Raw genomic sequence first — 57,671 nt, 5'->3', positions numbered from 1 at the left:
CGCCGCCGCCGAAGCCCAGGCCACGCGACAGGTCGACGGTTTCCGGTTTGATATAGGTCTGGCTCTTGGTGCTGAAGAACACGTTGACCTTCGGCGTGAGCAGGCTCGTTTCGTGCGGCTCGACCACCACACCCAGGCGGCCCGATTCCAGCAGCACCAGGGTGCCGGCCGGATAGATGCCGACGCAGCGCATGAACTCCTGGGTCAGCGTAGGATTGAAGTGGAATTTGCTCCACTCGTACATCTTGCGCAGGGCTTCTGCCGCCGGCATGCCCTTGTGGTAACAGCGGTCGGCCGTGATCGCGTCGTAGACGTCGACGATGGCGGCCATCTGCGCCAGCTCGCTGATCTGGTCGGCGGCCTGGCGGTCCGGATAACCGGTGCCGTCGCGCCGTTCGTGATGGTGCAGCGTGATGTCGAGCGGGATCGGGCCGATCTCCGGCGAACGGCGCAGGATCGCGTAGCCGTCGCGCGGATGGCGGCGCACCACCTCGAATTCCTCGTCGGTCAGCCGCCCCGGCTTGTTCAGGATATGGTCCGGGACCAGGGCTTTACCCGTATCGTGCAGCAGTCCGCCGATGCCGGCCTGGTAAATGGTGTCGTCGTCCATCTTGCGCGAGCGGCAGAAGGCGACCAGCAGGGTGCACACGCTGACCGAATGCAGGAAGGTGTAATCGTCCTTGCTCTTGATGTACGAAAGACCCAGTAAGGCGCTGGCATTGCGCAGGATCGACGCGGTGATGTTCTCGACCACCGGCGACACCTTGTCCATCTCGACCGCCTTGCCCAGGCGCGCATCCTGCATCACGGTCCGGACCAGGCCGGCGGCCTGGCGGCGGATCGCGACGGCACGGTCGAATTCCTCGGCCAGCGCGACGCGCAGCGGCGCCACCGGCTTGGCCGCGATTGCCGCCACTTCCGCCTCGACCACCGCTTCCGCCTCCTCCACGGTGGGCGCATCGCTCACGTCCAGCCCCTTGCCGCAATCGATGATCACGCCGCGGATGCCGGCGCCCAGGATCTTGCGGATTTCAGCGTCGCTGCTCAGAACGAAACGGTTGCGCACGAAGGGATGTTCCATCCAGCCGCAATCGAGGTCGTGGATGGCCATCCCCACGCGGAGCTGTGAGGAATCGATTTTCTTCAGCATGGGGAAAGGACGGGGTGTGTTAATCTCGCCGCGTTTCGGCGCGTCTTCAGTATAGCAACTGTTCAGCCAGCATGTTGCCTTGCGTTAATTTATTTACAAATTATGTATCCTTAAAGATACGCCTATTTCTCAATGGAACTTCGCCAACTCCGTTACTTCGTCGCCATCGTCGATCACGGTTCGCTGTCGCGCGCTGCGTTGGTGCTGCACGTCGCCCAACCGGCGCTGACCCAGCAGCTGCGACAGCTGGAGGACGAACTCGGTGTCCAGTTGCTGCACCGCTCGGCGCAAGGCGTGCTCAGCACGGATGCCGGCAAGGTATTCTACGAGCACGCGCTGGCGATCCTGAAACAGGTTGCGGATGCCCAGGCGGCCGTGGTCCAATCGGCCGAACGGCCGTCCGGCAGCGTCACCCTCGGCCTGCCGCACAGTATCTCGGGGGCGCTGGCCCTGCCCCTGCTGACCGCGATCCGCCGGCGCTATCCGGAAATCACCTTGCAACTGACGGAAGAGCTGACCGGCAACCTGGCCGAGCAGCTGCGCTCGGGCCGCGTCAACCTTGCCGTGCTACTCGACGACGGCCAGCTGGCCAGCTTCGCCACCACGCCCCTGGTCGAGGAAGAATTGCGCTTCATCTGCCGCCTCGACGCGCCCTGGGCCGAAGGACGCGACAGCCTGAGCCTGGCGGAAGCGCTCGACACGACCCTGATCCTGCCCGGCCTGCAGCATGGCGTTCGTCCGCGCATCGAAAGCACCGCGCGCGCCGCCGGCCTGCACACGCATGAGGTCATCGAAATCAACTCGATCGCAATCCTGAAGTCGGCGATCCTGGCCGGCATGGGCGGCACCATTCTGCCGGTCGCACCGGTACTGGCGGAAGTCGAGCGCGGCGCCATGCGTGCGCTCTCGATCCACAGCCCGGCGATCTCGCGCACGGTGGTGCTGTGCGCGTCGAAAAATATCCCGCTGACGAACGCCGCCGCCGCCGTCGGGCGCCTGGTCGCGCAGGTCGCCACGGAGCTGTGCGCCAGCGGCGCCTGGATCGGCGCGCGCACGCTGGGCGTGGCCTGAGCCCTGCCAAGGGGCCATCGTTTTTTCTTATACCCCCATCCCCATTCCGTATTTCCGTATACGTCAGCTTGTCTCTACACTTCAGGCCAAAGCTAAAAAAGCGTTAACCGGCCCGCCCCAGCCAGTGCCTACCCGGCGCGAAGCCTGAAGCCAGCCCATCTGAACACCATTTGGAGACACCATGCCTGACACCACCATGGGCCAGGGCGCGCCTGCGCCCGCCTCGCCTGCCTCGCCTTCCCTTCCCGTCTCCGGAGCGCCGGACCGGCTCAAAGACGTCAGCCTCGACGACAAGTACACCGCCACCTCCGGCAAGATCTTCCTGTCCGGGATCCAGGCGCTGGTGCGCCTGCCGATGATCCAGAAGATCCGCGACGAACAGGCGGGCCTGAACACGGCCGGCTTCGTGTCGGGCTACCGCGGTTCGCCGCTGGGCGGGCTGGACGAGAACCTGTGGAAGGCCAAGGGCCACCTGGAAGCGAAGCAGATCCAATTCGTGCCGGGCGTGAACGAGGATCTCGCCGCGACCGCCGTGTGGGGCACCCAGACGGTCGACCTGATCGGCCCCGCCAAATACGACGGCGTGTTCGCCATGTGGTACGCGAAAGGCCCGGGTGTGGACCGCTGCGGCGACGTTTTTAAACACATGAACCACGCCGGCACCGCGAAAAGCGGCGGCGTGCTGCTGGTGGCCGGCGACGACCACGGCGCCTATTCCTCGACCCTGCCGCACCAGTCCGACCACATTTTTGCTGCCTGCATGGTTCCGGTGCTGTATCCGTCGAACGTGCAGGAATACCTGGACCTGGGCGTGCACGGCTGGGCGATGTCGCGCTTCTCCGGCCTGGCGGTGGCCTTCAAGGCGCTGGCCGACACGGTCGAATCGAGCGCCTCGGTCGATGCCGACCCGTTCCGCGTCGAGGTCAAGCTGCCGCAGGACTTCGCGATGCCGGAAGGTGGCCTGAATGCGCGCCTGTCCTCGGTGCCGCTGGGCCAGCAGGCACGCACCCAGGAAGCGCTGATGCAGGACTACAAGATCTACGCGGCCTTGGCCTACGCGCGTGAGAACAAGCTGAATCACGTCACCATCGACAGCCCGGACGCCAAGCTCGGCATCATCGCCTCCGGCAAATCGTATGTGGACGTGCTGGAAGCGCTGGAAGAACTGGGCATCGACGAAGCGATGGCGGCCCAGGTCGGCCTGCGCCTGTTCAAGGTCGCGATGATCTGGCCGCTGGAGCCGGAAGGCGTGCGCGAATTCGCGCAGGGCCTGGACGAGATCCTGGTGGTCGAAGAAAAGCGCCAGGTCGTCGAATACCAGCTCAAGGAACAACTGTATAACTGGCGCGACGACGTCCGGCCGCACGTGGTCGGCAAGTTCGACGACAAGGGCGAGTGGGTCGCGCCGCGCGGCGAATGGCTGCTGCCCCCCAAGGCCGACTTCTCGGTGGCGCAGGTCGCGCGCGTGATCGCCGGCCGCATCGCCCGCCTGAACCTCGACCAGCGCACCCGCGAGCTCATTAAAGCGCGCCTGGCCTTCCTGGAAGCGAAGGACGCGGTGCTGATGAAGGCCGTCACGACCCCGTTCCGCCCGGCCTTCTACTGCTCCGGCTGCCCGCACAACACCTCGACCAAGGTGCCGGACGGTTCGTTCGCGCTGGCCGGCATCGGCTGCCACGTGATGGCGACCTCGATCTACCCGGAGATGAACAAGCTGACCACCCACATGGGCGGCGAAGGCGCGCCCTGGATCGGCCAGGCCGCGTTCTCGAAGGTGCCGCACGTGTTCCAGAACCTGGGCGACGGCACCTACTTCCACTCCGGTTACCTGGCGATCCGCGCCGCGGTCGCGGCCAGGGTCAACATCACCTATAAAATCCTGTACAACGACGCGGTCGCGATGACCGGCGGCCAGCCGGTCGACGGCATCACCTCGGTGCCGCTGATCGCCCAGCAGATGGCGGCCGAAGGCGTGAAGCGCATCGCCCTCGTCACCGAAGATTTATCCCGCTATGAAGACCGGTCAAGCCTGCCGGAACTGGTGACGATCCACGACCGCAAGCACATGGACGATGTCCAGCGCGAGCTGCGCGAACTGCCGGGCGTGACGGTGCTGATCTACGACCAGACCTGCGCCGCCGAGAAGCGCCGCCGCCGCAAGAAGGGAGAATTTCCGGACCTGAACAAGCGCATGGTGATCAACGAGGCCGTCTGCGAAGGCTGCGGCGATTGCGGCGTGCAGTCCAACTGCGTCGCTATCCTGCCGAAGGAGACGGAATTCGGCCGCAAGCGCGCCATCGACCAGTCGTCCTGCAACAAGGATTATTCGTGCACGAAGGGCTTCTGCCCGAGCTTCGTCACCGTCGAAGGCGGGACACTCCGCAAGAACAAGGCCGGCGTCGCCAAAGAAGGCACGGACGATGGCTGGGGCCTGCTGCCCGAGCCGACGCTGCCCTCGATCGCAGCGCCGTACAACATCCTGATCAACGGTATCGGCGGCACCGGCGTGATCACCGTCGGCGCGCTGATGGGCATGGCCGCCCACCTCGAAGGCAAGGGCGCGTCGGTGCTGGACATGACCGGCATGAGCCAGAAGAACGGCTCGGTGACTTCGCACGTCAAGATCGCGGAAACGCCGGAGCGCCTGCGCGCCCAGCGCATCGCCACCGGCGAAGCAGACCTGGTGCTGGGCTGCGACATGCTGACCGCCGGCGCATCGGACGCGATCTCGAAGATGCGCCCGGGCCGCACCACCGTCGTGGTCAACCTGCACGAGCAGCCGACCGGCACCTTCGCCCAGCAGCGGGATTGGGAGTTCCCGGCCGAGCAGGTGCGTTCGCTGATTCTTGAGGCGGTGGGTGGCGAATCGGGCGTGGACTTCATCGATGCGACCAAACTGGCGACCTCGCTGATGGGCGACTCGATCGCCGCCAACCTGTTCATGATGGGCTACGCCTGGCAGAAGGGCTTGATTCCGCTGTCGGAAGCCTCGCTGCTGCGCGCCATCGAACTGAACGGCGTGGCCGTCGGTTCCAACAAGCGCAGCTTCCTGTGGGGCCGCCGCGCCGCCGTGGACCTCAAGCGCGTGGAAAACACCGCGACCCCGGCCCAGGCTATCATCATGCAGATGCCGCAGAGCCTGGACAGCGTCATCAAGAAGCGCGTCGAGTTCCTGACCGGCTACCAGGATGCCGCCTATGCCGCCCAGTACACCGAGCTGGTCGCCAAGGTGCGCGCCGCCGAGGGTGCCCACAAGCTGGGCAACAAGCTGTCGATGGCCGTAGCGAAATCCCTGTTCAAGCTGATGGCCTACAAGGACGAGTACGAAGTCGCGCGCCTGTACACCGACGGCCGCTTCGTCGAGCAGCTGCAGGCCCAGTTCGAAGGCAATTTCTCGCTGAAGTTCAACCTGGCGCCGCCGCTGTTCGCGAAGAAGGATGCCAAGGGCCACCTGGTGAAAGCCGAGTTCGGCTCGTGGATGTGGAGCGCCTTTAAACTGCTGGCCAAGCTGAAAGGCCTGCGCGGCGGCGCCTTCGACCTCTTCGGCTACACGGCCGAACGCAAGATGGAGCGCGCCCTCATCACTGAGTATCGTGGGATGATCGAAGGCGTGCTGCGCTCGCTGGATGCGTCGAATCATGCGAACGCGGTCGAGCTGGCTTCTCTGCCGGAACAGATCCGCGGCTTTGGGCATGTGAAGGAAAAGGCGGTGGCCGAGTACCGTGCGCGCAAAGAAGAGCTGCTGAACGGCAACGTCAAGAAGCGCGCCGCCTGATCCGTCGTCCCCGCGCAGGCGGGGATCCATGCTGAAGCAGCATACCTGCATACTCAGCATGGATCCCCGACACGCGGGCGACCTTGCCCCGCATTCTTGACGTTTACGTTAACGTCATATAACGTACCAAGAACTCCTGTTCGCTTCCGCAATCTCAAGGAACACCATGAACGACATCACCCCCGCCGCCAAGCTCGATCTGCCTGAACAAGCGAAGCTAGCCAACAAAGTGCGTTTCGTGACCGCAGCCTCGCTGTTCGACGGCCATGACGCCTCGATCAACATCATGCGCCGCATCCTGCAATCGAACGGCGCCGAGGTCGTGCACCTGGGACACAACCGCTCGGTCGACGAAGTCGTCACCGCAGCCCTGGCCGAGGACGTGCAAGGCATCGCCATCTCCAGCTACCAGGGCGGCCACGTCGAATATTTCAAGTACATGATCGACCTGCTGCGCCAGCGCGGCGGTGCGCACATCAAGGTGTTCGGCGGCGGCGGCGGCGTGATCGTCCCCAGTGAGATCGAGGAACTGCATGCCTACGGCGTGACGCGCATCTTCAGCCCGGAAGACGGCCAGCGCATGGGTCTGGTCGGCATGATCCGCTCGATGCTGGAAGCCTGCGACATCGACCTTTCCACTTATGCCCCGACCAGCCTGGAACCGCTGCAGAACGGCGCGATCGAACAGCGCCACCGCCCGCTGGCCCAGCTGATCACCGCGCTGGAAAACGGTAAAGCCACCAATGAACTGCGCAAGCAGATCATGGACAGCGCCGAAGGCCTGAAGGTGCCAGTCCTCGGCATCACCGGTACCGGCGGCGCCGGTAAATCCTCGCTGACCGACGAGCTGATCCGCCGCATCCGCCTCGACCAGGGCGACCGCCTGAACATCGCGGTGGTCTCGATCGACCCCTCGCGCCGCAAGTCGGGCGGCGCCCTGCTCGGCGACCGCATCCGCATGAACGCGATCAATCCGTGGAACGGTCAATCCCGCGTCTTCATGCGCTCGCTTGCCACGCGCGAAGCCGGCTCGGAGATCTCGCAGGCGCTGCCGGAAGTGATCGCCGCCTGCAAGGTGGCCGGCTTCGATCTGGTGATCGTCGAAACCTCGGGCATCGGACAGGGCGATGCGGCGATCGTGCCGCACGTCGACCTGTCGATGTACGTGATGACCCCGGAATTCGGCGCCGCTTCCCAGCTCGAGAAGATCGACATGCTGGACTTTGCCGATTTTATTGCCATCAATAAATTCGACCGCAAGGGCGCCCAGGATGCGCTGCGCGACGTGGCGAAACAGTACCAGCGCAACCGCGAACTGTGGAGCAAGTCGCCCGACGAGATGCCGGTGTTCGGCACCCAGGCCTCGCGCTTCAACGACGACGGCGTCACCGCGCTGTACCACGGCCTACTGCCGGCGCTCAGCGAACTCGGCCTGAAAACGGAAGCGCCGAAGCTGCCCAAGCCGTCGCAGACATACTCGAGCGGCAAGAATGTGATCGTGCCGCCCGCGCGCACCCGCTACCTGGCCGAGATCGCCGATACCGTACGCGGCTACCACCGCAACACGGGTAAGCAGGTGAAACTGGCGCGCGAGCGCCAGCAGCTCAGCGAGACCAAGCGCATGCTGGCGGCCGCCAACCGTGAAGTGGTGCTCGACGACCTGATCACCGAACGCGACAACGCCATGGACGGTGAGGCCAAGACTCTGCTCGCATCCTGGCCGCAGTTGCAAGCCACCTATGCCGGCGACGAGCATGTGGTGAAAATCCGCGACAAGGAAATTCGCACCAAGCTGGTGCAAATTACGCTATCCGGTAACAAGGTCCGCAAGGTTGCCCTGCCGAAGTACGAAGACCATGGCGAAATCCTGCGCTTCCTGATGCTGGAAAACGTCCCCGGCGCTTTCCCCTACACGGCCGGCGTATTCCCGTTCAAGCGCGAAGGCGAAGACCCGACCCGCATGTTCGCCGGCGAAGGCGATGCTTTCCGTACGAATCGCCGCTTCAAACTGGTGTCGACCGGCATGGAGGCGAAACGCCTGTCGACCGCCTTCGATTCCGTCACCCTGTACGGCGCCGATCCGGCCCTGCGTCCCGACATTTACGGCAAGGTCGGCAATTCGGGCGTGTCGATCGCCACGCTCGACGACATGAAGGTGCTGTACGACGGTTTCGACCTGTGCAGCCCGTCCACCTCGGTCTCGATGACGATCAACGGCCCTGCCCCGACTATCCTCGCGATGTTCATGAACACCGCCATCGACCAGCAGGTCGACAAGTTCACGCAGCAGAACGGCCGCGCACCAAGTGCCGACGAAGCCGCCAAGATCAAGGAATGGGTGCTGGCGAACGTGCGCGGCACGGTCCAGGCCGACATCCTGAAGGAAGACCAGGGCCAGAACACCTGCATCTTCTCGACCGAGTTCTCGCTGAAGGTGATGGGCGACATCCAGGAATATTTTGTGCAGCACCAGGTGCGCAATTTCTATTCGGTGTCGATCTCGGGCTACCACATCGCCGAAGCGGGCGCGAACCCGATCTCGCAGCTGGCATTCACGCTGTCGAACGGTTTTACGTTTGTCGAAGCGTATCTGGCGCGCGGCATGCACATCGACGACTTCGCGCCGAACCTGTCGTTCTTCTTCTCGAACGGCATGGATCCGGAATACACGGTGCTGGGCCGCGTGGCGCGCCGCATCTGGGCGGTGGCGATGCGCGACAAGTACGGCGCCAACGACCGCAGCCAGAAGCTGAAGTACCACATCCAGACTTCGGGCCGTTCACTCCATGCACAAGAAATCGACTTCAACGACATCCGCACCACGCTGCAGGCGCTGATCGCGATCTACGACAACTGCAACTCGCTGCACACCAACGCCTACGACGAGGCGATCACCACGCCGACCGACGAATCCGTGCGGCGCGCGCTGGCGATCCAGCTGATCATCAACCGCGAATGGGGCCTGGCGAAAAACGAGAACCCGAACCAGGGTTCGTTCATCATCGACGAGCTGACCGACCTGGTCGAGGAAGCGGTGCTGCAGGAATTCGAGCGCATCGCCGAGCGCGGCGGCGTGCTGGGCGCGATGGAAACCGGCTACCAGCGCGGCAAGATCCAGGAAGAGTCGATGCTGTACGAGCACAAGAAGCACGATGGGAGCCTCCCGATCATCGGCGTGAACACCTTCCGCAATCCGAAAGGTGCGGACGCTCCGGCCACCATCGAGCTGGCCCGTTCGACCGACGACGAAAAGCAGTCGCAGCTGACACGCCTGGAAGCCTTCCACCAGCGCCACGCCGCCGAGGCACCGGCCGCCCTGGCAGCGCTGCAGCAAGCCGCGATCGACAACGACAACGTGTTCGCGCGCCTGATGGACGCCGTACGCGTGTGCTCGCTGGGCCAGATCACGACCGCGCTGTTCGAAGTCGGCGGGCAGTATCGCCGGAATATGTAAGCGTCAAGGCGGCCCCCAGTCCGCCTTGTTTTTGTTCAAACCGGGGTCAGACTCCGATTTTTGGAAATATCGCTGCAGATATTGCCAAATTTCGGAGTCTGACCCCGGTTTGTGTTTGCTCAATTCCGTGGGCGATACGCGCTGCCCTGTCCTAGAATGATTCCAGGACAACCACGGAGCCACGCATGCCAATCAAGCCGGAACACCTCGCCGCCCTGATGCGCGAAGTCGAGCAGGAAGACCCGATCGACTTCGCCGATCTCCCCTTTCCCGAAGACGAGCTGCGCGAACTGGTTGCCAACCATTTGTGCGAGATGGCGGCGTCGCTGGAGAAGTTCAGCACCGAAGACCGTTTGATGACCCTGCTCGCCGTATCCGCCAAGCTCGTGCTCGAAAACCTGGTACTGCACGTGCAACTGCTGCGCCGCCACGGCATCCCCGCTGGCGACAACGTCGAGGCCCTGTTGAGCCGTCTGCGCAATAACAAAAAGTAAGTGCGGTCGACAAACCACAGATTTCTTTGATTTAGCACAATTGCCTATTGTGTTAATGACTCCTTGATATCTTCGGGTATGATTGATTTTTGTAAATTTCTATGCAGACAGGCCTGTTTGCACCAGCCTATATTTCGAGGAAATCATGCCGCGTAAAGTCAACAAGAGGGCGCTCAGCACCGCTCTGGTCACCGGGGCCATCATCGCCGCGGCCGCTCTGAGCGGCTGCAATCGCACCAAGCCGACCGAACAGCTCCTGGCGGAAGCAAAACAGTACCAGCAAAAAGGCGAAGTCAAGGCTGCGATGATCGAGCTGAAGAATGCCGTCGCCAACAGCCCGGAAAACGGCGAAGCGCGGCTGGCACTGGGCGTCCTGCATGTCGAGACCGGCGATGCCGTGTCGGCCGAGAAGGAACTGCGCAAGGCGCTGACCTTGGGCATCGACAAGAATCGCGTGCTGCCGCCCCTCGCGCGCGCGCTCGAACAGCAAGGCAAGTTGCAGGAAATGCTGGATGTGATTCCGGCCGACAGCGCCGCCAGCTCGGCCGAGCTGTTGACCCTGCGCGGCAACGCTTATCTCGGCCTGAACGACGCCGACAAGGCCAAAGAAGCCTACGGCCAGGCTGCCAAGCTGCAGCCGGACAACGGCAACGTCCTGATCGGTATGGCGCGCCTGGCCCTGTACCAGAAGGATCTCGTAGCGGCCACGGTACTGGTCGACCAGGCTGTCGCCAAGGATCCGAAAAACACCGAAGCCTGGATGTTCAAGGGCTCGCGCGCGCGTAGCGAAGGCAAGATGCCGGAAGCGCTGGCCGCTTTCACCCAGGCCGCGACGCTCAAGCCGGACCACCGCACCGCGCATATCGAAAAAGCCCTCATTGAAATCAATCTGCACAAGTTCGATGAGGCCAAGGCCGATCTGGACGCGGCGCGCAAGATCACGCCGGGCAGCCTGCAGCTGGCCTATTCCCAGGGCTTGCTCGACTTCACCAAAGGCGAGAACAAGGCGGCCCTGGAGTCCATACAAAAAGTGCTCAAGAGCGCACCCGAGCACATGCCGAGCATCCTGCTTGCGGGCGCGATCGAACTGAAGATGGGTGCCTCCCAGCAGGCCGAACAACACCTGCGCAAGTATCTGACGGCCATTCCGGACAATACGTATGCGCGCAAGCTGCTGGCCCAGGCGCAGCTGCAGACCGCGCCGTCCGAGGCCCTCGCGACCCTGGCGCCGGCGCTGAAGACGCCGTCGGACGATCCCCAGCTGCTGGCCCTGGCCGGAGAAACCTACCTGCGCAACCAGGACTTCGGCAACGCCACCAATTACCTCGAAAAAGCGACGGCACTGGCGCCGAAGGTCGCTGCCCTGCATACCTCCCTGGGCCTGTCCAAGCTCAAGCAGGGTGACCAGGCGAAAGGCCTGTCCGAGCTCGAGCTCGGCGCATCGCTCGACACCAGCTCGCCCACGGGCGGTATCGCGCTGGTGCAAGCCGAAATGTCGATGAAGCACTACGACAAGGCACTGGCCGCCGCGCAAGCGCTGGTGAAACAACAACCCGAGAATGCGCAGGTACAAACCCTGCTGGGTTCGGTCTACGCGAGCAAGGGCGACCTCGCCAACGCCCGCGCTAGCCTGGAGAAGGCGCTCGCGCTCGATCCGGGCTTCTTCCCGGCCGCCGCGAACCTGGCCCAGCTGGACCTGAACGACAAGAAGCCGGCAGACGCCGAGGCCCGCTTCACCACCCTGCTGAAGAAGGATCCTAAACACATCGGCGCGATGACCGCGCTGGCCGAGCTGGCAAGCCTGCAGGGCCAGACCGACAAGGCGACGACCTGGCTGGAGAAGGCCAACAGCGAGAATCCGGATGCCGTCGGCCCCGCGATCCGCCTGGCCAACCACTATCTGCGGACCAAGCAGGTGCCGAAGGCGCTGACCTTGGCACGCAAGCTGCAGACCGAAAACCCGACCGATCCCAACCTGCTGAACCTGCTGGGCCAGGCCCAGCTGGTGAACAAGGACACCACCGCGGCGATCGAGACCTACAGCAAACTGGTCAACGTGCAGCCGAAGTCCGCGCAGGCCAAATACCAGCTTGCCGGCGCCTATGCGCTGGCAAAGCGCGACGACGATGCCGCCTCCGAGCTGAAAAAAGCGACTTCGCTGCAGCCCGACTTCCTGCCGGCCCAGCTTGCGCTGGCCGAGCTGTCGGTGCGCAAGAAGCGTCCGGAAGAAGCGCTGGCGATCGCGCGCGGCTTGCAGAAGCAGGAACGTACCGCGTCCGCCGGCCTGATGCTCGAAGCCGACCTGCTGCTCATGCAGAAAAAGGTGGACCAGGCCCTGCCGCTGTACGAGAAGGCCCAGGCGAGCCATCCGACCACCCAGGTCGCGCTGGCGCTGCACCGCCTGCAGAAGATGACAGGGAAGGAGCAGAAGGCCAGCCAGGGCTTGGCGCAATGGCTCAAGGACCATCCGAACGACGTCCAGGCACTGATGTATTCGGCCGAGCAGAGCCTGTACAGCAAGCAGTACCAGCCTGCCGCTGCCCAGCTGGAGACGGTCCTGAAGCTGACGCCGAATAATGCGCTGGCGCTCAACAACCTGGCCTGGACCTACCAGCAGCTGAACGATCCGAAGGCCCTGGAAACGGCCGAGAAGGCCTATAGCCTGGCCGGCAACAACCCGGCTGTGCTCGACACCCTCGGCAGCATCCTGACCGACAAGGGCGACGGCAAGCGCGCGGTGGACCTGCTGCAGAAAGCCGTGGCGGCGCTGCCGGACAACGTCGACATGCAGTTGCACCTGGCGCAAGCCCAGGTCAAGAGCGGCGACAAGGCAAGCGCGCGCAAGACCTTGGAAAAAGTTTCCGCCGCCAACAAAGGCGACGCCTCGGCGAAGGCCAAGGAACTTTTACAGCAAATGTGACATTTTTCCAGCGGCGCAAGCCGCTGGCGTCACAACATGTCTTTTTTATTACGTTTATTATCAAATATTCATTTCTTTATCGCATCTTTGCTGCCTGAGTGTTACGATTGTTAAAGTAGGAGCGCCTCGGCGCAAGATAAATATCGACGTCCTGCGGAGATTAAAAGAATGAACAGCTTAACAACTCACGAGGAATTGATAAAAGCGTCCTCCGAAATCCAAGACGCACGTTACGATCCTGCTCCTTCGGGTGGTCACGAGCTCGACTGTGATACGATCACCGACGTGACTATTAACGAAAAAACATTTGGTATCCGCACAGCGGACTCGGATGGGAGACGCAGTTCTGCGAATCTTCTCATCAACAAGATGTATGCGTGGCGTGGTTACACGGGCACGCATCGTCTTGACGATGATCCGAACCGGATTACCCTTTCGGCTTCCGACCATGGTGAAGTGGTCGGCACGGTCACGCTTGGGATCGATTCCCCTGTCGGGCTGCTGGCCGACGAAGTTTTCAAGGACGAGATCGATCGCTTCCGCGAGCGCGGTGCGAAGGTCTGCGAGATCACCAAGCTCGCCTTCGATCCCAAAGTCCGTTCGAAGGCCGCTCTGGCCTCGCTGTTCCACGTGATGTTCATCTATGGACGCCGGCTGCACAAGTGCACCGACGTGTTCATCGAAGTCAATCCGCGCCATCGCCGTTTCTATGAAACGATGCTGGGCTTTAAGCGCGTCGGCGAACTGCGCATCAACCCGCGCGTGGATGCGCCGGGCTGGCTGCTGTGGAACAGCCTCGACTACGTCCAGGACCAGATCGAACGCTACGGCGGCACCAGCGATTCCGCGGAAAACGAACGTTCCCTGTTCCCCTATTTCTTCTCCCAGAAGGAAGAAGAAGGCATCACGCGCCGCCTCACCAGCCTCGGCTGAGTTCGCACAGGCTTTACGCAGCGTCGGCCGGCACCTGCCGGCCCGTTTCATGGCGCACCAGGATCGGCACGATCAGCCGGCGCATGAACAGGCCGATCCCACCCCACATCGTGATGAACCAGAGCGGCACGCCGCCCGGCGGATTGCCGGGATAGCCCCACTGGCCGCTGTGCACGCCCGTGTATTCGATCAGCGCCCCCAGCAGCACCATATAGCCGGCATATGCCAGGTCCAGCGGTTCATGGAACAGCGCCAGCCCCAGCAGTAGCAGGACGCCCGTCACCAGCAACAGCGTATTACTGTCGTGGATGGTGACGAACGCGGCCGAGTAGGCCAGCGCCAGTGCCCAGACGGTGGCGTGGCGGCCCGCCGGCGCCGCTCCGTTCAACAGCCGCCGCGTGTGCAACAGATAAAACCCCCACATGAACAGTTCCCAGACCGGCTGCAGCAGGATGTCCGGATGGGCGAACATGAAAATGCCCTGCTTGAGGGACGCCGCATTCATCGCTGTGAAGAACAGGCACACGCAGACATAGAAAATCGTCTCGACCTTGCTGAGCCGGCCGAAGCTCAGGGCCCAGACGAGCAGCAAGGCGGCCAGCTTGCAGAGGTTGGTCGGCACGAAGGCCAGGATCAGCATGGTTGCCGGTACCTGGAGAAGAAGACGGGTACGCATAGTCATTTGGCAAGTAAACAATAAGGCGCCGATGTTGTCAATCAGCAAAATTTTTAACAAAAGAAAAAGGCCTCCGAAGAGGCCTTTTCATGAGAGCGCCAGGAATTACTTGGCAGCTTTCTTCTCGCGGCGGCGCAGAGCGGCGCCCATGCCGACCATGGCCAGGCCCATCAGCGACAGCGCGCCCGGCTCCGGCAGGGCAAATGCCTGGCCCGGATCCTGGATATTCGCGCCGCGGATACCCGAGCCGTTGTTCCAGTTGTCGTTGGAATCATAGCTGTTCTTGAAGCGCAGGTCGCGCTGGCCATCTTTGGTGATGAAGTAGTTCGAGTCCAGCTGGGCGGCCCACAGACCGCCAGCGCTCCTGTCAATGGAGCCGTAGGAATTGGCGATGCCGGTGAACGACGAGCCGTCAGTGGTCGGCACGACGCTGCCAACGATGCTGTTGATCGCGCTGCTGGTGTCCATGCCGGTGTCAAACATGATACGGCCCAGGAACGTGCCGTCGGTAAAACCGCTAGCGTGGCTGAAATCGGTACGGACATTCGAGGTCACGTCCAGGGTAGTGCGGGACATCGTGTTCAGGTCGCGCCAGTACAGGTCCAGGAAACCGCCAGTTGCCGGGAACGGGTTGGTAGCCGACGGCTCACCGCGTTGGACGTCGTAGAACATGCCAGTGACCTGGCCGCCTTGCAAGCCGTTGGCGAAGAAAATGTTGCCAGTGCTGCCGATCAGGTTGTTGCTCTCGTCAACCTTACCGGTTTCCAGAGTCGACACCAGAATCACGCCCCAGTTGATTTCGTTGCTGCCGGCAAAGGTAGTCGTACCTGGTGCGACGGCGATTTGCTCGATACCATTGAATTTAATGAACACTGGACCGGTCGGCAGTTGGGTTGCCGGAGCAGCATATACACCGGCGCTCATGACGGCGGCGGCAGCGAAAGCGAGTAACTTCTTCATGTTTTCTCCAATATTTGGATTTGATTGATGTTTAACGACAGCAAAGGTATATAAGCAACCTCCGTGCCAGCATGAAGAAATACCTTATAAGTAACTGATCCTAAAGAAAATTATTATTTTGAAATTAAGATTATTTCTTATTGACTGAGGCCAGTTAACAAAATTTGTAAAAAAAGCCGACAGTTAGCTAGTTAACACAACACAAAGCGGAGCATAGCCAGGGCGCATTGATGCGTTATTTACAACGCCTTAAACGTGATAGCGCCCCGGCGCCAGCAGGTCGTGCGGATCGAACTCGCGACGCAGGCGCGCGTGAAGGCGTGCCGAATCGTCGAGCCAAGCCTGCAGTTCGGGCATGGCATCGACCGCGAGCCGGTAGGGGAACCAACCGCGCTCGCGGCCGGCGGCGATCAGTTCCCGGTAACAGGCCTGGGCCGCCGCCACCGCGGCGGGCGAATCGCGGTCGAACAGCAGCGGCACGGTACTGTCGAACAGCTTGTCGCTCAGGGAGGTAAACGTCAGCAAGGGCTCGATGCCGTGGCGGCGAGTGATGTCCCTGACCATCTGGACATAAGCGCGCGCGCCGCCGCCACGCATCGGCACCAGCGGTGCGTACCAGATCAGGCCGCAGCCGTCGCGTGCCGGATCACGCGGGCCATCGCCATGCGGACGCGGATTGCGCCAGTAGGCCAGCGGCAGCGCGGTTTCGTTCGGGCGTCCGAGCACCAGTTCCATCGAACTGGCCAGCGTCGACGCGGTCCGCGACAGGCGGCGCCCGGCCGGCCCGGGAATCCAGCGCGACAGGGCCAGCAAGGTGTTCGCATTGTCCTGGCTCAGGAACAGCAGGCGGCTGGCGACCCCCTTGAGCACCGCCCGGATCTCCTTCTGCGCCGCCGCCACCATCCGCGAGGTGCCGTACAGGGTCCCGAAACCGGTCCAGGGCAGGATCTGGTACTGGCCGCCGAGCGCCTCGATCACTTCCGCCGGGATCAGGCCGTCGGCCCCGACCTGGTCGGCCGGATACGGCGCGGACATCGCCAGCACCCGGTGCCGGTTCATCAGATTCAGTCCGCCGACCGTGCCCGGCAGGCGGCCGAGAATCGTGCGGATTCGTTCGACGGCCGGCTCGAGCAGGCTGTCGTCCTTCAGGCTGAACAAGCACACCTTCACTTTTTCCGGACGGCGCGCCAGCATGATGCTCATGCGCGTCACGATGCCCAGGCCGCTCTGGGTAAACAAGCCGCTGGCATAGGGCCCGATGCCCCACTTGAACAGGCGCGCGATGTCTTCGCCGCCGGCCTCGCGCATTGCCGTGCGGTACAGGCTGCCATCCGCGAGCACGGCCTCGAGGTCCGTCACCGCCGCGAAATGGTCGGTATGGGGTGTGACGCCGTAACCACGCTCGAGTGCATTGCCGAGCAGGCTGCAATCGGGGCCGGCACCGGTGGTCGGCACCATGAAGGGATAGCCGTTCCGCTCCAGGAAGTCAGCCAGCATGCCTTGCGTGACACCGGGCTCGACCGTGACCACGCCCATTTCCTGATCGAAATGCAAAATCCCACGCAAAGACGACAGGTCGATGATGACGCAGCCGTCACGCGCCGCGAGCGCGCTGCCGTAACCCCAGTTGTGGCCGGTGCTGATCGGATGCACGGGAATCCGGAAACGCTGGGCGATGCGCATTACTTCAGGCAAGAGTTTGCTGTCGAGCAGCCGCAGCGCGGCCGGCAGCCGGCGCGTCGCCCCGGTGGTGTCGGCACCCCAGGCCTGCAGGGCCGCTGCACTGCTCAGGACATTTTCCGGGCCGAGCAATGCCTGCCAGGCGGCCAGTGCGGGCGCCAGATTGTTCGTGGTGTCGGGCATGAATCAGTGTGAAGTCGGTGGGTGGGACAATGGAGGATGCTTGAGCTTCAAATTCAGTTGCTCGATCAATTCCGTCGCCGCGCTGACGATCTGTCCGGACTCGAACCCGGCCTTGGTCATTTCCTTGAAAAACGAGCGCGCAAGAATTTTTGCTGCATCCTCCGGATTACGGTAGGCCAGGCGGACCTTGTCCCCGACCTGGTCGCGCGCTTCCTGCAGCAATGCCAGCTGAGCAAAACGCGAGTCGAGCAGACGTTGCAATTGTTGCACCTGGATCGACTTACCGATGAATAGCGCAATTATATTCAGCAATTGCAGATCGCTGTCGCCAAATGCCGGGCCCGCCTGGGCGCCCGCCACATTGATGACGCCCACGATCTTGCCGTCGATGCGCAAGGGAGCGCACATCAGGCTGTCGCCGATGCCGTCGCGTCCCTGGGCCAGCGCCGCCAGGTCGGACTGCGCGATGTCGTCGACCAGCAGCGCCTCGCCGCTGGCCAGCACCCGGCCGCAGATGCCTTCGTCCCGGCCGACCGAGGCCGTCAGGGCCGCTTCCGGCAGATTGCCGAAGCGTGCGTACACCGTCATCCGCAGCTGGTCGGGAGCGCCGCTGTTGAGCAGCATGATCGAGCAACTGGCGGCGCCGAGCAGCCCCGCAGTTAGCGTAGCCTGGCGCTGCAGGCAATCGTCGAGGCTGCCTTCAGCCAGGAAATGCTGCAGGTCCTGCAAGCGTACCAGCCTGTTCTCCACGCTTCCCATGTCGTCCTCGCAATAGGAATGATTGCAGATCGATGATTTTTTAATAATATCAGTGAGCCGGCTTTGCGTCAGGCGAAAGAAAGGCCTTGTGGAACAAATGGCGCATCAGCAGGAAGAAAGGCATGCGCAGCCAGTTGCCACGGACGTATAGCATGCCGTGGGCGATCGGCGTGAAGGCATCCTCGCAGCTCGGGTGGGCGGGGCCGAGGGCACGCAGGAACAGGCGGTCCATCAGCGCCAGCAGCACGGGGCCGGGGCCGGCCGCCGCCATGTCATGGATCACCGTGTCCGGCACCGGGGTGCCCAGCAAACGCCGGCAATACCGCAGCGCATAGAACAGCGGGCGCTCCAGCTCGAGTTCGCGCGCGCGCGCCGGCAAGCCGTCCCAGAACGCTTGCTGCTGTCCGAACTGCAGCAGCAGCCGGTGGATGTCGAACAGGTTGCGCAAGCCCTGGTCGAACTCGCCTTCCGAAAACAGGTGCACGGCGCTGTGCAGCACCATGTCGCGCGGCGCCAGCACGTACAGCGGCGGCATGCCGGGCTCGAGGCCGGCGACCGGCACCGCGGCCGCGCGCAGCTTGGCCGGATCCGGGCGCTGCGCCGCCGTCTCGGGCAGGATCGCGTGGTGCACGTCGATGACGTTGCCGCGACGCAGGTGCTCCATCGGCGGCAGTTCGTGCATCCACTCGCGGTAGTAGCGCTGGTCGTAGGCATCCTGGTGGAGACTGGCCCAGCCGTTCATCATCAGGGCTGCCTCGACCTGGCCCAGCTGCGCCTTCGGCACCAGGATATCGATGTCGGAAAACATCCGGCCGCGTCCGGGCGCCAGGCCGGCCATGGCATATGCCGCGCCCTTCAGCAGGATCAGCGGCAAGCCCAGCCCGGACAGTGCACGGTCGATCTGCAGCACTTCGTAGCGCACCGCCTGGGCATGGCGGGCGCTGGCGGCACGCGCCCATTCCAGGTGGGCACGCGGCGCCGGCGGCACCCGTTCGAACAGGCCGGCTTCCTCGATCAGGACCGGCAGCATGGCGCTCATGTTGGCGCCGAGCCCCTGGAGCAGCAGCAAGTCCCAGCCGGCCTGGTCGAGCCCGGCCGCCACGGACGGGTCGCGCAACACGCGCAGCAGCAGCGGGCCGCGGCTCATGCGCCGTCCTTCGCCAGGCGCTCGAACAGGACCACAGCCTCGTCCAGCTTGCTGTAACGGAATTCAAACGCCTGCGTCGCCTCGACCAGCGCACCGAGGGCGCCGAAGCCGCGCGCGCCCAGCACCTGGTAATTGAAGGCGTTCTCGGCCACCCCCATGAAGGCGCGCGCCTTCGGCAGCGGGCTCAAGCTGGTGGGTGCTTGCGCTTCATAGCGGGGAAACACGATGAAGGCGGGGCGGGCCGGATCGAAAGCGCGCACGATGCTCGCGGCCGGGGCCTTCAGGTGGGCGATGGTGCCCTTCGAGGTATTTTCCACCGGCGTGCTGAGTACGGCATCGGGCGCGAAGGCCCGGATCACATCGATCGAGCCGTTCTTCAGGCTGACCGGGCGCGGCAGCGGCAGCACGGCGCCGTCTTCCAGGCGCACCAGGGTCATCTCGTCCGACAGCAAGCGCCAGCCGCGCGTCACCAGGGCCGCGCACAGTGTGCTCTTGCCCGATCCGGGCGGCGCCGGCAGGACCACCGCGCGGCCATGCCGCTCCAGCACGGCGGCATGGACAATCAGGTAGGAATGGGCGCGGTGCGACACGCACCAGTTCATCACCCACTCGAACATCGGATAGGCCTGCGCCAGCGGCAAGGGCTTGAACGGGGTCATGCCTTCTTGTGCGAAACGGACCTGGGGACGGAACCAGCGGCGCACGCCTCCCGCGCGGTGCAGCGACAGGTGGAAGTCGGCGAAGCCGCCGGGCGCGTCGACCGGATAGTCGGCGTACAGCAAGGCAATGCCATCGATCAGCTGCGGGACATCGCTGCGGATACGGTTGGCGAATGGGCCGGTGCGCAAGACCAGTCCCGGACCGGCCAGGCGCGCCGCCAGCTCGCGCCGCGGCAGGTCGGCGACGGTCAGCATGGGATCAATTCGACCAGGTCGAGCGTGGCCAAGCCGGCCAGCATGTCCTCGATCATGACGGATAACTCATCGGCATCGGTGTCAAACCCTTCGGCCAGGCCGGCCGCCAGGGTGGCGGCATCGGCGGGACCCATGCGCAGCGCCTGCAGCACATCGATCGCACCGCCGTCCAGCAGGTGGGTGTTGCCCGACAGGTCGTTGTACAGCACCACTTCTCCGTCCCATTCCCGAAAGGCAAGAGATTGCCCCGGAACCACGCGCCACATACTCGTTACCGCCTTAGTCGTGGGTAGCCTGGAGATAGTTCTTGACCTGCTCGGCGCTCCAGAAGACGCCGGAAGCCGGGCTGTAGTGGCCAGTCGCCTGCACGTCGGTCCACATCTTCTGCAGCGTGTCGACCGAGAGGAAGCTGATCTTGCCAGACATGATATTCAGATAGGTGGCCACCAGATGCATGCCGAGATTGTAGCGGTCGAACGACTGCTTGCTCAGCAGGTTCAGCATGGTCGAGCACAGGTAGGACTGGTTGATGGTCTGTTCCGTGCAGGTGCTTTTTTCGCCCTGGACGTCGAATACCGAGGTAAACATGATATTGCGCGACACCGGCCAGGAACGATGGTTCTTCCAATAGCCGGGCGACAGGCCGCTGCATGCCGTCGCCGGACTATAGTGGCTGCTCAAGCCTCCCGACAGTGCGCCGGAAGGCGCCTTGCAGATCATCGTGTTCATGGTGGCGCGGCTTTCCAGCGTCCAGAGGATACCCGCGGCACCGATGCCGGCCTTGGCCAACCGGCGCCGCGTTGCACCGCGCTCGCTCAAGGGCAACGGCGCTGCGTTTCCCTTGTTTTCTTGATTGTCGGTTGTCACGTGCGATATCCCCAAAGATGTACTGCTTTTCATGTGAAGTGTGCCTCACTTCTTATGGAAAGCAAGTTCCGCGCCACGATCACATGATTCCGAAAAAAACATTTGAAATCAGGCGCTTATTCCCTGATGTGCTATCCGGAAATTCTATTGTATGTTGGAACGCTGTCGACTGTAAAAAATATCGACGCGAAACAATTTAGAAGAAACTTTCGGGGATGACCAGCACGTCGCCCGGGCGCATCGGCATGTTGGCCGAGATATCGCCTTCCTTGATCAAGTCGTCCAGGCGCACATTGAACTTCTGCTGCTTGCCGTCGACAGTACGGATCACGCTGGCGCGGTTGCCTGACGCGAATTCCGTCACGCCGCCGACCGCGATCAGCACGTCCATCAAGCTCATGTCGCGGCGGTAAGGCAGCGCCTGCGGCTTGGTGGCCTGGCCGATCACACGGATCTGTTCGCTGAAATTGCCGATGAAGTTGGTGACGATGACGGTCACCACCGGCTGCTGGATGAACTTGGCGAGCGCTTTTTCGATGTCGCGCGCCAGTTCGGTCGAGGTCTTGCCGGCAGCCGGCAGGTCTTCGACCAGCGGCGTCGTGATCTTGCCGTCCGGGCGTACCGGTACCGACATCGACACTTCCGGGTTGCGCCACACCATGATATTGACGGTATCGCCCGGCCCGATCAGGTAGTCCGGATTGGTCACCTGGGTTTGCGGCACGGGAGTACTGGTGGCACAGCCGGTCAACGCCAGTGCAAGCACAGTGGCGGTCGCCACAGCCGTATGTTTGATCAGGTTCGCCTTGTACTTGCCCACGTCATTCCCTTTCGTCGAACACAAATATGTTAGTAAGCCATTAACAGTGGATTATTGTATACCAGAGTGCTTCAGGAAAAGACCGTGCACGATTGAAATCTTTCCTAAGGTTTCATTTCTGTTGCATCAGGTTTTTTACGTACTTCACCGGGACCGCATAGGTGATACCGCTGGGATTGCTGATTGCGGTTTCCTTCAGTCCTTTGACGAACACAGCGTTGATCACACCCCAGACGACGCCGCTGTCCGGGTCGTACACCGGGCTGCCGCTGTTGCCGGGGTAAGCAGTACCGTCGAGCTGGAAGATGTCGAAGGAGGTACGCTGCAGCTGGACCAGCTGGCGCACATCAAGCTTGCGCGAGTTCAGCGAAGGCATGACGATCGGCGTGATGGCAGCCAGGGTCGCGCGGTGGGTGGCCGCATGCAGGCCCAGCACCATGCCCAGCGGGTAGCCGGTAAACGCCAGGCCCTGGCCCTCGGCCACGCTGTCCGAATCCCCCAGCTTTAGTGCCGGCAAGGGCGGCCCGCTCAGGCGCAGGTGGGCCAGGTCGTGTTCGTTGTCGCGCGCCACCAGTTGCGCCGGACGGAAGCGCACGGTGTCGCCGTCACTGGTCACGATGCCGATCTGCTCCATGCGTGCCTCGTCGACCTTGTCGGGCACCACATGCGCGTTCGTAATCACACTCAAGCCGTCCCCCGTCACGAAACCGGTGCCGGAGAACACGACCGAGGGACTGCGCGTACGCTCGAACGTCCCGATACCGACCACCGAGCGCTTGACGGCCGGGATCACCGCAGTCAGCTCAGCGCATCTCGCCGGACTCAGCACGCAGAGGGCCAGCAGCCCCGCCAGCAGTCGTTGCACGAAGGCATCGGATACTTTTCCAAAGCGAAACTCGTAGCGTGTTTCAGTAGCGCACCAACCGTGCACCCCCTTTTGCAATTTAGACATTACAATGAATCGATTTCTTTTTGAAAGTTGCGATTTCGCAAGTCTACTCCATGAACACCGTGCACGTAGAAGTCTCGTTGTTTCGTCGCAAGAGTCGCCCATATTTTGTTACTCCTTAATCAACAATACGACAAAGGTAATCCAACATTAGTGCATCTTCGTGTTTCTGTATGGAATTTGTGTTGTAGACGAGGTACGTCTTGTTGAGCTCTTCACATTTTTCTTGTGCTTAATTGCAATTGACATGAGTACAAGCGATGATGCGAAGTATCTTTTTTTTCTTTGATCCGGATCAATACAAGACCCCGGATCTTTCATGGTGAGATTGACAGATGGCAGAGATCACAGCCACCCTCCTGAGCTTCTTTAAAGCGATTGGCAAATACCGCTGGTATGCCGTCGCCATTACCTGGACCATCGCCGTCATCGGCTGGGCCGTGGTGCTGCGCCTGCCGAATCAGTACGAAGCGTCGGCCCGCGTCTACGTCGATACGCAAAGCATCCTCAAGCCTTTGCTTTCGGGAATGACCACCCTGCCCAACCTGGATCAGCAGGTGGTCTTCATGCGCCGTACCCTGATCAGCCGTCCGAACGTCGAGCGCCTGATGCGCATGGTGGACCTGGACGTCAAGGCCAAGGACACCAAGGAGCACGAGAAGATCGTCGACGAGCTGATGTCGAAGATCAAGATCGCCGGCACCGAGCGTGACGACATCTATACGATCACCTATACCTCGGACAATCCAAAGCTGGGCAAGGACGTTGTGCAGTCCCTGCTGACCATCTTCGTCGAGGGCAGCTTCAGCGGCAAGAAGCAGGATTCGGAAAAGGCCGTGCAGTTCATCGACGACCAGATCAAGACGTATGAAGAGAAGCTGACCGCCGCCGAAAACTCGCTGAAGGAATTCAAGATCAAGAACATGGGTCTGCTGCCGCGCGAAGGCGGCGGCGGCGACTTCAGCAGCCAGCTGCTCCAGGCCACCGACCAGCTGAGCCAGGCGCGCCTGGAACTGGCCGAAGCCGAGCAGGCCCGTAACGCGATCCGCCGCCAGATCTCGGGCGAGCCGGCCAAGCCAGGCGAAATCGCGGACATCGCGGTCACCGATCCGGAGCTGGAAACCCGCATCGCCACCACCCAGAAGAGCCTGGATACGCTGCGCCTGCAGTTCACCGAGCAGCACCCGGACATCGTGGCCAACCGCCGCCTGATGGAACAGTTGCTGGCGCAGAAGGCCGAGCTGGCCAAGCAGAAGAAGCGCAGCGCCGATCCGGGTGCAGGCTACAGCCCGATGCTGCAGCAGCTGAACGTCTCGCTGTCGCAGGCCGAGGCCCGCGTGGCGTCGATGCGCACCCGCGTCGACGAATACGCGGCCCGCGTCGCCCGCCTGCGCACGCAGAGTGCCTCGGTGCCGGAAGTCGAAGCCCAGCTGGTCCAGCTCAACCGCGACTACCAGGTCAACAAGGAAAACTACCAGAAGCTGCTCGAACGCCGCGAATCCGCGCGCCTGTCGGGCGACCTGTCGTCCGCCACCGACATGCTGACCTTCCGCGTGATCGATCCGCCGACCGTCCCGCTCCAGCCGACCGGCCCGAACCGCCTGCGCCTGTTCTCGGCGGTGTTCGTCGGCGCCCTGGTGGCCGGCATCGCCCTCGCCTTCCTGATGAGCCAGCTGCGCCCGACCTTCCTGAGCCAGTCCACCCTGCGCGAGGTCACCGGCCTGCCGGTGCTCGGTTCGATCGGCATGAACTGGACGACGGCACAGACGATCCGCCGCAAGCGCCGCCTGGCCGCGCTCGGGGTATCGGTGCTGGTGCTGTTCGGAATTTATGGCGCGGGGGTGGCAGCGATCCTGTCCCACCCTACGTTTTGATCGCGGCGCCCCCGCAAAGATTGCAAGGAGTTCCACGTGAGCATTATCGAAAAAGCCGCCAGCCGCATCGACCGGCAGCGTAGCGCCGCCACCGCCACCCCTGCCAGTGCCATCGACGCCGGCGTGATCCCGGCCGTGGTGCTGGACAGCCCCGTACCCGGCATCGCGCACGACGCCGTGCATGCGGTGCCGGTGTCGCCAGCCGTGACCGCCGCGACCGCGGCCGCAGCAGCCGCAGCGTCCGCCGCCACGGCCGAGCGCGTCATGCCGAAGTTCAGCACCCGCCGCGTCGAGCTGGACCTGGCGCGCATGCGCGAAATGGGCATGGTTACCGCGGCCGGCGGCCGTACGTCCCTGCTGGAAGACTTCCGCATCATCAAGCGCCCGCTGCTGCAGCGCGCCTTCGCCGAACGCACACCGGGCGACAAGCCGGGCAACCTGATCATGCTGACCAGCTCGCTGCCGGGCGAAGGCAAGACCTATTCGGCGATCAACCTGGCGATGAGCATCGCCATGGAACTCGACCACACCGTGCTGCTGGTCGACGCCGACGTGGCCCGCCCGTCGGTGCTGCGCACCCTCGGCCTGCCGGCCCAGCGCGGCCTGATGGACCTGCTGGTCGACGACAAGCTCGACATGGGCGACGTGATGTTGCGCACCAACGTCGACACCCTGTCGATCCTGCCGGCCGGCACCAGCACCCCGCGTGCCACCGAGCTGCTGGCCAGTTCGACCATGAGCCACCTGGTCAATGAGATCGCCAGCCGCTATCCGGACCGGATCGTGATCTTCGACTCGCCGCCGCTGCTGCTGACCAGCGAATCGCGCGTGCTGGCCTCGCACATGGGCCAGATCGTGCTGGTGGTCGAAGCCCAGACCACGACCCAGCATGCGGTCAAGGAAGCCCTGAGCCAGCTCGAAGGCCTGAACAACGTCAATCTCATCTATAACAAGACCAGGGATCTCCCAGGCATCGAAGAGACGTATGACTATCATTACGGCTAAACGGCCGCACCGGGCGCTGCTGCTGACGCCGCTCGCCCTGGCGGCACTGTTGTTGTCGGCCGAATGTCGCGCCGACTGGAAATTTTCCCCGACCGTTGGGGTGACGGAAACCTATACCGACAACCCCAGCCTGCAGCGCGACGAGCTCGCACATGCCCAGTTCGTCAGTGAAGCGATGGCCGGGTTTGCGCTGACGGAGAAGAGCCCGCGCCTGCGACTTTCCGCTGTCGGCCGCGTGCACCAGTTCGCGTACACCGATGGCAACCAGCCCAACCTGAACGACCGCGAACACGACTACAGCGCCAACGCCCTGGCCAAGCTGACGGACGACGTCTTCCTCGACATGGCTGCTTCCGGCGGCCCGCAGAACATCTCGGCCTTCGGGCCGCAGGTGAACGACAACCTATATTCGATGGGCAACCGCACCACGATCAACACCTGGCGCATCAGTCCCTATGTCCAGCACCGCTATGGCAGCGTGGCCGACATGCTGCTGCGCTATTCGCGCGATGGGGTCGATGCCGGCGCGCGCAATCCGTTCGGCTCGAGCACGGCCAGCACCGGCAGCCTGAACCTGAACAGCGGCACCGCTTTCCATACCGTGGGCTGGGGCTTGTCGTATACCCATCAGGACATGCAGAACCGCCTGGGCGGTCCCTCGTCGTCCGAGAATGCGGTGGCCGACCTGCGCTGGCGCTATTCGCCCCAGATCAGCGCGACCGCCAGCGTCGGTTACGACACCTACGATTACAAGACGCTGGGCGGGCGCACCGCCGGACGCAACTGGTCCGGCGGCTTCATCTGGTCGCCGTCGTCCCGCACCAGCGTGCAGGCCAGCTTCGGCCGCCATTACTTCGGCAAGACCGGTTCGCTGGTCGCCAGCCACCGCAGCCGCCAGAGTGTCTGGAGCATCAACTACAGCGACGCGATCACGACCACGCGCCAGCAGTTCCTGCTGCCGTCGACGATCGATACCGCATCCCTGATCGACAGCCTGCTCGGCGCCTCGATCCCGGATCCGGTGCTGCGCCAGCAGGCGGTCCAGACATACCTGCAGGCATCCGGCCTGCCGCCCAGCCTGGCCAACAACGTCAATTACTTGAGCAACCGCTACCTGCGCCAGAAACAGCTGCAGGCGGCGGTGGCGTTCAACTGGGCGCACAGCAGCCTGGTGACGAGCCTCAACCGGACCGAGCGCACTGCGCTGTCGCTGCGCGAGTCCGACAGCGCGCTGCTCGGCAGCCAGCTGAGCACCCTGAACGACAACGTCCGCCAACGCAGCCTCAACAGCGTCTTCAGCTACCGGCTGACGTCGCGCACGATCGCGACCGCGACCGCGACCCTCGACCACATCACCTCGCTGGACACCGGCATCAAGCAGGTCCATCGCCAGTTGCGGGTCGGGATGACGCGGCGCGTCGAGCGCCGCATGAGCGTAGCGCTGGACATGCGCCATGTCGAGGGCAGCAACGACGTGGCCACCGGCGGGCGATACAGCGAAAACGCGATCACGGCCACCCTTTCCGCCCAGTTCTAATCGGAGCAGCGATGTACGAGACCTTTTACGGATTTTCCGCCAAACCCTTCCAACTGCGCCCGGACCCGCACTTCTTCTTCGGCAGCAAGGGGCACAAGCGTGCCATGGCCTACCTCGAGTACGGCCTGTCGCAAGGCGAAGGCTTCATTATCGTCACCGGCGAAGTCGGCGCCGGCAAGACCACGCTGGTGCGCAACCTGTTCAACGGCCTGCCGTCCGACCAGATCGTGGCGGCCCACATCGTCAACACCCACCTCGATCCGGAAGACACCCTGCGCATGGTGGTGTCGGCGTTCGGCCTGCCGTATGAAGGCGCGAGCAAGACCGACCTGCTGACGCGCCTGGAAAAATTCCTGTGCGACGTCGACCACCAGGGCAAGCGCGCCCTGCTGGTCATCGACGAGGCCCAGAACCTGTCGGCGCGCACGGTGGAAGAACTGCGCATGCTGTCGAACTTCCAGACCGACGACAAGTCGCTGCTGCAGACCTTCCTGCTCGGCCAGCCCGAATTCCGCACCACCCTGCACAGCCCCGGCATGCAGCAGCTGCGCCAGCGCGTGATCGCCAGCTACCACCTGGGCCCGATGGATGCGCAGGAGACCCGCGCCTATATCGAGCACCGCCTGGCGACGGTCGGCTGGAACGGCGACCCGTCCTTCGACGACGGCGCCCATGCCGCCATCTACGCCTACAGCGGCGGCATCCCGCGCAAGGTCAATACCTTGATGGACCGCGTGCTGCTGATGGGCTACCTGGAAGAGATGCATGCCTTCGGCGAAGCCGACATCAACACCGTCATCAGCGACATCAGCGAGGAATTCCAGCTGCCTGCGGGCCAGGCCGCACCGGTACCGGCGCCGGACGCCATCCCCGGCACCGGCCTGGGCGCGCTGGGCCAGGAGCTGCGCACGCTCGATGAACGTGCCGGCGAACGCCGCGCCAGCAGCGTCGAGGTGCTGGACGAACGCATGATGCGCCTCGAGAAGTCGATCGTTTCCGTCCTGTCGATCCTGAAGAAGATCGTTGCCACGCCCCAGGGGGCGGTCACCCAGCCTGTGGACAACCAAGAATGAACATGTATGAACTCGCCCCGCGCCGCCTGCCGGCTCCGGGAGAACGCATCCGCAATGCGATGACCTGCGACGTCGAGGACTACTTCCAGGTCTCGGCCTTCGCTCCCTACATCGACCGCGCCAGCTGGCCGAGCCGCGAATGCCGGGTCGAAGCCAATATGGACCGTATCCTGGCGCTGTTCGAGCGCCAGGGCGTGCGCGCCACCTTCTTCACCCTGGGCTGGATCGCGGAGCGCTATCCTCAGGTCGTCAAGCGCATCGTCGCCGGCGGCCACGAGCTGGCCAGCCACGGCTACGGCCACCTGCGCGCCTCCGACCAGACCCGCGCCGAATTCGCCAACGACATCCGCTCCGCCAAGGCGCTGCTGGAAGACATCGGCGGCCAGACCGTGCTGGGCTACCGCGCGCCCAGCTTCTCGATCGGGCGCGCCAACCTGTGGGCGATGGACGAGCTGTTGGAGGCCGGCTACCGCTACAGCTCCAGCATCTACCCGATCGCCCACGACCACTACGGCATGCCGGAAGCGCCGCGCTTCGCCTTCTACCCGAACGGCCCCGACGGGCTGCTGGAAGTGCCGATCACCACGGTGAACCTGTTGAAACGCAACCTGCCGGCCGGCGGCGGCGGCTATTTCCGCCTGCTGCCCTACGCGCTGTCGCGCTGGATGATGGAAAAGGTCAACCGCGACGACCGCCAGCCCTCGCTGTTCTACTTCCACCCGTGGGAAATCGACACGCAGCAGCCGCGCCCTGCAGGCCTGGGCGCCAAAGCCCGCTTCCGCCACTACATCAACATCGACCGGATGGAAAGCCGCATCGAAGCCCTGGCACGTGACTTCGCCTGGGACCGCATGGACCGGATCTTCCTGAATCAAGCATGAACTCGATCATCGAAGCAGCTGTAACGAAACGCGTCGCGCCCGCATCTACCCCGATCCCGGCCAGCGGACCACTCACCCTGCACCTGATGCAGCCCACCGAACGCGCGCGCTGGGACGCCTTCGTGCGCACCTGCCCCGACGCCACCTTCTTCCACCTGTCCGGATGGCAGCAGGTGATCGAGGAGTCGTTCGGCATCAAGACCTGGTTCTACTACGTGCAGCAGGACGGCCAGATCCAGGGCGTCCTGCCGCTCGCAGAAATCAAGAGCCGCCTGTTCGGCCACTCGCTGGGGGCGATGCCGTTCTGCGTGTACGGCGGCCCGGCCGCATTCAGCGGTACCGGCGGCGAGGCCGCGCGCGCGATGCTGGACCAGGCCGCGCACGCACTGGCACACAAGCTGGGCGTGGGCCACCTGGAATACCGCGGCATGCAGCGCTTCCACCCGGACGACCCGGCCTGGCACACGAAGGAGCTGTACGTCACCTTCCGCAAGGAGATCTCGGCCGACGACGAAGCCAACCTGAACGCCATCCCGCGCAAGCAGCGCGCGATGGTCCGCAAGGGCATCAAGCTGGGCCTGAAGGGCGTCGTCGAGGACAATGTCGACCGCATGTTCGAAGCGTACGCGCACAGCGTGCACCGCCTCGGCACCCCGGTGTTCCCGAAAAAATACTTCGCCCTGCTGCAGAAGACCTTCGGCGACGAGTGCGAGGTGCGCACCATCCTCACCGAGGACGACCAGCTGGTGGGATCGGTGCTGTCGTTCTACTGGCGCGACGAGGTCGTGCCCTACTACGGCGGCGGCATGGACCTGGCGCGCAACGTGGCCGGCAACGACTTCATGTACTGGAACCTGATGCAGGCCGCCGCCGCGCGCGGCTGCCGGATCTTCGACTTCGGCCGCAGCAAGCTGGGCACCGGCGCCTACGACTTCAAGAAGAACTGGGGCTTCACGGCCCAGCACCTGCCCTACGAATACAAGCTGTATGGCGCGACCGCGCTGCCGGACAACAATCCGCTGAATCCGAAGTACCAGCTGTTCATCAAGATGTGGAAGAAGCTGCCGCTGCCGCTGGCGAACTTCATGGGTCCGTACATCGTGCGCAACCTGGGCTAATACTGAAAAAAGCGCGGAAAAAATCGTGGAAGACCTGCTCCTGCTGATCCATCGGATCCCCTACCCGCCCAACAAGGGCGACAAGATCCGCTCGTACCACCTGCTCAAGCACCTGACCAAGCACTACCGGGTACACCTGGCGACCTTCGTGGACGATCCGGACGACTGGCAGTACGTGCCGCACGTGGAGGCGCTGTGTGCGAGCAGCCATTTCTCCCGCATGAACCCGCTGCTGGCGCGCGTGAAGAGCCTGGGCGCCCTGCTGAAGAACCGTTCGCTGTCGCTCGAATACTACCGCGACGCCAAACTGGCGCGCTGGGTGCGCGACACCGTCGCCGCCCACGGGATCGAGCGCGTGCTGGTGTTCTCGTCGGCGATGGCGCAGTATGCCGACCCCTACCGCCAGGCGCGCCGGGTGGTCGATTTCGTCGACGTCGACTCCGACAAATGGCGCCAGTACGCCGACAAGAAGTCCTGGCCGATGAGCTGGCTGTACGGCTATGAAGCGGCGCGCCTGCTCGACTACGAGCGCCAGGTCGCACGCGACTACGACGCCTCGCTGTTCGTGTCGGCCCCCGAGGCGGCCCTGTTCCGCCAGCTCGCGCCCGAGAGCGGCGCCAAGATCGGCCACTTCAGCAACGGCGTCGACACCGACTACTTCACGCCCGAAGCCGCGCACGCGAATCCCTACCGGCCGGGCGAGCGCGCCCTGGTGTTCACCGGCGCGATGGACTACTGGCCCAATGTCGACGCGGTCCAGTGGTTCTGCGACAACGTGTTCCCGGCGCTGCGCGAACGCTTCCCGGAACTGCGTTTCTACATCGTCGGCTCGCGCCCGAACCCGGCGGTGCAGGCCCTCGGCCAGCGTCCCGGCGTGACGGTTACCGGCACCGTGCCGGACGTCCGCCCCTACATCGCGCACGCGGCGGTGGCGGTGGCGCCGCTGCGCATCGCGCGCGGCATCCAGAACAAGGTATTGGAAGCGATGGCGATGGCGCGCGCGGTGGTGGTGTCGCCGCAGGCGCTGGAAGGCATCGACGCCGAGCCGGGCAGCGAACTGGTGCTGGCCGAAGACGCCGCCGCGTTCATCGGCGCCGTGAATGCGCTGCTGGTCAGCCAGGATGGCGCGGCCGAGGCCATCGGCCTGGCGGCACGCGCCAAGGTGCAGCGCCGCTACAGCTGGTCGAGCAATCTTGCCTGCATCGGGGAGAACCTGGAATGATGCTGAATTCCTCACCCGGCGTCGCCTCCGATGGCGCCGCCGTCCCGGCCGCGAGCCGCCTGTCGCGCACGGCCATCGTCCTGATCGCGCTGGCCCTGCTGGCGCCCTTCGCCCTATACCTCCGCACCGTCGAATCGATCGTCTCGATCTGGAACAGTTCCGAGACCTTCGCCCACGGCTACGTGATCCTGCCGATCAGCCTGTGGCTGATCTGGCGCCGCCGCACGAATTTCAGCCTGTATCCGCCCAAGCCCTATGCGCCGGCGCTGATCCTGCTGGCGCTGCTCGGCGCCGGCTGGCTGGCGGCGCAGCTGGGCGAAGTCCAGGTGGTGTCGCAATATACCTTCGTGGCGATGTTCCCGGTTGCCGCGCTGGCCCTGCTCGGCCCGCGCCTAGCCGGCTCGCTCGCCTTCCCGCTGCTGTTCCTGCTGTTCGCGGTGCCGTTCGGCGAAGTCTTCGTCGGCCCGCTGATCCAGTTCACCGCCGACTTCACGGTGGCCGCGGTACAGGCCACCGGCATCCCGGTGCTGCGCAGCGGGACCCGCTTCGAGCTGCCGACCGGGAACTGGTCGGTGGTCGAGGCCTGCAGCGGCGTGCGCTACCTGATCTCCTCGATCACGCTGGGCTGCCTGTACGCGTATCTGACCTACCGCTCGATGGCGCGGCGCGCGCTGTTCATCGGCCTGTCGGTCCTCGTGCCGATCCTGGCCAACGGCCTGCGCGCCTACATGATCGTGATGATCGGCCACCTGTCCGGGATGGCGCTGGCGACCGGTGTCGACCACCTGATCTACGGCTGGCTGTTCTTCGGCCTGGTCATGTTCATCATGTTCTGGATCGGCAGCTACTGGCGCGAGGATACCGATGTTCCGGCCACCGCCGCCGTGGCCGCGCGCGCGGACGCCGGCGCGCCGGCCCGCATCCCGGCCATGGCCGCCTGCGTCGTGGCCCTGTGCGCCGTGTGGCCGGGCTTCGCGCTGTACGGCGAGCACGCCAACCACAATCCCGCGCAGGTCGAACTGGCGCAAGTGGCCGTGAGCTGGCCGGAGGCGCCCGAATTCGCCGACTGGAAACCGGACTACATGGCACCCGACGCCACCCTGCGCCGCAGCTACCGGCAAGGGGCGATGCCGGTCGACCTGACCCTGCTCTACTACCGCAACCAGGACCGCAGCAAGTCCCTGATCAGCTCCCTCAACCGCCTGGCCGGCTACAAAGATGCCTGGCACGAAACTGCGTCGGCGCGCCGCACCGAGAACGTGGGTGGGACCATGCTGGCCGTGCGCGAGACCGTGCTGCGCCGCGAAGGCCGGGCCCTGCTGGTGTGGGACTGGATGCGCGTCGGCGACCGCGACATCACCAGCAACGCCGTCGGCAAGCTGCTGCAGGCGCAGTCCAAACTGCTGTTGCGCGGCGATGATGGCGCGGCGGTGATGCTGTCGGCGCCCTTCGACGAACAGCCTGATGCAGCGCGTGCGACACTCCATTCATTTCTGTTAGACAATTACAAACATATCAACGCGACGCTCGAAAACGCGCGCCGGCATTGACGTAAAAAACCTGACAAGACATGCGCATCACCCCGCCCCTGATGCGATGCTCGACACGGCGGCATAGAAGCATTAAGGATGACGGAAGCGATGAGCAATATGGAGCAGCCGCCGCTGGTGGCGCACCTGATCTACCGGCTCGACATCGGCGGGCTGGAAACCCTGCTGGTGGATGCGATCAACCGCATGCCCGCGCATAAGTACCGGCATGTGGTGATCTGCCTGACGGACTACACCGATTTCGCCGAACGGATCACCCGGCCGGGCGTCGCCGTGCATGCCCTGCACAAGCCGCCCGGCCTCGGCCTGGGCGCGCACGCCCGCCTGTTCAAGCTGCTGCGCCGCCTGCGCCCGGCCGTGCTGCACACCTATAACCTGGGCACGATCGAATACCACGCCACCGCCCTGCTGGCCGGGGTGCCGGTGCGCGTGCATGCCGAACACGGACGCGACGCGGGCGACCCGCACGGCGTGAACCGCAAGCACAACCTGCTGCGCCGCCTGTTGGTGCCGGTGATCGACCGCTTCGTGCCGGTCTCGCGCGACCTCGACCGCTGGCTGCAGGAAGTGGTCGGCATCCCCGCAGCCAAGACCCTGTTGATCGACAACGGCGTCGACACCGAGCGCTTCCGCCCGGCGTCGGACACGCCGCCGGCAAGCGATCCGGCCGAACCCTGGAGCGCCGCGGCCGGGTCCTCGTGCGGGCACCCTTTCGTGATCGGCGCCGTCGGCCGCCTGCAGGACGTCAAGCACCATGCGGGCCTGATCGAAGCCTTCGCCCTGCTGCGCCACATGCTGCCGGAGCAGTCCGCACGCCTGCGGCTGGTGCTGGTGGGCGACGGTCCGCTGCGCGCCCGGCTGGAGCAGCAGGTCGCCGCGGCGGGCCTGCAGGACTGCGTCTGGCTGGCCGGGGCGCGCAGCGACGTGGCACCCGTCATGCGCAGCTTCTCGCTGTTCGCGCTGTCCTCGATCGCCGAAGGCACGCCGGTGACGATGCTGGAAGCGATGGCCAGTGGCCTGCCGGTGGTGTCCACCGCGGTCGGCGGCATTCCCGACCTGGTGCTCGACGGCGCCACCGGTACGCTGGTGCCGCCGCGCGATCCGCAGCGCATGGCCGAGGCCCTGGCTTCCTATGTGCGCGACCAGGAGCGGGCGCGCCTGCACGGCAGCCACGGACGCGAGCGCATCGAACGCAAATACAGCATTGCCGCCATGCTGGCCACCTACGTGGACCTGTATGACGGCCTGTGCAGAACCAAAACCCCCCATCGAGAAGTCATCACACAATGTGCGGAATAGTAGGCATTTTTGACATGCGCGGCGGCCGCGCCATCGATCGCGGCATGCTCGGGCGCATGAACGACACCCAATTTCACCGCGGGCCGACCGAAGGCGACTTGCACCTCGAGCCCGGCCTCGGCTTCGGCCACCGGCGCCTGTCGGTCATCGCGCCGGAAAACGGGCTGCAGCCGCTGTTCAACGAGGACCATACGGTCGCCCTCGTGTTCAACGGCGAGATCTATAATTTCCGCCAGTTGCGCGACGAGCTCAAGGGATACGGCCACGTGTTCCGTACCCCGTCGGACAGCGAGACCATCGTGCACGCCTGGGAACAGTGGGGCGAGGACTGCGTGCAGCACCTGCGCGGCATGTTCGCCTTCGTGATCTGGGACCGCCCGAAGCAGACCCTGTTCGTCGCGCGCGACCGCCTCGGCATCAAGCCGCTGCACTACGCGGTGCTGCCGGACGGGATGTTCCTGTTCGGCTCCGAGCTGAAATCGCTGCTGTCGGTGCCCGGGCTGCAGCGCGAGATCGACCCGTTCGCGGTCGAGGAATACTTCGCCTACGGCTACGTGCCCGAGCCGCGCACCATCTTCAAGCAGGCCCACAAGCTGCTGCCGGGCCATACCATGACCCTGAAGGTCGGCGACAGCCGCGTCGAACAGAAAAAATACTGGGACGTGCCGTTCAAGCCGCACGACCGCATGACCGAGCGCGACATGGAAGGCGAGCTGATCTACCGCCTGCGCGAAGCGGTCGAGAGCCACCTCGAAGCCGACGTGCCGCTCGGCGCCTTCCTGTCCGGCGGCGTCGATTCCAGCGCCATCGTAGCGATGATGGCCGGACTCTCCAAGGAGCCGGTGAATTCCTGCTCGATCGCCTTCAACGATCCCGCGTTCGACGAGTCGGAATACGCGCGCCAGATCGCACAGCGCTACCATACCAATCACCAGTGCGAGACCGTCGACAAGGACGACTACGGCCTGGTCGACACCCTGGCCCACCTGTACGACGAGCCCTATGCCGACAGTTCGGCGATCCCGACCTACCGTGTCTGCGAGCTGGCCAGGAAGCGCGTCACCGTGGCACTGTCCGGCGACGGCGGCGACGAAAACTTCGCCGGTTACCGCCGCCACCGCATGGCCTTCAACGAGCACCGGGTGCGCTCGATGCTGCCGCTGGCGCTGCGCAAGCCGGTGTTCGGCCTGCTCGGCGCCGCCTACCCGAAGGCCGACTGGGCGCCGCGCGTATTCCGCGCCAAGACCACGTTCGAGGCGCTGGCGCGCGACCTGACCGAGGGCTACTTCCACGGCGTGTCGATGCTGAACGACCGCGTGCGCGACCAGCTGTTCTCGGAGCGCTTCCGCGCCGGTCTGCAGGGCTACCGCGCGGTCGAGGTGATGCGCAACTACACCAAGGACGCGCCGACCGACGATCCGCTGTCGCTGATCCAGTACATCGACATGAAAACCTACCTGCCGGGCGACATCCTGACCAAGGTCGACCGCGCCAGCATGGCCCACGCGCTCGAAGTGCGGGTGCCGCTGCTCGACCACCAGTTCGTCGAATGGGTGTCCGGCTTGCCGTCCAGCTCGAAGCTGCGCAACGGCGAGGGCAAGCACATCTTCAAGAAGGCACTCGAGCCCTACCTCGGCAACGATGTCCTGTACCGCAAGAAGATGGGGTTCTCGATCCCCCTCGCGGCCTGGTTGCGCGGCCCGCTGGCCGACAAGATGAAGCAGGCGGTGTTCAACCCGGTCCTGCTCGACACCGGCATCTTCGACGAAAACTATCTCAAGCAGATGGTGAGCGAACACCAGTCGGGCCTGAAGGACCACAGCACCGCGCTGTGGCAGGTCCTGATGTTCGAAGCCTTCCTGCGCAAGAACGGCGCCGACGCCGCCCAACATAGCAACTGAAGAGCAAAGAACCATGCGAGTCCTGCACGTCCTCGACCATTCGATTCCGCTGCACAGCGGCTATACCTTCCGTACCCGTTCGATCCTGCGCGAACAACGGGCCCTCGGCTGGGAAACCTTCCACGTGACCGGATCCAAACAGCACGCCGACGACCCCAGCACCGGCGGCATCCTCGAGGAAAACGTGGACGGCCTGCACTTTTACCGCACGCCTTCCACGACCAGCGCCCTGAGCAAGGTACCGGGGCTGAGCCAGTTCGAGGTGATCGACGGCCTGACCAAACGGCTGGCCGAGATCATCCCACTGGTCAAGCCCGATGTGCTGCACGCGCACTCGCCTTCGCTGAACGCGATTGCCGCCCTGCGCGCCGGGAAGAAATTCGGCATCCCGGTGGTGTACGAGGTACGCGCGTTCTGGGAAGACGCCGCGGTCGACCACGGCACCAGCACCGAGAACGGCCTGCGCTACAAGCTGACCCGCGCACTCGAGACCTATGCACTGAAACGTGCCGACGCCGTCACCACCATCTGCGAGGGCCTGCGCAAGGACATCGTCGCGCGCGGCATCCCGGCCGACAAGGTGACGGTGATCCCGAACGCGGTCGACCTCGACAAATTCTCGGTGGGCGGCAAGGCCGACCCGCTGCTGAAGGAAAAGCTGGGCCTGGCCGGCTCGCGCCTGATCGGCTTCATCGGTTCGTTCTACGCCTACGAGGGCCTGGACGTGCTGCTGCGCGCGGTGCCGCGGCTGGCGGCGCAGATGCCGGACCTGCGCGTGCTGCTGGTCGGCGGCGGCCCGCAGGACGCCCAGCTGCGCCAGCTGGCCAAGGAGCTGGGCATCGAAGACAAGGTCGTGTTCACCGGCCGCGTCCCGCACGACCAGGTGAACAGCTACTACGACCTGCTCGACGTGCTGGTCTATCCACGCCTGTCGATGCGCTTGACCGACCTGGTCACGCCGCTGAAGCCCCTCGAAGCGATGGCACAGGGCCGGCTGCTGGCCGCTTCCGACGTCGGCGGCCACCTGGAGCTGATCGCCGACGGCAAGACCGGCGTGCTGTTCCGCGCCGACGACCCCGAGTCGCTGGCCCAGAAGGTCGGCGCCCTGCTCGGGTCGCAGCAGCAATGGCCCGAACTGCGCCAGGCCGGCCGCGAGTATGTGGAGCTTGAACGCAACTGGCCGGTCAGCGTGGCCCGCTACAAGAACATCTATGGCCGACTAACCGGAACCCAAGCTGCATGAAGATCCTGACGTTCAGCACCCTGTTCCCGAACGCGGCGCAGCCCGGCCACGGCATCTTCGTCGAGACGCGCTTGCGCCACCTGGTCGCCAGCGGCCAGGTCGAGGCGCGCGTGGTCGCGCCGGTGCCCTGGTTCCCGTCGCGCGACCCGCGCTTCGGCAAGTACGCGAAGATGGCGGCGGCGCCGCGTGCCGAAGTACGGCATGGCATCCAGGTGCTGCATCCGCGCTACCTGACGATCCCGAAAGTCGGCATGCAGCTGGCGCCCAGCCTGCTGGCGCAGGGCGCCAGGCCGGCCATCGCCCGTTTGCTCGACGAAGGCTTCGATTTCGACCTGATCGACGCCCACTACTTCTATCCGGACGGCGTCGCGGCGGTCAAGCTGGGGCGCTACTTCAACAAGCCGGTGGTCGTGACCGCGCGCGGCTCCGACATCACGCTGCTGCCCCAATTCCCCGGGCCGCGCAAGATGATCATGGCGGCGGCGCGCGAGGCCGACGCCGTCATCACCGTCTGCAATGCACTGCGCGACGAGGTGATCCAGCTTGGCGTGGACGCCGACCGCATCGTCTCGCTGCGCAACGGCGTCGATCTCGAGCTGTTCCAGCCGACCGCGCGCAGCAGCACCGCACCGTTCACCCTGCTCACCGTCGGCCACCTGGTGCCGGTCAAGGCGCAGGAGCTGATCATCGGCGCGTTGCCGCTGCTGCCCGGCGTGCGGCTGGTCGTGGCCGGCGACGGTCCGAACCGGAGCATGCTGGAAAACCTGGCACGCGAGCTGGATGTCGCAGCGCGCGTCAGCTTCCTGGGCGCCGTGCCGCAAGCGCAATTGCGGCAGCATTACGGCGCTGCCGATGCGCTGGTGCTGGCGTCGAGCCGGGAAGGCTGGGCCAACGTCCTGCTCGAATCGATGGCCTGCGGTACCCCGGTCGTCGCCAGCCGCGTGTACGGCACGCCGGAAGTGGTGGCTGCGCCGGAAGCGGGCGTGCTGATGGCCGAGCGTAGCCCGCAAGGCGTTGCAGATGCCGTCAATGCGCTGCGCGCACATTACCCGGACCGCCTTGCCACGCGGCGCTATGCGGAACGCTTTTCATGGAACGACACCACGGCTGGCCAGCTCCGCCTGTTCCAGAACGTTCTCCAGCAGCGTCCGCACGGATTGGCTCAACCCCTGATGAATTAGAAATTAGAAAGAAACGAATGGAAAGCGCACTGTGGGCGTTGGACCTGATCGCCGTGGTTCTGCTATGCCGCTGGGCGTTGGCGGAAGACCGCAAAGCCAATGGCAAGAAACCGAACAAAGGCTGGAGCAAGGATGCGTGACCTAGTTATTCTGGCAATCTTGCCGTTCCTGCTGTATGCCATGTGCAAGCGGCCTTTCATCGGGCTCGGCTTGTGGATCTGGACTGCGCTGTTTTTTCCCAATGGCTGGCTGTACGGCCCCGCCGCGAGCATCCGGTACAACCTGCTGTTCGCCGGTATCACGGTCGTCGGCTATTTCGTCTGGAAGAACAAGCCCAAGTTCACGCTCACCCGAACCGGTGCGCTGATCCTGCTCTTTTTTGCATGGACCACCGCAAGCACCCTCATGGGAATCGGCGATCCGGAACGTGCCTGGGATTTCTGGAGTCGACTGCTGAAAACGGTCATGCTATTCGTTTTCATTCTAGCTATTATCGAAAACAAACTGCACATCGACTTCTTCCTCTGGTGCTGCGTGCTATCGGTCGGCTTCTTTGCCGACCTTGAAGCGCTCAAGTACCTGATGAGTGGAGGCGGTCACATGATCGAAGGCATGACCGGACACGTGCTGGGCGACCGTAACGAGCTGTCGATCGCCTTCGTGATGACCCTGCCGATCTGTGTCTATTTGCTGCAGGATTTTGGCAAGCGTTCGAAAATATTGTCGTTGGCGTTACTCGGCACCATTACACTCATGGTGATCGCCGTGATCGGTACCCAATCGCGCGGCGGCTTTATCGTGCTGATTGCGCTTGGGGCGTATTTTTATTTAAAAACCGAACGCAAAGGGCTGGTCACGGTACTGCTTGTCATTCTTGTGCTAGGCATGTCGCAATTGGTGACCCAGGAATGGGTAACCCGGATTCAGACCGTCAACTCGGCGGACAAGGACGCCTCGTTCATGGGCCGCGTGGTGGCCTGGAAACTCAGCTTCATCATGGCATCGCAACATCCGTTCTTCGGCGGTGGATTCAAGGCACTTGAGAATTTCCCGGTATGGAGTGCCCTGTCACAGCATTTCGATTCCGTGCCATGGTTCTATACAGGCGATGCCACGCCAGACTTGGACAGGCCACATGCCGCCCATAGCGTGTATTTCCAGGTCATGGGCGACCACGGCTTCGTCGGCCTTGGGATTTATTTGAGTTTCCTTGCGGCAGCCTTCCAGAAGGCGCGCAACATCATTCGGATCGCGCGCAAGCATACCGTGCCAGAATGGATACCACGCCTGGCGACTACCCTGCAATTGACGATGTTTGCCTTCTGCCTCGGTGGCGCATCCCTGAGCTTTGCCTATTTCGAAATGGCGTATGCAGTCATCGGCCTGTTGATCGTACTGGAGTCCCGCATACTGCCGGCGGCCATCCTCGAGAGCGAACAGCGTCCGGACCTACTGAAGGCAGCTTGACTATCCCATACTTGAGTCCGCCCAGGCATTGACAAGGACATGGTCTGCCAGCCCATTCTCGGCGTAACAATGCTGTTGCGCCGAGTCAGCCGCTTCACCCCGATGCAGGTTGATCTGCGCGCGAAGCTTTCCTCACAAGTACTTCTTGCCCCCTCTTCCTCATCGAAGCGTCGGACCCGCGCACCGGAGACGGGATTCGTCCAATAAATTTTTATTTCATGTACATTCACGGATACAACATTCTTTACAGAATGCCTATCCGATTTGATACGATATTAATATCTGTGTTTACTAGAAAGCTGCAGTGCTGAACAACCTGTCGAACATATCCTCGGTCCTGGTAACAGCCACCGCTTCGCGCTGGGGACATTCCTGCACATGAACGTCTATCGCTCGCAGCCCAGCCTGACCATGCGCCTTATCCGGGGGATCGGTAACGGCATCGCCGTCCCCCGGCGCGGCGCGGGGCGCCTGTGCATCCTGAACTATCACCGGATTCTGTCGGCACCGGATCCGATCCTCGAAGAGGAGCCTGCGCTAGCGACCTTCCGCTGGCAAATGCAGCTGCTGGCCGATGGCTTCAACGTGCTGTCGCTGCAGGAAGCGCTGGCGGCCCTGGCCTCGGGCAAACTGCCGCCGCGGGCAGTGTGCATTACCTTCGACGACGGCTACCGCTCCGTGCATGACCTCGCCCTGCCGGTATTGCGTGAATTCAGGCTGCCGGCCACCGTGTTCGTCACCACGGGGTATATCGGCTCGGGCACCATGTGGAACGAGCGTATCATCGACTCGGTGCGGCGTCTGCCCAATGGCCCGCTCGACCTCGGCAGGCTGGGCCTGCCCTCGATCACGCTCGCCAACCGCGACCAGCGCCGCCGCCTGCTGCACGATGTGACCCAGCGCGTAAAGTATCTTCCTCCGGACGAACGGCTAGCGCTGACCGCGGAGCTCGAAGAACTGGCTGGGGGTCACGCCACCGAAAACCTGATGCTGACCCCGGACATGATCCGCGCACTGGCGGCCGGCGGTGTCGAAATCGGCGCCCACACGGTGTCGCACCCGATCCTGTCGAAGCTGGACGATGCCACGGCACGCTTCGAGATCGAGCAGTGCAAGCACGACCTGGAAGCCATCACCGGCACCACAGTACGCTACTTCGCCTACCCGAACGGCAAGCCCGGACTCGACTTCGACCAACGCCACGCGGCGATGGCGAAGGCGGCCGGCTACGAGGCGGCCTGCAGCACGGCGGCAGGCGCCGCCAGCGGCCGCGACGACCTGTTCCAGCTGCCGCGCAGCAGCCCTTGGGATGCAACACCGATGCTGTATGCGATGCGCTTGCTTCGCTGGCTGGCCTGACAACGATAACAGGTCATGAGACCAACCAAAAAAACCCTCGGCATCTCGTTTGCCACCCAATACGCTGAAACCCTGATCCAGTTCGTCGGGGTGCTGGTACTCGCCCGTGTTCTCGCGCCACACGAAATCGGCACCTTCTCGGTTGCCGCCGTCCTGATGGCGGTGCTGCACGTGTTCCGTGATTTCGGCGTGGTCCAGTACATCATCTCGGAACACAAGCTCACGCCGGCCAAGATTCGCTCGGCGATGGGCGTATCGATCCTGCTCGCGCTGGCGGTGGCGCTGGTGATGCTTGCTTCGAGCGGCGCGGTGGCGCATTTTTACGCCAACTCCGAACTCAAGAACATCATGCTGGTCATGGCCGCCAGCTTCGCCATCTCACCATTCGGCTCGCTCCTGATCGGCGTCTACCAGCGCGAATTCCGCCTGCAGGCCGTGTTCCTGATCCGCGTCGGCGGTTCGGTCACCCAGGTCGCGGTGTCGACGATCCTGGCGCTGCAGGAGTGGGGCGCACTCAGCCTGGCGTGGGGCAACTTCGCCGGCATCCTGGCGTTCGGCATCATCGCCAACCTGGTACGCAGTCCGGACATTCCGCGCTGGCCGCGCTTCTCCGGCATGAAGGAAACGCTGTCGTTCGGCGGCGTGTCGAGCCTGGGCAATGCCGCCAACATTGCCGGCACCAACCTGCCCGACGTGGTCATCGGCAAGACCATGGACATGGCCGCGGTCGGCTATTTCAGCCGCGCGAACGGCCTCGTCACCCTGTTCACGCGCCTGATCACGAGCGGACTGCTGCCGCTGGTGCTGCCCTTCTTCGCGCAGATGCGGCGCGAAGGCAAGGACCTGGCGCCGCTCTACCTGTCGGTCGTGGAACAGTTGACCGCGCTGTCCTGGCCCTTCTTTGCCGGGCTGATGCTGCTGGGCCATCCGATGGTGCGCGCGCTGTACGGGATGCAATGGGACCAGTCGGTGCCGGTGATGCAATTGCTGTGCGTTGCCGGGGCGGTCGCCTCGGTGTCGATCTTTGCGAGTCAGGTAATGGTCGCGAACGGTCAGGTCGGCGACTCGACCCGCTTCCAGCTGTACACCCAGCCGCTGCGCATCGGCACCGTGATCCTGGCGGCGGCGTTCGGCCTGATGTGGGTCGCCGGCGCGATCGTGTTCGCCGAATGCGTGACCCTGCTGGTGGTGTCGCGCTTCCTCAAGCGCACCATCAACGTCGGCCTGGGACCGGTCTTGAAGGTCTGCAGCAAGAGCGCGCTGATCACGCTGTGCGCGGCAGTGGGACCGGCGCTGGTCAACCTGTTCTGGTACGACGACCCGGCCCATCCCTGGCCGCCGCTGCTGGTCGGCATCCTGGGCGCCGCCATCGGCTGGCTCGGCAGCCTGCTGCTGACGCGTCATCCGCTGGCCGAGCACCTGCGCCCACTGCTGGGCCGCTTCACGCCGGCGCCGTCGCCGCGCGGCTAGACCAGTACCTCGGCCGCCTCGGGGTGGCCGAGAAACGCTGCCGGGCTGGCGCTGCGACCGTATGCGCCGGACTGGAACACCACCACCAGGTCGCCCGGCTCGGCATGCCCGAGCGGCATCTGGTCGGCCAGGATGTCGAGCGGGGTGCACAGCGGCCCCACCACCGACGCCGGCCCGGCATCGCCGGCGTCCATCCGGTTGCCGATCGCCACCGGGTAGTTCTTGCGGATCACCTGGCCGAAGTTCCCGGACGCGGCGAGGTGGTGGTGCAGCCCGCCGTCGGTCACCAGGAACACCTGGCCGCGCGAGACCTTGCGGTCGATGACCCGCGCAACATAGACACCCGCCTCGCCGACCAGGTAGCGTCCCAGCTCGATCGCCAGTTGCGCCCGCGGCAGTGCGGCCTCGAATTTCGGCAACCACGCGGCCAGGTGCTCGCCGATCGGCCCCAGGTCGAGCGCGGCCTCGCCCGGGAAATACGGAATCCCGAAGCCGCCGCCGATGTTCAGCCGGCGCAGCGGCGTCGGCGCGTACTGCGCCAGCCGCAGGCCCAGTTCGATGGTGTTGGCCTGGGCTTCGACGATCGCCGATGCCTTCAGGCTTTGCGAGCCGCTGAAGATATGCAGGCCTTCGAAATCGAGCCCGAGCGCCCCGACACGCGCCAGCAGGGCCGGCACCGCTTCCGCATCGATGCCGAACGGCTTGGCGCCGCCGCCCATCCGCATGCCCGATCCCTTCAGCTCGAAATCGGGATTGACGCGCAGCGCGACCCGCGGCGCCAGCCCGAGCGTGTCGCCGATCCGCGCCAGCGCTTCCAGTTCGTGTTCCGACTCGACGTTGAGGACGACCCCGGCCGCGACCGACTGGACCAGTTCGGCGTCGCGCTTGCCGGGACCGGCGAAGCTGATCCGTGCCGGATCGATGCCGGTATCGAGCGCCACCTTCATCTCTCCGGCCGACGCGACATCGATGCCGTCGACCAGCCCGGCCATGTGCTGCACCAGGGCCGGCATCGGATTTGCCTTCATCGAATAGTGCAGCGCGAGGCCGGGCGGCAGATGGGTGCGCACCTGCGCCACCCGCGCCGAGAGCAGCGCGCGGTCGTAGGCGTAGAACGGGGTGCTGCCGACGCGCTGGGCGAGCCGGGTCAGGGGAATCCCGCCGACCTGCAGGCAGCCGCCGGCAACGGGGAACAGGGACTGTGCTGCATGCACCGGTTTGCCGTTCATGGTCTCGGCTCGCTTGCGAAGAGGGTGGACAGGGAAAGCTGCAGCGACTTGCGGTCGATCTTGCCGTTCGGGTTGCGCGGCAGGGATTCGGTGCGCACCTCGACGTGGGCCGGCACCATGTAGGCGGGCAGCCGGCGCCGGCATTCGGCAACCAGGGTGGCGCCCGCCAGCGGCGCCCCGGCGGCAGGCACCACGCACAAGGCGATGGCCTGGCCCAGCTCGCGATGCGGCAGGCCGATCGCCACCGCCTCGGCCACCAGCCCGGTGCCGTACACGACTTCCTCGACTTCGCCGGGACTGATGCGGTAGCCGGACACCTTGATCATGTCGTCGCTGCGGCCGATGAAATACAGGAAACCCTCGGCGTCCATGCGCACGGTGTCGCCCGACCATACCGCCAGTTCGGTCAGCGGCAGCGCCGGATCCTGGCCGGGCGCCGGACGGAAGCGCTCGGCGGTCTTGGCCGGGTCGTTCCAGTAGCCGAGCGCCACCAGCGCACCGCGGTGCACCAGCTCCCCCGGCTCGTCGGGCGCGCAGCGGGTGCCGTCGGGGCGCACCACCATCACCTCGGCGTTCGGGATGGCGCGGCCGATCGAATCCGGACGGCGCTCGAGTTCCGCAGGCGGCAGATAGGTCGAGCGGAATGCCTCGGTCAGGCCGTACATCAGGAATACCTGCGCAGCCGGCAGGGCGCGCCGCAGCGCGGCCAGCGTTGCACCCGGCATGGCGCCGCCGGAATTGGTCAGGTAGCGCAACGACGACCCGGAAGGCCATGGCAGCTGCGCCAGCTGCATCCACAGCGGCGGCACCGCGGCCAGGCCGGTAATGCCCTCTTGCGCCACCGCGTTCAGGATATCGCGCGGGAACAGGTAGTTCAACAGCACCACCGTGGCGCCCACATGGAAGGCGCAGGTGAGCTGGCTGAAACCATAGTCGAAACTCAGCGGCAGCACCGACAGGATGCGGTCGGACGGTGCCAGCGCGAGATACTCGGCAACGCTTTTCGCGCCGGCCACCATGTTGCGGTGCGAAAGCACGACACCCTTCGGCTTGCCGGTGCTGCCGGAGGTGTACAGGATCGCCGCCATGTCGGTATCGATCACGCGATGGGGCACGGGCGCGGTCCTACCGTCCGCGGCCGGCTCGTCCCAGCGCAGCACGGCGATGTCCGGCAGCGCCGCCGGCGTACCCGGGCCGCAGACGAACACCGTGTGCAGGTCCGGGCATTGCGCCAGCACCGGCGCCAGCAGCGCCAGGCGGTCGGCCGAGGTGACCAGCACCCGGACATTGCAGTCGGCCAGGATATAGGCGACTTGCTCGGCCTTGAGCAGCGGATTGACTGGAACGAAGACGGCGCCGGCGGTGGTGGCGCCGAACAGGGCGGTCACGGTTTCCACGCGCTTGTCGAGGTAAACCGCCACCCGTTCGGCGCGTGCCAGCCCGGTTGCCAGCAGGCGCGCGGCCGCCGCCGTGGTGGCGCGCGCCAGTGTCGCGTAATCGAGGCGTTCGCGGCCCGCTACCAGGGCTTCCGCCGACGGGGTGCGCCGCGCCGCGGCGAACAGAAAATCGTGAACCAGATCGCTCATGAAAACCTTTTTGAAAACGGCCTGGAACATGAAGAAGGCCAGGCCGGATTGTAAATCTTAACAGGACACGGACCGATCGATAAGCCTGCTGTTACCGGTCTCGCACGATTGATTGCATTCGCACAAATTTTTATTCTGGCAAGTTATACTCTCGACAGTTCTTGATAGCCTCTTCGGGACCTTCCCGCGCCCATCGCAGGGACGCGCCGCTGCGGCGGCGGTCGGCAAAATTTCGGAAATTCGGTTCATGACATCTAAAGAAAGCGTCGTCAGCGGAGTCAGATGGACCTCGGTGTCGACCATGGGACGGCGCGTGCTGGCACTGCTGGCAAACATCGTCTTCGCAAGACTGCTGGACCCTGCCGATTTCGGCTTGGTGGCGATGGCCGGCGTCGTGCTCGGCTTCATCGACATCTTCAAGGATCTCGGCACCGGCACGGCACTCGTACGCCAGAAGGAACTCGATGACAGCCTGCCGTCCAGCGTGTTCTGGCTGAACCTGGGTTTCGGTACGCTGATCACCTTGCTGGTCATGGCGCTCGCCCCCGGCATCGCCGCCTTCTACAAGGAACCCGGCGTGCAGCCGGTCGTCATGGCGATGGCGCTGTCGTTCGTGCTGTCGGCGCTGGCGATCGTCCACTCCAGCATGCTGGCGCGCCAGATGCGCTTCGTCCAGTTGGCCAAGGTGGAGCTGGGCGCTGCCGTACTTTCCTACATCGTCGGCATCGGTGCCGCCCTGATGGGGCAAGGCGTGTGGAGCCTGGTATGGCAGGTCCTGGCGAACAGCGCCCTCACCACCCTGTTCATCTGGATGATCAGCAGCTGGCGGCCGCGCCTGGTGTTCGAATGGCCGCAGGTCAAGGCGATCATGGGCTACAGCCTGAACCTGTCCGGCTACAACATCTTTTATTACTTCGCGCAGAACGTCGACAACCTGTTGATCGGCCGTTTCCTCGGCACCGAGGCACTCGGCCTGTACGACATGGCGTACAAGCTGATGGTGTTCCCGATGCAGGCCATCTCGGCCGTGTTCGGACGCGTCATGACGCCGTATTACGCCCAGGCGCAACACGATTTGCCGCGCTTCCGCCAGGTGTTCCTGCGCGTGGCCGTCGCCATCGCCTTCGTTACCTTCCCCCTGATGTTCGGCCTGGTCGCGGCCCGCGAAGCCTTTGTGCTGGCCGTGTTCGGTCCCAACTGGGCGCCCGTCATCACGCTGCTGGCACTGTTCGCACCGCTGGCGGCAATCCGCTCGGTGCTGACCACCACGGGGTCGATCTATGTCGCGATGGGGCGTGCGGACCTGCAGCTGCGCTGGGGCGTCGCCTCGAACCTGATCGTCTTTGCCGGGCTGGGGATCGGCTTGCACTGGGGGATCGTCGGGGTGGCGTCGGGCTTTGCGGTCACGACCCTGCTCCTGCTTTACCATAACTTCGCGATTCCATTCCGCCTGGTCGGGTTGCCCCTGGCCGACCTGGTACGCGCCCTGTGCCCCACCGCCACCTGTACCGTACTGATGTGCATGTGCACATGGCCGCTGGGCCCGCTGGCCGCGCCCTGGCTCAGCCATATGGGCGTGCTGGCGCTCCAGGTCGGCACCGGCGTGGTGAGCTACACCCTGCTTACCTGGGTGCTCAACCGCGCAATGCTGCGCGAATTCCTGTCCGGACTCGGCTTGCCCGCCCCTGCGGTCCCTGGACGACTGATCAACCCGCGATAACACCTCACGATGACCATCTTTGCCGGCGCTTACAGCCTGAACCCGAACGACCCGCTGCCCGCCGAACTGACCGGACAGCTACGCGCCGCCGTGTCGCGCTGCGGCCGCGACACGCCGTCCGAACACAGCGCATCGGGCTTTTTTGCGTTGAAGGTCGACATCGGCGCCTTCGGCACGCCCGGAGAACAAGCGGATGCCGATGGCACCACCCTGGTCGCGGGCGAACCCTTGCTGAGCGACGGCGAAGGCGCCCCGGAGTGGAACCGCAGCGAGGACGTGCGGATGCTGCACCAGCAGCTGGCGCAAGGCGGACAGGACGTCCTGCGGCGCGCGCGCGGCACCTTTTGCGGTCTCCACTACGCCCCGGCGCGGCACCGCCTGACCCTGTTCGTCGACAAGATGGGGGTGCGTCCGGTGTACGTCTGGGCAGGCCCGCGTTTCGTCGTGTTCGCCACCGCGCTGCGGGTGCTGGAAAGCGTCGCCCTGGTCCCCAAGCAGCTGGACCTGCGCGGCGTCACCGAGCTGGCCGCGTTCGCCTATCCGCTGGCCGACCGTACGCCCTACCGCGACATCGCCATGCTCCGGGCAGCGCAGACGGTCGAACTGGAAGACGGCCAGGTCCGCCGCGCGTCCTACTGGCGCTGGGACGGTCCGCTGGCCGGCGTCGAGTACCAGCAGGGCGTCGGGATCGCCTACCGCGCGTTCATCCAGGCGATCGAGCGGCGCCACCGCGACAGCAAGATCGCTGCGGCTTTTCTCAGCGGCGGACTGGATTCCCGCGTGATCGTCGGCGGCCTGCGCGCGAGCGGCTCCACGGTCCATACCGTCAACTATGCGCCGGATGGCAGCCAGGACCAGGTATTCGCCGAGCTGGTCGCCAAGCGCCTGGGCATCCACCACACCCGGATCGAGACCAACGCCGCCAACGTGCATCAGGGTTACCGCAAGGATGCCGTGGCCGCCTGGCTCAGGCAGACCTTCGCCGGCCCCGAGGGGCGCGAGCGCGCGCCGCTGGTCTGGTCGGGAGATGGCGGCAGCGTCGCGGTCGGCAACGTCTACATGACGCCGGAGATCGTGAGCGCGATGGAGCGCGGCGACACGGCGCAGGCGATTGTCCTGTTCAACAAGGGGCTGCCGTCGCGCATCTTCAAGCGCACCTCGCTCGGCCAGGTGGCCGACCTGCCGTTCCAGGGCATCGAGGAAGAACTCGCCGCCATCGACAGCCCCGACCCTGGCCGCAAGTTCCAGTTGTTCTTGATGTTTAACGACCAGCGCCGTCACCTGGCCCAGCACTTCGAAGACATCGACGTCGAGCGCATCGAATTCCAGCTGCCGTTCTTCGACGCCGACTTCCTCGATACCGTGTTGCGCCTGCCGAACGACTGGCTGATGGCGCACCGCTTCTACATGGACTGGCTGGCCCGATTCCCGAACGGCCTTGACCAGGTCCCGTGGCAGGCTTACCCGGGCCACGTGCCATGCACCCTGCCCAGCCCGCCCGGCCTGAAATACCAGTGGGACGTCTACTACGACAAGAAAATGTATGCCCAGATGCGCCGGGCCACGGCCGCCAACGGCCGCAAACTGCTGGCCGCGAAGCGCTTCCCCGACCATCTGATCAGCCGCAACGCCTTGCGCATGGCGAACCTGCTGACCGGCTCGGGGCTGCGCGACTACGCTTACCTGATCAAGACGGCCTCGGTCTACTGCCGTTACTGGGAGGCCAGCACCGCCTCCACTCGGTGATGTAAATATAGCAATATTATTTTTTGCAAGTTATACTGGATGATGTCCACCCCCCACCGCAGCGCTCCTGGCGCGCCACCCGCACGGCCCCGGATTCCCGGCGCTCCGGTGCTGTCACGCGCCTCATTCGGCGGCATGGGCGCCGCGCGTCCGCTGTCCGTGCTCGATGCCGGCGCGGCGCGCCTGGTCACCAGCGGACGCATCGCGATCGCCCTGGCGCTGCGCGAGATGAAGGTCAAGCCGGGCGACACCGTGCTGGTGCCGGCCTACCACAGCCCGTCGATGATTCCTCCGGTACTGGCCTGCGGCGCCGAGCCGCGCTTCTACCGGATCCGTCCCGACACCTCGGTCGACCTCGACGACGTCGCCGCCAGGCTCGACCCCAGCGTGCGGGTGCTGATGGTCACGCACTACTTCGGTTTCCCGCAGGCGCTGGCCACCTTGCGCGCCTTCTGCGATGCGCATGGACTGCTGCTGCTCGAAGACTGTGCGCACGGCTTCTTCGGCGAATACCAGGGCGCGCCGTTCGGTGCCTGGGGCGACTACGCGATCGCCAGTTCGATGAAGTTCTTCCCCATCTACGAGGGCGGTTGCCTGGTCTCGGCACGCCATCCGCTGAGCGGGGTCAAGCTGCGCTCGCCCGGCGCCGGTTTCGAGGCCAAGGTTGCGCTGACCACGCTGGAAAACAGTTTCGCCTACGGCCGCCTACCGCTGGTCGCGGCGCTGCTGAAGTTGCCGCTGGCGGGCAAGGACAGGCTGTGGCGGGCGCTCAAGGCGCGCCGGGCGCCGGGAAGCGCGGCGCCCGCGCTGGCACCCGGCTCTTCCGACAGCAGTTATGACTTCGATCCGCGCTGGCTCGACAAGCGCTCGTCGCTGTTTTCGCGCCTGATGCTGCGGCTGGCGTCGAGCCGGCGCATCGGCGCTGCGCGGCGCCGCCATTACGCGGCGCTGCAGGCGGCGCTGGCCGGCCTGCCCGGCATCCGCCCTCTGTTTCCGGCGCTGCCGGACGGCGTCTATCCCTGGGTCTTCCCGCTGCTGGCCGACGAGCCGGCGCGCCTCGCGCGCCTGTGTGCCGCGCTGGGACAGGCCGGCGTGCCTTATGTGCGCTTCGGCGAGACACTGTGGCCGGGCGTCGATGCCAGCGTCTGCGCGGTCAGTGCCGACCTGTCGCAGCGGCTGGTCGCCCTGCCCTGCCACCAGGCGCTGACGGCACGGGAGCTCGACTGGATGCTCGGCGAATTGCGCGCCGCCTCGACCCTATGAGCTGGACTCTGGTACCGGCGTCGCAATTCGGCGCATACGCATCGCACTGGACCGAACTGCACGCGGCCGGCGCCGCATCGCCGCTGCTGGCCGGCGATTTCGTGGCGCCGCTGCTGGCCGAATGCGCCTCCGGCAGCGAACTGCTGGCCTGCTACCGGCATGCCGGCCGGACCGAGGCGATGACCGTGGTGGTGCCGCAAGGGCGCGCGGGCTGGACCACCTTCCAGCCGCCGCAGGCGCCGATCGGTCTGTGGCTGCAGCGTCCGGGCCTCGACCGCGCCGCGCTGGCCAGCGCACTGCTGCGCCGCCTGCCGGGCTACCCCCTGGTGCTCGGCCTGCTGGAGTGCGACCCGCTGCTGGCGCCGCGCCCATCCGACGGCGGCAACGCCGCCACCCTCGATTACATCGATACCGCGTGCATCACCCTGGCCGGCAGTTTCGACGGCTACTGGGAAGCGCGCGGCAAGAACCTGCGCGCCAACCTCAAGAAGCAGCGTGCGCGCCTTGCCAGGGAATGCATCGCGACCCGGCTCGAGGTGGTGCGCACGCCGCAGGAGGTGGCGGCCGCCGTGGCCGATTACGGCCGCCTCGAGAGCACCGGCTGGAAAGGCCAGCAGGGCACTGCGGTCCACGCTTCGAACGAACAGGGACGCTTCTACCGCGCGATGCTGGAAGCGTTCTGCGCGCGCGGCGCAGGCAGCATCTACCGCTACTGGTTCGGCGAGCGCCTGGTGGCCATGGACCTGTGTGTCGAGAACGGCGAACAGATCGTGATCCTGAAGACCGCCTATGACGAGACGGTGCCGGCCAGCCTGTCGCCGGCCCTGCTGATGCGCGAGGAACAGGTGCGCCAGCTGTTCGACGAGCAGCGCCTGGCGCGCATCGAATTCTATGGCCGGGTCATGGAGTGGCACCAGCGCTGGACGAGCGAGATGCGCACTTTGTACCATATTAACTTTTATCGCTGGCCCGCCCTGCGACGCCTGCATGCGACATTGCAGTCGCGCCGCGCCGCTGCGCCGGTACCTCATACAACGGAGTAAGCGATGTACCTGAACGATGTCAAACAAATGCTGGCCGACGTGCTGAGCCTCGATCCGGCCCGTGCCGCCGCGCTGGAACCGGATACCGCCCTGCTGGGCAACCTGCCCGAACTCGACTCGATGGCGGTGGTCAGCCTGGTGGCGGCGCTGGAAGACCGTTTCGGCATCATGATCGACGACGACGAGATCAGTGCCAGCACCTTCGCCTCGGTCGGCAGCCTGACCGCGTTCGTCGCGCAAAAACTGGAAGGATAAATGCTGCACACGCACCCCGCCGCCGAGCCGTTCTTCCTGAAGGCGACGCATGGTGATCGCTTCTGCCTGTACCATGCGCCGCGCGGCCCCTGCCGCGGCGCGCTGCTGTACGTGCACCCGTTCGGCGACGAGATGAACCGCACCCGGCGCCTGGCCGCGCAGCAGGCCCGTGCGCTGGCCGAACGCGGGATCGGTGTCCTGCTGCTCGACCTGCACGGCTGCGGCGACAGCAGCGGCGATTTCGCGGAGGCGCGCTGGGCCACCTGGAAGGACGACCTTGCGCTCGGCCACGCCTGGCTGCACGAGCGGCTCGGCGTGCCGACCGGCCTGTGGGGAGTGCGCCTGGGTGCCCTGCTCGCGCTCGACTATGCCGCTGGCGCTGCCACGGCACCGGCGCGCCTGCTGCTGTGGCAGCCGGTAAGCTCCGGCGCCGCGTTCCTGTCCCAGTTCCTGCGCCTGCGCGTGGCCGGCGCAATGCTGGCGAACGGCGCCGGCGACGGCCCGGAGGGCAGCGCCGGCGGCACCCGCGAGCTGCGTGCGCGGCTGGCGGCGGGCGAGGCGCTCGAAGTGGGCGGTTACGAAATCGCGCCGGCGCTGGCGGCCGCGCTCGAGGGTTGCGATACGGCCCGGCTGGCGGCGCCCGGCTGCCGCATCGACTGGTTCGAGATACGGTCCGCGCCGGGCCGCCCGCCGGGGCCGGCGACGCAGCGGCTGGCCGAGATGTGGCGTGCGCGCGGCGTGCAGCTGCATCTGGAACAAGTGGATGCCCCTCCCTTCTGGTCGACCCAGGAGATCGCGTCGTGTCCGGCACTGCTGGCAGCCACCTCTGCGCTGTTCGAGGAGGCCGTCGATGCGGTTTGAGGACAAGGCGCTGGCATTTTCCTGCGCCGGCGACTGGCTGTACGGCGTGGTCAGCGTGCCGGAGCAGCCGGCACGGCGCGGAGTGCTGATCGTAGTGGGTGGACCGCAGTACCGGGCCGGCAGCCACCGCCAGTTCGTCTTGCTGGCGCGTCAGCTGGCTGCGGCAGGGGTGCCGGCCATGCGCTTCGACTACCGCGGCATGGGTGACAGCGAGGGCGACCCGCGCGATTTCACCAGCATCGGGGATGACCTGCAGGCGGCGCTCGACCAGTTTTTCGCCGCCGTGCCGGGCATGGCCGAAGTCGCGCTCTGGGGCCTGTGCGATGGCGCCTCGGCGCCGCTGTGCCAGGCCAGCCTGGATCGGCGCGTGACCGGCCTGGTGCTGCTGAACCCATGGGTGCGTACCGAGCACGGCATTGCGAAGACGACCCTGAAACACTACTATCGATCGAGGCTGCTGGAGCCCGAGCTCTGGAGAAAGATATTGCAAGGCCAGTTTGACTACGTGCGTGCGGCGAAGTCGTTTGTCGCACTGGTGAGTTCCGCTTTCCGGTCCGGCCGTTCCCGGCCCGCCGCCAGCGATGCGCCAATTTCACTCCCACTACCCGAGCGCATGGGCGCCGGCCTCGCCAGCTTCCGCGGGAAGGTCCTGCTGATCGTCAGCGGCGCCGACCTGACCGGCCAGGAGTTCCTGGACATGGCAGCCGCCTCGCCCTCATGGCGCCGCCTGCTGGAAACACCGCGCGTTACCCGCCACGACCTGCCCGGCGCCGACCATACCTGTTCGCGCCGCGCATGGCGCGACCAGGTGGCGCTCTGGACCAGCGACTGGGTACGCTCATGGTAATGCCGGTCCGCGACAAGCGCATCCTGATGATCGCATTCCATTTCCCGCCACAGCGCGGCAGCAGTGGCGTACAGCGTACGCTGAAGTTTTCGCGCTACCTGGGCAGCCATGCCTGGAAGCCGGTCGTGCTGTCGGCCCACCCTCGCGCCTACGAACACAAGGGCGACGACCAGTTGCGCGACATCTCCCGGGACATCGTCGTGCACCGCGCGTTCGCGCTCGACTCCTCGCGCCACCTGGCGGTGAAGCAGCGTTACCTGGGGCTCACGGCCCTGCCCGACCGCTGGATCACCTGGGCGCTGGGCGCGATCCCGGCCGGCCTGCGCCTGATCCGCGAACACCGCCCGGCGCTGCTCTGGTCGACCTATCCGATCGCCACCGCGCACCTGATCGGCCTGGCCTTGCACCGCCTGAGCGGCATCCCATGGGTGGCCGACTTGCGCGACCCGATGACCGACATCGATTATCCGACCAGGCGCAGCGTGCGCGCAGCCTACCGCTGGATCGAAAAGCGGACGGTCCGGCATGCCGACCGGGTGGTGCTCACCACGCCGGGGGCGGTTGCCGCCTACCGGCAGCGCTATCCCGAACTGCCGCCCGAGCGCTTCGTGCTGGTCGAGAACGGCTACGACGAGGAAAACTTCAGCGATGCCGAAACCCTGGCACCATCGGCTACGAAGACAGGCGACGGCCCGCTGCTGCTCGTCCACAGCGGCATCATTTATCCGACCGAACGCGATCCATCCGTGTTCTTCGAAGCCCTTGCCGCCCTGCTGAAGGAAGGCCGGATCGGCCCGGCGACGCTGCAGATCCGCTTGCGCGCCGCGGTGCACGAGGACTGGCTGAACGGCTTGATCGAGCGCTACGGGATCGGCTTGATCGTCTCGCTCGCGCCGCACGTACCGTACCGCGAGGCGCTGACCGAGATGTTGGGCGCCGACGGCCTGCTGGTGCTGCAGGGGTCGAGCTGCAACCACCAGATTCCCGCCAAGATCTACGAGTACCTGCGCGCGCAGCGCCCGGTGCTGGCCTTGACCGATGCCGCCGGCGACACCGCGACGACCCTGCGCCAGGCCGGCATCGATACCATCGGCCCGCTCGACGATCGCGATGGCGTCATGGCCTCGCTGATGGATTTCGTGACACGGGTCAGGGCCGGCAACGCGCCGCTGCCGAGCGACGAGGTGGTGCGAGCCAACTCGCGCGAGGCGCGCGCGGCGAAATTGGCCGACCTGCTCGACGGCGTGCTCACCGAGAAGAAAGCGGCGCGGCGTTAAAGAACTGCTGAAGGAGCTTCCTGGCGCAGGCAGGCGCGGAAATCGTCGAACGCGCCATACACCGCAGGCATGCTGCGTGTCGGCGCACACAGGTCCACGCCGGTGCCGGCGCCGCCGGCGCGCCGCGGCACCTCGCGCCAGCCGAAGTCGAACTCCTGCGGCCGGCTGAACAGGCGACGCAACCCGTGGTAGCCGGCATAGGCGGCCATCGTCGACGCGCTCAGGTTGTCGCCTTCGCGCAGCAGTCCGCCGTCGCGGCTGACGATGGCGCCGTCGACCAGGTTACCGTCGAGCGTCGCGCTGCTTGCCGGGAAGCGCACCAGCACGCCGGCAGTATCGACGAGGGTATTGTCCGCGAGCGTGCTGCCAGCCGCGCTGTTGAGGTAAATCCCCACATCCGAGCATGAGGCGATCAGGTTGGCGCGCATGGTGCCGCCATCCTGCTCGGTGATGCACTTGCCTTCGCGGCAGTAGGCCTTGCCGGTAGCGCCCCCGCCGAACGACAGTCCGACGCGCTGGCCGGGGAAGCCCTGGAGCCGCTGTTCGCACACGACCACGTTGCGCTCGAACAGCGTGCGGGCGCCGGCGCCCTTGGCGAACGCGCCATAGCTGACGCCGTCGCCACCGTCCTTGATGAAGTCGGTGATCAGGTTGCCGCGCACGATCCAGTCGCTGGCCGCGACCAGGTCGATCGGCGTCACCGGATTGACGGTGCGGCGCGGGACGGTATTGGTCAGGGTGTTCGACTGGATCAGCCCATTGTCGGGAAAGGCGCCCTGACTACCGTTGATTTTGAAGTGGGCGTTGAAATCGGTAATCGTGTTGTTGACGGCGGCAAAATGGTGCGCGCCGCCGCTCACGTGAAAGGCATGCTCGCAATCGCCGTGGTTCGCGCACACGCCGCGGATCGACAGGTTTTCGAAACGCCACCACGGTGCGCCGACCGCAAACCCTTCCACCGCGGCGAATTCGAGCAGCACGCTGCCCGGCTGTTCGGCACGCACCGTGATCGGCGCGGCGGCGCTGCCGGCGCAGCCGGCGGCGAGGCCGTTCTCGAAGCGGTACACGCCCGGCAGCAGCGTGATCAGGTCGCCCGGCTGGGCCGCCGCCAGCGCCCGGCGCAGTTCATCGGCGGACGCCACCAGACGGCGGCTACCCGGCCCGGCGGCGCGCGCCTCCGGCTGGGCACCGGCCACGAGCGCCGGCAACTGTAGCGGTTCGGGGGCGCCGCGGTCGAGCCGCGTCAGCACCTGCTGCAGCCAGGTACCGGTGGTGGAGATCAGGGGATTGTGGCCGGCGCTGCGCCTGGCAAGGTAGGGGCCGAGCGTGCGCGGGGCGATGCCGCGCTCCTGCAGCAGCCAGGCAGCGACGGCCAGCGCCGCCATGCCCGCCAGTGCCAGCGCTCCCAGCAGGTACGCGGCCGACCGCAGCGGCGAACGGCGCGCCCGCCCGCGCGGTTTGCTCAAGCGCTGCCTTTGATGCCGTGCCGTCCCATCAGGTCGTACATGGTCGGGCGGCTGATGCCCAGCATCTCGGAGGCCTTCACGATATTCCCGTCGGCCCGGGCCAGCGCCTTCACGATGGCCTTGTACTCGGCCTCGTCGCGCACCTGGCGCAGGTTCAGCGGTTCTTCCTCGGCTTGGGTGTCGGGCAGGCCGAGGTCGTCGGCGACGATGGTGTTCCCGTCGGCCATGATGACGGCGCGCTTGATGCAGTTTTCCATCTCGCGCACGTTGCCCGGCCAGGCGTACGACTCGATGGCCGCCAGCGCGTCCGGCGAGAAGTGCAGCGCGGAGCGCGATTCCTGGGCACAGAACTTGTTCTTGAAGTGGTGGGCCAGCAGCGCGGCGTCGCCTTCGCGCTGGCGCATCGGCGGGATGTTCACCACGATTTCCGACAGGCGGTAATACAAGTCCTCGCGGAAGCGGCCCTGGGCGCACAACTCCTTCAGCCTCTGGTGGGTCGCGCAGACGATGCGTACGTCGACCGCGATCTCCTCGTGGCCGCCGATGCGTTCGATCACGCGCTCCTGCAGGAAGCGCAGCAGCTTGGCCTGCAGCGGCATCGGCAGGTCACCCACTTCGTCGAGGAAGAAGGTGCCGCCGTGGGCCAGTTCGACCTTGCCCTTGGTCTGCTTGGCGGCGCCGGTGAAAGCGCCCTTTTCGTAGCCGAACAGTTCGCTCTCGAGCAGGTTTTCCGGAATGGCTGCGCAATTGATCGCCATGAATCGCTCTTTTGAGCGGGGCGACAGGGCGTGGACGGCGCGCGCCAGCACTTCCTTGCCGGTGCCCGATTCGCCCAGCAGCATCACGGAGGCCGAGGTCGGCGCCACCTTCTCGATGGTGCGGCAGACCTTCAGCATGCCGGGGTCGCGCGAGATCACGCCGGCCAGCGGCGAATCGGCCTGCGACTGTTGCATGCGGCGGTTTTCCTGCTGCAGGTTATGCAGGAAGAAGGCGCGCTGGATCACCAGGTTCAGCACTTTGGGGTCGACCGGCTTCTGGTGGAAGTCGTAGGCGCCCATGCCGATCGCCTTGACGGCGTTGTTGTGGTCCTGGTTGCCGGTCAGGACGATCACGCGCGTGTCCGGCGCCAGCGCCAGGATCTGCTGCAGCGTGGCCAGGCCCTCGGTCGAGCCGTCCGGGTCGGGCGGCAGGCCCAGGTCCATGGTCACGACCGCCGGTTCGTGGCGGCGGATCTGGGCCAGTGCCGCTTCGCGGTCGCCGGCCACCACGACTTCATAGGCGTCGAGGCTCCAGCGCAGCTGTTTCTGCAGGCCCGGATCGTCTTCGATGATCAGGAGTTTCGGTTTGTTTTGGGTCACGGATTTCCTCTCTCGGGAATCGCTCAACTGAGCATGGCTGCCGCCGGCTCGTGATAGAGCGGCAGCACGACCTTGAATGTGGTGCCGA

The 57,671-nt window shown here is 65.0% G+C and carries 46 protein-coding genes (2 of these 46 cut by a window edge); 30 read left to right on the top strand and 16 right to left on the bottom strand.

Features of this window, described 5'->3' with window-relative positions:
* Positions 1-1,150, bottom strand: partial view of an HD-GYP domain-containing protein gene (locus ACI48D_RS07180; protein WP_435570534.1) — the 5' portion only. The gene continues 74 nt to the left of window position 1, outside the view; 1,150 of the gene's 1,224 nt are visible here — the first part of the coding sequence; the start codon lies at positions 1,148-1,150; its stop codon lies off the left edge, out of view.
* A gap of 132 nt (positions 1,151-1,282) precedes the next feature.
* Here ACI48D_RS07180 and ACI48D_RS07175 point away from each other — a divergent pair, with 132 nt between their 5' ends.
* The 6 genes from ACI48D_RS07175 to ACI48D_RS07150 all read left to right on the top strand — a co-directional run bounded on the left by ACI48D_RS07175 (position 1,283) and on the right by ACI48D_RS07150 (position 13,797).
* Positions 1,283-2,221, top strand: coding sequence for a LysR substrate-binding domain-containing protein (locus tag ACI48D_RS07175; protein ID WP_435570533.1), 939 nt, complete (start codon positions 1,283-1,285; stop codon positions 2,219-2,221).
* Between the two features lie 181 nt (positions 2,222-2,402).
* Positions 2,403-5,996, top strand: coding sequence for an indolepyruvate ferredoxin oxidoreductase family protein (locus tag ACI48D_RS07170; protein WP_435570532.1), 3,594 nt, complete (start codon positions 2,403-2,405; stop codon positions 5,994-5,996).
* A 166-nt stretch (positions 5,997-6,162) separates the two neighbouring features.
* Positions 6,163-9,450, top strand: coding sequence for a fused isobutyryl-CoA mutase/GTPase IcmF (icmF, locus tag ACI48D_RS07165; protein WP_435570531.1), 3,288 nt, complete (start codon positions 6,163-6,165; stop codon positions 9,448-9,450).
* A 185-nt stretch (positions 9,451-9,635) separates the two neighbouring features.
* Entirely contained in the window at positions 9,636-9,944 is a 309-nt protein-coding gene (locus ACI48D_RS07160) for a hypothetical protein (protein ID WP_435570530.1), read from the top strand.
* A 145-nt stretch (positions 9,945-10,089) separates the two neighbouring features.
* Complete coding sequence (gene prsT / locus ACI48D_RS07155; RefSeq protein ID WP_435570529.1) at positions 10,090-12,864, top strand: XrtA/PEP-CTERM system TPR-repeat protein PrsT; 2,775 nt, start codon at positions 10,090-10,092, stop codon at positions 12,862-12,864.
* Positions 12,865-13,032: 168 nt separating this feature from the next.
* Entirely contained in the window at positions 13,033-13,797 is a 765-nt protein-coding gene (locus ACI48D_RS07150; protein WP_435570528.1) for a GNAT family N-acetyltransferase, read from the top strand.
* Positions 13,798-13,810: 13 nt separating this feature from the next.
* Here the strand turns inward: ACI48D_RS07150 and ACI48D_RS07145 are convergent, their stop codons facing one another.
* From ACI48D_RS07145 to ACI48D_RS07100, 10 genes are all read right to left on the bottom strand, one after another.
* On the bottom strand, positions 13,811-14,473 hold the full coding sequence (locus ACI48D_RS07145) for a hypothetical protein (RefSeq protein WP_435570527.1): 663 nt from the start codon (positions 14,471-14,473) through the stop codon (positions 13,811-13,813).
* A 105-nt stretch (positions 14,474-14,578) separates the two neighbouring features.
* Positions 14,579-15,433 (bottom strand): PEP-CTERM sorting domain-containing protein, encoded by an 855-nt coding sequence (locus ACI48D_RS07140; protein WP_435570526.1) that lies wholly within the window; start codon positions 15,431-15,433, stop codon positions 14,579-14,581.
* A gap of 249 nt (positions 15,434-15,682) precedes the next feature.
* Positions 15,683-17,296, bottom strand: a complete 1,614-nt coding sequence (locus ACI48D_RS07135; protein ID WP_435570525.1) for an FAD-binding oxidoreductase — start codon at positions 17,294-17,296, stop codon at positions 15,683-15,685.
* 3 nt (positions 17,297-17,299) lie between these two features.
* On the bottom strand, positions 17,300-18,025 hold the full coding sequence (locus tag ACI48D_RS07130; RefSeq protein WP_435570524.1) for a GAF domain-containing protein: 726 nt from the start codon (positions 18,023-18,025) through the stop codon (positions 17,300-17,302).
* Between the two features lie 79 nt (positions 18,026-18,104).
* Positions 18,105-19,202, bottom strand: coding sequence for a nucleotidyltransferase domain-containing protein (locus tag ACI48D_RS07125; protein ID WP_435570523.1), 1,098 nt, complete (start codon positions 19,200-19,202; stop codon positions 18,105-18,107).
* Positions 19,199-20,116, bottom strand: a complete 918-nt coding sequence (locus tag ACI48D_RS07120; protein ID WP_435570522.1) for an HprK-related kinase A — start codon at positions 20,114-20,116, stop codon at positions 19,199-19,201. The genes ACI48D_RS07125 and ACI48D_RS07120 overlap by 4 nt, the downstream gene beginning before the upstream one ends.
* On the bottom strand, positions 20,110-20,382 hold the full coding sequence (locus ACI48D_RS07115) for an HPr-rel-A system PqqD family peptide chaperone (RefSeq protein ID WP_435570521.1): 273 nt from the start codon (positions 20,380-20,382) through the stop codon (positions 20,110-20,112). The genes ACI48D_RS07120 and ACI48D_RS07115 overlap by 7 nt, the downstream gene beginning before the upstream one ends.
* 13 nt (positions 20,383-20,395) lie before the next feature.
* Positions 20,396-20,983: a hypothetical protein gene (locus ACI48D_RS07110; protein ID WP_435570520.1), complete on the bottom strand. Its 588-nt coding sequence runs from the start codon at positions 20,981-20,983 to the stop codon at positions 20,396-20,398.
* Positions 20,984-21,179: 196 nt separating this feature from the next.
* Positions 21,180-21,782, bottom strand: coding sequence for an XrtA/PEP-CTERM system exopolysaccharide export protein (locus ACI48D_RS07105; RefSeq protein ID WP_435570562.1), 603 nt, complete (start codon positions 21,780-21,782; stop codon positions 21,180-21,182).
* 133 nt (positions 21,783-21,915) lie between these two features.
* Entirely contained in the window at positions 21,916-22,668 is a 753-nt protein-coding gene (locus ACI48D_RS07100) for a S1C family serine protease (protein WP_435570519.1), read from the bottom strand.
* Positions 22,669-23,087: 419 nt separating this feature from the next.
* On the opposite strand from ACI48D_RS07100, the gene ACI48D_RS07095 reads away from it, so the two are divergent.
* From ACI48D_RS07095 to ACI48D_RS07020, 16 genes are all read left to right on the top strand, one after another.
* Positions 23,088-24,626, top strand: a complete 1,539-nt coding sequence (locus ACI48D_RS07095; RefSeq protein ID WP_435570518.1) for an XrtA system polysaccharide chain length determinant — start codon at positions 23,088-23,090, stop codon at positions 24,624-24,626.
* A 36-nt stretch (positions 24,627-24,662) separates the two neighbouring features.
* Positions 24,663-25,631, top strand: coding sequence for an XrtA-associated tyrosine autokinase (locus ACI48D_RS07090; protein WP_435570517.1), 969 nt, complete (start codon positions 24,663-24,665; stop codon positions 25,629-25,631).
* Positions 25,612-27,168, top strand: a complete 1,557-nt coding sequence (locus ACI48D_RS07085) for a TIGR03016 family PEP-CTERM system-associated outer membrane protein (protein WP_435570516.1) — start codon at positions 25,612-25,614, stop codon at positions 27,166-27,168. Before ACI48D_RS07090 ends, ACI48D_RS07085 begins: the two co-directional genes overlap by 20 nt.
* Positions 27,169-27,179: 11 nt before the next feature.
* Positions 27,180-28,241, top strand: coding sequence for an XrtA/PEP-CTERM system-associated ATPase (locus ACI48D_RS07080; protein ID WP_435570515.1), 1,062 nt, complete (start codon positions 27,180-27,182; stop codon positions 28,239-28,241).
* Positions 28,238-29,122, top strand: coding sequence for an XrtA system polysaccharide deacetylase (locus ACI48D_RS07075; RefSeq protein ID WP_435570514.1), 885 nt, complete (start codon positions 28,238-28,240; stop codon positions 29,120-29,122). The genes ACI48D_RS07080 and ACI48D_RS07075 overlap by 4 nt, the downstream gene beginning before the upstream one ends.
* Complete coding sequence (locus tag ACI48D_RS07070) at positions 29,119-30,240, top strand: FemAB family XrtA/PEP-CTERM system-associated protein (protein ID WP_435570513.1); 1,122 nt, start codon at positions 29,119-29,121, stop codon at positions 30,238-30,240. Before ACI48D_RS07075 ends, ACI48D_RS07070 begins: the two co-directional genes overlap by 4 nt.
* Positions 30,241-30,265: 25 nt before the next feature.
* Positions 30,266-31,462 carry a TIGR03087 family PEP-CTERM/XrtA system glycosyltransferase gene (locus tag ACI48D_RS07065; protein WP_435570512.1) on the top strand — a complete coding sequence of 399 codons (1,197 nt, stop codon included), beginning with the start codon at positions 30,266-30,268 and terminating at the stop codon, positions 31,460-31,462.
* Positions 31,459-33,012 (top strand): exosortase A, encoded by a 1,554-nt coding sequence (gene xrtA / locus ACI48D_RS07060; protein ID WP_435570511.1) that lies wholly within the window; start codon positions 31,459-31,461, stop codon positions 33,010-33,012. The genes ACI48D_RS07065 and xrtA overlap by 4 nt, the downstream gene beginning before the upstream one ends.
* 78 nt (positions 33,013-33,090) lie before the next feature.
* The gene (locus ACI48D_RS07055) at positions 33,091-34,311 is read left to right on the top strand and encodes a TIGR03088 family PEP-CTERM/XrtA system glycosyltransferase (protein ID WP_435570510.1); all 1,221 of its coding nucleotides are present in this window, start codon (positions 33,091-33,093) and stop codon (positions 34,309-34,311) included.
* Entirely contained in the window at positions 34,299-36,212 is a 1,914-nt protein-coding gene (locus ACI48D_RS07050; RefSeq protein WP_435570509.1) for an XrtA/PEP-CTERM system amidotransferase, read from the top strand. Before ACI48D_RS07055 ends, ACI48D_RS07050 begins: the two co-directional genes overlap by 13 nt.
* A gap of 13 nt (positions 36,213-36,225) precedes the next feature.
* Complete coding sequence (locus ACI48D_RS07045; protein WP_435570508.1) at positions 36,226-37,455, top strand: TIGR04063 family PEP-CTERM/XrtA system glycosyltransferase; 1,230 nt, start codon at positions 36,226-36,228, stop codon at positions 37,453-37,455.
* Positions 37,452-38,636 carry a glycosyltransferase family 4 protein gene (locus tag ACI48D_RS07040; protein WP_435570507.1) on the top strand — a complete coding sequence of 395 codons (1,185 nt, stop codon included), beginning with the start codon at positions 37,452-37,454 and terminating at the stop codon, positions 38,634-38,636. Before ACI48D_RS07045 ends, ACI48D_RS07040 begins: the two co-directional genes overlap by 4 nt.
* 17 nt (positions 38,637-38,653) lie before the next feature.
* Complete coding sequence (locus tag ACI48D_RS07035; protein WP_435570506.1) at positions 38,654-38,776, top strand: hypothetical protein; 123 nt, start codon at positions 38,654-38,656, stop codon at positions 38,774-38,776.
* The gene (locus ACI48D_RS07030) at positions 38,769-40,103 is read left to right on the top strand and encodes a putative O-glycosylation ligase, exosortase A system-associated (protein WP_435570505.1); all 1,335 of its coding nucleotides are present in this window, start codon (positions 38,769-38,771) and stop codon (positions 40,101-40,103) included. Before ACI48D_RS07035 ends, ACI48D_RS07030 begins: the two co-directional genes overlap by 8 nt.
* 378 nt (positions 40,104-40,481) lie before the next feature.
* The gene (locus ACI48D_RS07025) at positions 40,482-41,462 is read left to right on the top strand and encodes a polysaccharide deacetylase family protein (RefSeq protein WP_435570504.1); all 981 of its coding nucleotides are present in this window, start codon (positions 40,482-40,484) and stop codon (positions 41,460-41,462) included.
* A 15-nt stretch (positions 41,463-41,477) separates the two neighbouring features.
* A complete protein-coding gene (locus ACI48D_RS07020) occupies positions 41,478-42,932 on the top strand; it encodes an oligosaccharide flippase family protein (protein ID WP_435570503.1) in 1,455 nt (484 codons plus the stop codon).
* Here ACI48D_RS07020 and ACI48D_RS07015 read toward each other — a convergent pair.
* Together ACI48D_RS07015 and ACI48D_RS07010 are read right to left on the bottom strand one after the other, a co-directional pair.
* Entirely contained in the window at positions 42,929-44,161 is a 1,233-nt protein-coding gene (locus ACI48D_RS07015; protein WP_435570502.1) for a pyridoxal-dependent decarboxylase, exosortase A system-associated, read from the bottom strand. The genes ACI48D_RS07020 and ACI48D_RS07015 overlap by 4 nt on opposite strands.
* Positions 44,158-45,747, bottom strand: a complete 1,590-nt coding sequence (locus ACI48D_RS07010; protein ID WP_435570501.1) for an acyl-CoA ligase (AMP-forming), exosortase A system-associated — start codon at positions 45,745-45,747, stop codon at positions 44,158-44,160. Before ACI48D_RS07010 ends, ACI48D_RS07015 begins: the two co-directional genes overlap by 4 nt.
* A gap of 247 nt (positions 45,748-45,994) precedes the next feature.
* On the opposite strand from ACI48D_RS07010, the gene ACI48D_RS07005 reads away from it, so the two are divergent.
* From ACI48D_RS07005 to ACI48D_RS06970, 8 genes are read left to right on the top strand one after another with little or no spacing between them, the layout of a single operon-like run.
* Complete coding sequence (locus tag ACI48D_RS07005) at positions 45,995-47,467, top strand: MOP flippase family protein (RefSeq protein WP_435570500.1); 1,473 nt, start codon at positions 45,995-45,997, stop codon at positions 47,465-47,467.
* Positions 47,468-47,476: 9 nt separating this feature from the next.
* Positions 47,477-49,213 carry an asparagine synthase-related protein gene (locus ACI48D_RS07000; protein ID WP_435570499.1) on the top strand — a complete coding sequence of 579 codons (1,737 nt, stop codon included), beginning with the start codon at positions 47,477-47,479 and terminating at the stop codon, positions 49,211-49,213.
* 39 nt (positions 49,214-49,252) lie between these two features.
* Positions 49,253-50,476, top strand: coding sequence for an aminotransferase class I/II-fold pyridoxal phosphate-dependent enzyme (locus ACI48D_RS06995; RefSeq protein ID WP_435570498.1), 1,224 nt, complete (start codon positions 49,253-49,255; stop codon positions 50,474-50,476).
* Positions 50,473-51,519 (top strand): GNAT family N-acetyltransferase, encoded by a 1,047-nt coding sequence (locus ACI48D_RS06990; protein WP_435570497.1) that lies wholly within the window; start codon positions 50,473-50,475, stop codon positions 51,517-51,519. Before ACI48D_RS06995 ends, ACI48D_RS06990 begins: the two co-directional genes overlap by 4 nt.
* A 3-nt stretch (positions 51,520-51,522) precedes the next feature.
* Complete coding sequence (locus ACI48D_RS06985) at positions 51,523-51,774, top strand: acyl carrier protein (RefSeq protein ID WP_435570496.1); 252 nt, start codon at positions 51,523-51,525, stop codon at positions 51,772-51,774.
* Positions 51,775-52,635 carry a hydrolase 2, exosortase A system-associated gene (locus ACI48D_RS06980; RefSeq protein WP_435570495.1) on the top strand — a complete coding sequence of 287 codons (861 nt, stop codon included), beginning with the start codon at positions 51,775-51,777 and terminating at the stop codon, positions 52,633-52,635.
* Positions 52,625-53,482, top strand: coding sequence for a hydrolase 1, exosortase A system-associated (locus tag ACI48D_RS06975; protein WP_435570494.1), 858 nt, complete (start codon positions 52,625-52,627; stop codon positions 53,480-53,482). The genes ACI48D_RS06980 and ACI48D_RS06975 overlap by 11 nt, the downstream gene beginning before the upstream one ends.
* On the top strand, positions 53,476-54,759 hold the full coding sequence (locus ACI48D_RS06970; RefSeq protein WP_435570493.1) for a glycosyltransferase: 1,284 nt from the start codon (positions 53,476-53,478) through the stop codon (positions 54,757-54,759). Before ACI48D_RS06975 ends, ACI48D_RS06970 begins: the two co-directional genes overlap by 7 nt.
* Here ACI48D_RS06970 and ACI48D_RS06965 read toward each other — a convergent pair.
* The 3 genes in view from ACI48D_RS06965 to prsK are tightly spaced (at most 23 nt apart) and all read right to left on the bottom strand, a layout consistent with a single transcriptional unit that may run on beyond the window.
* Positions 54,756-56,225, bottom strand: coding sequence for a right-handed parallel beta-helix repeat-containing protein (locus tag ACI48D_RS06965; protein ID WP_435570492.1), 1,470 nt, complete (start codon positions 56,223-56,225; stop codon positions 54,756-54,758). The genes ACI48D_RS06970 and ACI48D_RS06965 overlap by 4 nt on opposite strands.
* Positions 56,222-57,583 carry a PEP-CTERM-box response regulator transcription factor gene (gene prsR, locus ACI48D_RS06960; RefSeq protein WP_435570491.1) on the bottom strand — a complete coding sequence of 454 codons (1,362 nt, stop codon included), beginning with the start codon at positions 57,581-57,583 and terminating at the stop codon, positions 56,222-56,224. Before prsR ends, ACI48D_RS06965 begins: the two co-directional genes overlap by 4 nt.
* Before the next feature lie 23 nt (positions 57,584-57,606).
* A protein-coding gene (gene prsK, locus ACI48D_RS06955; protein ID WP_435570490.1) for an XrtA/PEP-CTERM system histidine kinase PrsK crosses the window boundary here: on the bottom strand, positions 57,607-57,671 show its 3' end. The gene runs 2,020 nt beyond the window's last position; 65 of the gene's 2,085 nt are visible here — the last part of the coding sequence; its start codon lies off the right edge, out of view — the gene reads right to left on this strand; it ends in the stop codon at positions 57,607-57,609.

The organism is Massilia sp. LXY-6 (assembly GCF_051233485.1).
Taxonomy (GTDB): Bacteria; Pseudomonadota; Gammaproteobacteria; order Burkholderiales; family Burkholderiaceae_D; genus Telluria.
Note: the sequence above shows the minus strand (reverse complement) of the source record. Positions and strands in the feature narration are given on the sequence as shown.

Coding starts and splice junctions, on each gene's coding strand:
- ACI48D_RS07055 (WP_435570510.1), top strand. CDS start 33,091: ATGACGGAAGCGATGAGCAATATGGAGCAGCCGCCGCTGGTGGCGCAC.
- ACI48D_RS07170 (WP_435570532.1), top strand. CDS start 2,403: ATGCCTGACACCACCATGGGCCAGGGCGCGCCTGCGCCCGCCTCGCCT.
- ACI48D_RS07115 (WP_435570521.1), bottom strand. CDS start 20,382: ATGTGGCGCGTGGTTCCGGGGCAATCTCTTGCCTTTCGGGAATGGGAC.
- ACI48D_RS07085 (WP_435570516.1), top strand. CDS start 25,612: ATGACTATCATTACGGCTAAACGGCCGCACCGGGCGCTGCTGCTGACG.
- ACI48D_RS07120 (WP_435570522.1), bottom strand. CDS start 20,116: ATGCTGACCGTCGCCGACCTGCCGCGGCGCGAGCTGGCGGCGCGCCTG.
- ACI48D_RS07075 (WP_435570514.1), top strand. CDS start 28,238: ATGAACATGTATGAACTCGCCCCGCGCCGCCTGCCGGCTCCGGGAGAA.
- ACI48D_RS06985 (WP_435570496.1), top strand. CDS start 51,523: ATGTACCTGAACGATGTCAAACAAATGCTGGCCGACGTGCTGAGCCTC.
- ACI48D_RS07175 (WP_435570533.1), top strand. CDS start 1,283: ATGGAACTTCGCCAACTCCGTTACTTCGTCGCCATCGTCGATCACGGT.
- ACI48D_RS07010 (WP_435570501.1), bottom strand. CDS start 45,747: ATGAGCGATCTGGTTCACGATTTTCTGTTCGCCGCGGCGCGGCGCACC.
- ACI48D_RS07050 (WP_435570509.1), top strand. CDS start 34,299: ATGTGCGGAATAGTAGGCATTTTTGACATGCGCGGCGGCCGCGCCATC.
- ACI48D_RS07150 (WP_435570528.1), top strand. CDS start 13,033: ATGAACAGCTTAACAACTCACGAGGAATTGATAAAAGCGTCCTCCGAA.
- ACI48D_RS06970 (WP_435570493.1), top strand. CDS start 53,476: ATGGTAATGCCGGTCCGCGACAAGCGCATCCTGATGATCGCATTCCAT.
- xrtA (WP_435570511.1), top strand. CDS start 31,459: ATGATGCTGAATTCCTCACCCGGCGTCGCCTCCGATGGCGCCGCCGTC.
- ACI48D_RS07015 (WP_435570502.1), bottom strand. CDS start 44,161: ATGAACGGCAAACCGGTGCATGCAGCACAGTCCCTGTTCCCCGTTGCC.
- ACI48D_RS06990 (WP_435570497.1), top strand. CDS start 50,473: ATGAGCTGGACTCTGGTACCGGCGTCGCAATTCGGCGCATACGCATCG.
- ACI48D_RS07080 (WP_435570515.1), top strand. CDS start 27,180: ATGTACGAGACCTTTTACGGATTTTCCGCCAAACCCTTCCAACTGCGC.
- icmF (WP_435570531.1), top strand. CDS start 6,163: ATGAACGACATCACCCCCGCCGCCAAGCTCGATCTGCCTGAACAAGCG.
- ACI48D_RS06980 (WP_435570495.1), top strand. CDS start 51,775: ATGCTGCACACGCACCCCGCCGCCGAGCCGTTCTTCCTGAAGGCGACG.
- ACI48D_RS06995 (WP_435570498.1), top strand. CDS start 49,253: ATGATGTCCACCCCCCACCGCAGCGCTCCTGGCGCGCCACCCGCACGG.
- ACI48D_RS07040 (WP_435570507.1), top strand. CDS start 37,452: ATGAAGATCCTGACGTTCAGCACCCTGTTCCCGAACGCGGCGCAGCCC.
- ACI48D_RS07140 (WP_435570526.1), bottom strand. CDS start 15,433: ATGAAGAAGTTACTCGCTTTCGCTGCCGCCGCCGTCATGAGCGCCGGT.
- ACI48D_RS07000 (WP_435570499.1), top strand. CDS start 47,477: ATGACCATCTTTGCCGGCGCTTACAGCCTGAACCCGAACGACCCGCTG.
- ACI48D_RS07095 (WP_435570518.1), top strand. CDS start 23,088: ATGGCAGAGATCACAGCCACCCTCCTGAGCTTCTTTAAAGCGATTGGC.
- ACI48D_RS07160 (WP_435570530.1), top strand. CDS start 9,636: ATGCCAATCAAGCCGGAACACCTCGCCGCCCTGATGCGCGAAGTCGAG.
- ACI48D_RS07045 (WP_435570508.1), top strand. CDS start 36,226: ATGCGAGTCCTGCACGTCCTCGACCATTCGATTCCGCTGCACAGCGGC.
- ACI48D_RS07135 (WP_435570525.1), bottom strand. CDS start 17,296: ATGCCCGACACCACGAACAATCTGGCGCCCGCACTGGCCGCCTGGCAG.
- ACI48D_RS07030 (WP_435570505.1), top strand. CDS start 38,769: ATGCGTGACCTAGTTATTCTGGCAATCTTGCCGTTCCTGCTGTATGCC.
- ACI48D_RS07125 (WP_435570523.1), bottom strand. CDS start 19,202: ATGAGCCGCGGCCCGCTGCTGCTGCGCGTGTTGCGCGACCCGTCCGTG.
- ACI48D_RS06975 (WP_435570494.1), top strand. CDS start 52,625: ATGCGGTTTGAGGACAAGGCGCTGGCATTTTCCTGCGCCGGCGACTGG.
- ACI48D_RS07025 (WP_435570504.1), top strand. CDS start 40,482: ATGAACGTCTATCGCTCGCAGCCCAGCCTGACCATGCGCCTTATCCGG.
- ACI48D_RS07070 (WP_435570513.1), top strand. CDS start 29,119: ATGAACTCGATCATCGAAGCAGCTGTAACGAAACGCGTCGCGCCCGCA.
- ACI48D_RS07035 (WP_435570506.1), top strand. CDS start 38,654: ATGGAAAGCGCACTGTGGGCGTTGGACCTGATCGCCGTGGTTCTGCTA.
- ACI48D_RS07005 (WP_435570500.1), top strand. CDS start 45,995: ATGACATCTAAAGAAAGCGTCGTCAGCGGAGTCAGATGGACCTCGGTG.
- ACI48D_RS07020 (WP_435570503.1), top strand. CDS start 41,478: ATGAGACCAACCAAAAAAACCCTCGGCATCTCGTTTGCCACCCAATAC.
- ACI48D_RS07145 (WP_435570527.1), bottom strand. CDS start 14,473: ATGCGTACCCGTCTTCTTCTCCAGGTACCGGCAACCATGCTGATCCTG.
- prsT (WP_435570529.1), top strand. CDS start 10,090: ATGCCGCGTAAAGTCAACAAGAGGGCGCTCAGCACCGCTCTGGTCACC.